This window comes from Lysinibacillus sp. NPDC097868 (assembly GCF_044761135.1).
Classification (GTDB): Bacteria; Bacillota; Bacilli; order Bacillales_A; family Planococcaceae; genus Lysinibacillus.
The window spans coordinates 2257005-2314675 of the sequence record NZ_JBIWBS010000001.1 but is presented as its reverse complement, the minus strand read 5'-3'; the positions used below and the strand labels follow the sequence as shown (position 1 = coordinate 2314675).

Here is a 57671-nt window from a genome sequence, read left to right as displayed (position 1 = left end):
GTTACTGGTCGACCAACGATTTCTTCTGATATGAAGGCAGAAGTAAAAGCGATTCAAGAAATAGGTAACCCGCATGAACCATCATTTGAGCAGATTGCTGCATTGAATGCGGAAGTGCTGATTGTGCCACCTAACTTCCAGCAGTTTGCTACAACGGTAGAAGCAACAGGTACGAAAATAGTCTACTCAACTATGAATTCAATTGATGATATTAAAAATACGATTAAAAAATATGGAGCGTTGTTTAATAACATAGCAACAGCAGAAAAGTTAGTGGCACAAATTGATGAGAAAATTGCACAAGGCGCTACACAATCAACGTTAGATGCGCTAATTGTTTATGGAGCACCAGGTACATATTTAGCCGCATTGGATAATTCTTTATACGGAGATATATTAAAGAAAGCAGGTGGTAAAAATATCGCAGCCGATTTACCAGCGACAGATAAATTTCCAACTTACGCGAATTTAAGTGTTGAGAAAATTGTTGAACGTAACCCAAAAGTAATTATGCTGATTACGCACGCGAACCCAGCGACAGTAAAAGAAGGATTTGAAAAACAATTGAAAGAAAATGCGGCCTGGAAAAATTTAGATGCAGTGAAAAATAATCAGATTATCATTTTACCTGCAGATTTGTTTGACAATCCAGGCACACAAGTAATAAAAGCCATTGACTATATGCGAGACGCTTTAAAGACAGCTGAAGAAGCAGCTTAATCATTTTTTATAGTGGGGAAATTGCGATGATAATAGAAGAGGAAAAATATGCACACCCTCTTGCTAAAAAACGAAGAATGGCATTAATTATGTTACCGATCCTTTTGGTCATAGTAAGTGTCGGTAGCCTTATGATCGGGCAAGTTTCGTTTTCGGTAAGTGAAGTGTTTAATGGGATTTTTAGTTCAGAAGATACGATGGCACGACGAATCGTGTGGGAAATCCGTATGCCCCGTATACTAACGGGTATGATTATAGGCGTTTGTTTGGCTATCGCAGGTTCGATTTTACAAGGTGTCATGCAAAATCCATTAGCTGATCCAGGGGTTATTGGAATTACTTCCGGCGCTGGAATTATGGCGGTGGCAGTAATGGTTGTTTTTCCTGGCTATATTATATATTTACCTATTGCAGCTTTTTTAGGTGCTTTTGTCGCCGCAATGATCGTGTATTCTTTATCGGTGAAAAAGGGTGGTACATCCCCAATGCGAATTATTTTAGTAGGGGTAGCCATTAATGCCCTTTGTGGTGCAGGAACAAATGCACTAATGATTTTGTATAGTGATCGTGTACAATCCGTCCTACCATGGTTGTCTGGTGGTTTGACAGGTGTTGGTTGGGTGCAATTTAACATGATTATTTACTATGTTCTTGTAGCAATTATATTATCAATTTATGCAATTAAACATATTCGTATCATGCGTCTAGGAGATGAAATGGCAAGCCTTTTAGGGCACAATGTTGAACGAAGTCGATTCTTTTTAATTGCATTAAGTACGTTATTAGCAGGGATAGCAGTAAGTGTTGCCGGATTAATTGGGTTTGTAGGTTTGGTTGTACCGCATATTTTACGACTAATTATCGGTGGAGATCATAAGTATTTACTACCTACTTCAGCTTTAGCTGGTGGCTTACTTGTTGTTTTCGCTGATACCATTGCGAGAACAGTATTTGATCCTATTGAGTTTCCTGTTGGCATTTTACTAGCATTCATTGGTGGGCCGTATTTCCTTTATTTAATTCATAGAAAGGGGAATTCCATTGCTACGAACTGAGCACATTCAATATCAACATGAGTTCACCAAGTTCCAGTTAGATGATATAACCTTGAAGATCAATGAAGGAGAAATTGTTAGTTTAATAGGTCCGAATGGCTCGGGGAAATCAACATTATTACGTGTGATTTCACGTCTTTTAAAACCGAATAATGGTACAGTATTTTTAAATGAACGAAACATTCATGAAATGAAGTCGAAAGAAGTGGCTAAAACCCTAACGATGCTCCCGCAAATGAATAGTCATCAATTAGATTTAACAGTGCGCGAGTTAGTGGAGTTTGGGCGTCATCCGCATAGCGGAGGGAAGACGGTCCTGTCAAAAGAGGATAAAGAAATCGTTGATTGGGCGATTGATGTAACTGGATTGAAAGAGTTGCAAAATCGGGTACTACCTTCGATGTCTGGAGGTGAACGGCAACGTGCTTGGATCGCAATGACTGTAGCACAGCATCCTAAAGTGTTGCTGCTAGATGAGCCAACAACATATCTAGATATTGCACACCAATTAGAAGTGATGGAGCTTGTAAAAGAGTTAAATCGTAAATACAATATGACCGTTATCATGGTGTTACATGATATTAACCAAGCTGCACAAAATAGCGAACGTCTGATTGTCCTAAAGAAAGGGAAAATCCATTACGACGATTCACCACATTGTGTATTATGTAAAGAAATGTTTCAAACAATTTTTGAAATTGATGCTGAAATTTATATGCAAGATGGAAATCCAATCTTTACGCCGTTAAAATTGTGCTCAAGTCTTTGTAAATGATAGTTGCCCATGCTTCTGATAGAAATATGCAGCAACTCCAACATCCATAAAAGTTAACTTATTATAATGAAGAAAAGGAGATTTTAAATATGATTGGTATAATTTATTACGCTTATGGCGCACCGAAATCTTTAGACGATGTAACACCTTATTTTACACATATAATGAAAGGTAAAACACCACCACCTCATGTGATTGAAAACGTTACGGCACAATTTAAAAAATTAGGTGGTATTGATCCATTAGCAGCAAATACGGGACGTATTGCTAAAGGGCTGGAACATGCTTTACAGCATCGCTTAACACAGCCTGTAAAAGTATATAATGCATACAAGCATACAGAACCTTATATTCCGGATGTTGTTAACACAATGCTTGCAGATGGGATTACAACTTTTATTACGCTACCTGTGAATCCGATTATGTCTACAGGCGCTGCTGCATTTCATGATGAAGTTAGTTCGTTATTAGCTTCTCATGACGTTAAGGTCATTCATGCGAAAAATTGGCATTTAAACGATGAATTACTTGCTGTATATAAAGATCGTGTTCAACGTGCATTTGAATGGATTCCTGTTGAAAAACGAGCACAGACGCACGTTTTATATACAGTCCATAGTCAGCCAATTGATCCCGAAAAAAACGATAACTACGTACGCCAGTTTTCTGAATTAGCTGAAGCCATTTCAAAAACAGTTCAAATTGATAACTGGCATATTACATATCGAAGTGGTCATGGGAAAGGTGACTGGCTAGGTCCAAATGTAAAAGATACGATTAATTCATTGCAAGGCGAGGGTGCTCAAGGTATCGTCACATGTGAGCTCCTTTCTCTATCAGCGGATATTGAGTCCTATTTTGAAGTCGGATATGAATGTCATAGATTATGTGAGGAACTTCAAGTTGAATTTGCCCAATCCGAGTTTCCGGGTGATAGCTATGATACCATTCAAGCTTTAGCTGCAATTGTGGAATCCTTTATTCCAGCTCATAACTGAGCTAGTTGGTATCTTTACATGTAGACTTTCTTAAATTAAATTGCCATCTGATGTCGAGATTTCATTGATGTCAGATGGCTATTCGTTTTTAATCAGAAAAGCAAACGAGTACAAAAGAACAAAGAAGGGTTAGATCGCTCTACAAAAATAGTATAAATGAAATCTAACAGACGGCAGATTCTTTTTAAAATCTTTTTTCTGGATAAAGTAAAAGAAATGTATGGTAGTAATAGGGCTTACGATAGTGGCTAAAATGGTTTAACAGATATAAACTTATATTAAGAAGTTTATATTATATATCATCTTCAGTTTAATATAGGCTGCAGTAGGTAGCATAATAATTCCTTGAGATTCTATGAATAGTCGTCATGTAAATCAAGCTATAATTCTTTGGAACTACTGACTATACTGTTTATTATGCTTAACTAGCTAGTTGTTTTCATTTATTAACAGTTTGTTAATCCTAAAGAATATAATGAAAAGTTACACTATAAAGAATTCACTTTTCTGGATTTACTTTTTACTTGAAGGATGGTACACTTAATTGTGTTCAATAACAATATATTGTGTTCGTTTTATGTAGGTACTACTATATGTAGTTTAATAGGGAAGTTCGGTATATCCGACGCTGTCCCCGCAACTGTTAAGCTGACGATGATTTAATCCACTGTGCATTGGTATGGGAAGGATATCAGAGAATGAAGCAAAGCCAGGAGACCTGCCTATAATAAAACAAATCAACCTTTCTTCGGGGAATAAGAAATGGGGACGTGACTATTATTTTGCTTTTTTACGTTTCTAACTTAGGCTGTCTCTCCCAAGAGATAGCCTTTTTATATTATGAAAAGAGGGAATTTAAAATGAAACTTTATACTAAAACTATATGCCCAAAATGTCTTTGGGTCAAATCGGAATTACAACGCGCAGGACTTGAGGCAGAAATTGTGAATATTGATCATGACGAACAAGCAAAGCAAAAAATTATGGACGCAGGCTTTTTAAGTGTGCCTGTTCTTGAAGTAAATGACACATTTATAGGAGATGTCAAAGAAATTGTTTCTCAAATTGAGATGATTGCAATATGATCGTTTATGCCAGTCGTACAGGTAATGTGCGAAGTATTGTTACTAAATTAGATGGTGAATCAATTGAAATATATGATGGATTATTGTTGACTGAGCCCTATCTTTTAATAACATACACAGACGGCTTAGGTGATATTCCTGCAAAAGTAGCCCGCTTCTTAGAGCAAAACAGGGAATTTTGCAAGGGAGTAGCTGTTAGTGGTAACAGTAATTTTGGGCACCATGTGTTTGGCGGAGCTGGTGAGAAAATTGCAGAAGCCTATCAGGTCCCCCTAGTATGTAAATTAGATTTACGGGGATATCAGGCTGATTATGAAGTCATACAAATGTTTTATGAAACGAGGGTGAAGGGATGAAAACATACTTAAAGCTTAATAATGAGGTGCTTAATCGCTATAGCACGACAGGTCAATTAGAGCTTGAAAAGGACCGTGAAGCAACACGCCGTTATTTTTTAGAATATGTAAATGTGCGTCTACGTTATTTTATTGATATTGAAGAAAAAATTCGCTATTTAGTTGAAGAGGGTTACTATGAGAAACAATTTATCGACATGTATGATATAGATTTTATTAAACATCTATACAAAAAAGCATACGATTACAATTTCCGCTTCCCTTCTTTTATGAGTGCGAGTAAATTTTATGATAGCTACGCAATGAAAAGTCGTGACGGAGAAGAAATTTTAGAAAAATATGAGGATCGTATTGTTATTATTGCTTTATATTTAGCACAAGGGAACACTGTCTTAGCAGAACGTTCTGTTGAGGCAATGATGGAAGCGTACCAACCAGCCACGCCAACCGCATTAAATAGTGGGAAAAAAGCACGTGGCGAATTAGTAAGCTGCTTTAAACTATCAATGGACGACTCAATGAATAGTATTGCTGAAAATATTGGTTATTGTTTGGAGCTATCACGCCTTGGCGGAGGCGTGGGGGTAAACTTAACAGATTTACGTCCATTAGGTGACCCAATTAAAGAAATTTTAAATCGTGCAAGTGGTGTTATCCCGGTTGCGAAACTTTTAGAAAATTCTTTTAGCTATTCGAACCAGCTTGGACAACGAAACGGCTCTGGCGTTGTCTATCTAAATATTTTCCACGCAGATATAGAAAATTTTATTTCATCGAAAAAGCCAAATGCGGATGATAAAATCCGTCTTGCAACGCTATCAACAGGTATTATTATTCCAAGTATTTTCTTTGAACTTATGAAACGTGATAAAGATATTGTGTTGTTTAGTCCATATGATATTTATAAAGAATATGGTAAACGGATGTCTGAAATCTCAATTACTGAGATGTATTACGAGTTATTAGATAACCCGAATATCCGTAAGATTAAACGCTTGAATGCGCGTAGACTTTATACAGAAGTGAAAAAAGCACAATTTGAATCAGGCTATCCTTTCGAAATTTTCGATGATAATGTCAACGATGTACACCCACTCAAAAATATAGGTCGTGTAAAAATGTCGAACCTATGTACAGAAATTCTACAAGTACAGGAAACAAGTATAATTACTGACCAAAATGAACCAAATGAATACGGGCTGGATGTATCGTGTAACCTAGGTTCAATTGATATTCATGCCGCAAGTAAAGTAAATGATTTTGGAACATTAGTTGATACCGCAATGCATTTATTAACGAATGTGTCGCAAATGACGAACATCACGAATGTACCGCCTGTAGCTAAAGCAAATAAGCTAATGCATTCGGTAGGGCTTGGTTGTATGAATTTGCATGGCCATCTTGTTACAGAAGGAATCATGTATGGTTCAAAGGATTCGATTGATTTTATGGATAGCTTTATGGAAGCGATGAACTATTATTCACTTAAATCATCTATGGAGATTGCTAAGGAAAGAGGCGAAACTTTCTACCGTTTCGAGGATAGTGATTATGCTTCAGGCGTTTATTTTGATCAATATGTAAATAAAATCGAAGTAGAGCTCTCACCTGTTGTATTAAAAGCACTAGGAAATATTCCAATCGTGACATCAAAAATGTGGGAAACATTAAAGCAGGATGTTATGCAATATGGTTTATTCCATTCTTATCGTTTAGCTATTGCACCAACTGGTAGTATTTCATATATTCGTAGCTGTACCGCTTCGATTGCACCAAGTACTGAGCGTGTAGAGGTACGTGATTATGCGGATAGTCGAACAATTTATCCAATGCCACATTTAACAAATGAGAACAGTCATTTATATGTTGAAGCATATGATGTGAATCCATATGATTTAATCGATTTATATGCAGCATCTCAAAAACATGTAGACCAAGGTATTTCGATGACGCTGTATGTAACTGATAACTGGACAACAGAACAGTTGGCTAAAATTTATATTTATGCTTGGGTAAAAGGGATTAAGTCTGTTTATTATGTCCGTCAACGTTTGCAAAGCTTAGAGGAGTGTGTCGCATGTCAAATATAATTTACGAAGCGGTCAATTGGAATAAATCAACGAGTGAACTAGCACAAGTATTTTGGGACCAACAATGGAAACAAATTTGGTTTCCAGAAGAAATTGCAGTAAGTAAGGATATCCAACAGTGGAAAAATTTCGAGCACCAAGATACGTATAAGAAAGTATTTGCAGGCTTAACATTACTGGATACAGTTCAAACTAATATTGGGATGAATCGTGTTGCTGCTTTTACAACAGATCTTCAAGAAAAGGCTGTTCTTACTGTATTTGATGCATTTGAAGCGATACATGCAAAATCCTACTCATATATATTCACAACGCTTTGTACAAATGAAGAAATTGACGCGCTGTTTGAATGGGTAAAGAAAAATGAATATCTACAATATAAGGCTAATAAAATTGCAGATATTTATAATAGCATTGAAGAAGGGGATTCAGAAAGTTTATGGAAAGCGATGTTCTCGTCCGTTATGCTAGAATCTTTCCTTTTCTACTCTGGCTTCTTCTATCCATTGTACTTAGGAGGGCAAGGCTTTCTTCGCAATAGTGCAGAAATTATTTCCCTTATTTTACGCGATGAATCCATCCACGGTGTGGCAGTAGGCTTCTTTGCTCAAAATTTATACAAGCAATTTTCTAAAGAAAAGCAAGAAGAGCTGACATTATGGGGTTATGAATTATTGCTGGATTTATATCAAAATGAAATGAATTATACAGAGGATATTTATGCTGAAACAGGTTTATCGCCTGAAGTAAAAGCTTACGTTCGCTATAATGCTAATAAAGCGTTAATGAATGTTGGATTTGACCCAATGTTCCCGGAAGAAGAAGTTAATCCTATCGTTATGAATGGTATTCGCAATGAAGGCTCAACCTATGACTTCTTTTCACAAAAGGGTTCTACTTACGCAAAAGCAAAAGTAGCGCCAATTACAGATGACACATTTAAATTTAATCGTTAAGGATGAAAATAATGAACTTAGACGTAAAAATCAAAAGAATTCATGCTGATGCATTGCTACCTTTGCAAGCAAATCCAGGTGACGCTGGAATGGATCTTTATTCAATAGAAGCAGTAGAAATTCCTTCGGGAGAAGCAAAATTAATAAAAACAGGCTTACAAATTGAATTACCAAAAGGGACAGAAGCGCAAGTGCGTCCAAGAAGTGGACTAGCATTAAAACATAGTGTAACTGTTCTTAATAGTCCAGGTACAATTGATGAAGGCTACAGAGGGGAAATTGGCGTTATTTTAATTAATCATGGTAAAGAAACATTTATCGTTGAGAAATCAATGCGTATTGCACAAATGGTAATCCAGATTGTCCCTTCTATTCAACTTCTAGAAGTAAATGAATTATCCCAAACTGTTCGTGGCGCTTCTGGATTTGGAGCAAGCGGAACAAAATAAGTTCGTAAGGATTAAGTTCGGTATTGTCCCGAGAGTGCCAGTCACCCAAACAATTTACACACAATTTCGCAGTTACTTATTTAGTTAGAAAAAATAGCATGTTTGACTTGCCATATAAATTTGAAATAAAAAATTAGACAATCAGATGCTTTTATTTCTGACTTGTCTTTAGTAGCGATAGATCAGGATCTGAAATTTGGATTTAAAGCAAGTTTACGGAATATATAAAAGCACCTTTTGAAGTGCCAGATGAAGTATTAATGGCAATTGAATTGACTAAAGATTCTTTGACTAATGTTCAAGGAACAGTACATTATTTAAAAGCCATTATGAGTGAGAGTTTATTTATATAAATAATTTGCAAAAACCCTGTATTTTTATAGGGTTTTTTGTATGTAGATTAAACTCCATTTTGGATTAAACATGATCTTTAAATAACAGTAAAACGATTGTTTTATTTTCTAGAAGCTGGAGGTTTTGCACCGTCTTTAAATAACAAACAGTGTTTGCAATATAAAAAGTCTTTAATATAAATGTTAATAGAACTTATGGTAATATAAGGTATGACGATAGTAGTGAAAGATTTTCATAGTATTACAATAAGAAAGGAGCATTATAGATATGGGGATAAGAAAGAGTGCACTATTATTGATATCACCTTTATTATTTTTAGCTGCTTGTAGTGATGATGAAGACGATAATAATAAAGAAAAAATGTATATATCTTCAATTCAGAAAAAGGAAACATTCGAAATTCAACAACCTGCTAAATTGAATGTTGCTCGAGGATTAATTGTTAGTAATATGAATAATACTTTAAATATTAATGAAATTGAGAAGGGGTTAATGAATTTATCAGTAAATTATTTTTCTCCAAATAGTTTTTATATGCAGGAAGGCCAATTTTTAGATAAAAATACGATTAATCAATGGTTAGCTAGAAAAACTGAAGAAGGCCTAGGTTTAAATCCACCAATAGAAAATAATACTGGTAATGTTTTAGAGGATGAAAAAGCGAATCCGCTCATTTTATCACATGTGTTAGAACAAAATTACATTAACAAAAAAAGTGGAAAAATAGAAGGGATATCATTAGCCATATCATTAAATGAATACTATGACATACGGGTATCTGATGATAAAGGCTTGATTTATACAGACCAAGTGAAAGTTGATAATAATGACGATGATGTAAATGATGTAGGTAATTATGGTAAAAAAATAGCTGAAACAATAGTAAAAGATATAAGAAAAAATGAAGCAATGCCGAATGTGCCAATCTATTTAACGTTGTATCAAGAATCCAATAAAAATGATATACTACCAGGTATTTTCTTAGCTGAAACCTTTATTGCGGAGAGCAAGGATAAAATAGATAAATGGACTGAGATAGATAAGAGAGATTACACGTTCCCTTCCGATGCCTTATATAGTTTGGACCAAGATACATATAATAAATTATTAAGTTTTAAAGAAGAAATACAAAAAAATTTCAAACATTTAAATCCTAAAGCATTTGGAAAGCTGCGATATGAAGACGGAAAATTAGCAGATATTAAAATAGAGGTACATGCACCTTTAATAAATGATACGGAATTGATTGGTCTTTTGCAGTTTATTAGTACAAAATTAAATTCTATTTTATTTGACTATGTTCCTGTTACGATTCGTATTATCGATCAAAAACAAGATGTTGGAATTGTTTTATGGGACCCAGAAGAAAAACAAATTTTCGCAACCCCAATATAGTGCCAGTCACCCAAACAATTCTGATAATTCAATAGTTCACTTTTCGGCTCCTTAAAAAAAGAGTATTATTAAATAGGAAGAAACTCTATATAAAAGGATGACGTTTGGATATGAATGAGCAATTAGTGGATTGGATTATTCGCTTTCAAAGGGATAAAGATATTGAAGCACTAGCGAATTTAAAAGACTATTGTTATGAGATGATTGAGCCCTTGATTGTGGAATTTACAGCGAAGTATGGTGAAGATGCAGGAGCGTTATTACGTTTAAAATGGGATAAACGGTTTTATTTTATTTTTACGAAATATCAGGTGAATGTAGGGCTCCCTTTAGATACATTCGTGCAAAATACGTATCGATTTTATTTCATGCAAGTATTAAAAAAGGCTGGCTATTTGTGACAGAAAAAATCCCTTGATTTGTGTAAAAGCAAATCAAGGGATTTATGATTAAGAATATAGTAAATCTTCTGCTAGCTGAGTAAATATTTCGCCTATGATTGTTTCTTCATCATATACCGAGGAGCCTGTATTTTCTTCAGGCTGGGCGAACGGAATATGAGCTATTACTTGGGTTTGCAGTAAATCTGCCAAGTGTTCGGCTCCACCTTGTCCAAAGAGATAGTTTTTTTGACCATCTGCCCCTGCAAAATAAGCCATATTTTCTACTACACCAAGAATAGTATGCTTCGTATGTTGTGCCATCAAGCCTGCACGGGATGCGACATGAGACGCGGCAAGATGCGGTGTTGTCACGATGATTTCTTGTGCTTGTGGAATCATCGCAGCCATATCAATGGCCACATCTCCAGTTCCTGGAGGTAAATCAATCAAGAGATAGTCCAAATCGCCCCATACCGTATTGACAAGGAAATTGCGAATCCATTTGTTGAGCATAGGACCACGCCACATAACAGGCTGATTCCCATCCGTGAAAAAGCCCATCGACATCAATTTAACCCCATGACGTTCAATTGGAATCGCTGTTTGATCAAGCATAGTAGGCTTTTGGTCAATGTTCATCATAGCAGGAATACTAAAGCCATAAATATCAGCATCTAGTATGCCTACACGTTTACCAAGACGGGCAAGAGCGACCGCTAAATTAATCGTAACAGTCGATTTCCCAACTCCGCCTTTGCCACTTGTGATGGCAATGAATTGCACACCAGAATTAAGCTGCAACATGTGTGGCATTCCTTGTGCATCAACATTTTTTTCTTGTAGAGAGGCGGTTAATGCACGACGTTCCTGATCTGTCATAGCGCCAAAGGTAATGGCAACACTGGAGGCACCAATCGCTTGTAATGCCTTCTCCACATCATGCTGGATTTTCGCTTTTAACGGACATCCCGGTATCGTTAAAATAATATCCAGTGATAGATGAGTGTCGTTTATATGAATATTGCGCACCATATTCAATGTGACGATACTCTGATGAAGCTCAGGATCTTGAACTTGTTGTAATGCGTTAATTACATCTTCTTGTACTAACATATCAGAACCACCTTATTCTTTTAAACCTTTGCCAAGTCCCTTTAAGAAATGGACCCCAAAATTGAGCGCACGATTGACATCTGGATCATTTAACATTTTTACAAGCTTAAAGGCACTTACTTTTTCATCGGATTCAAGTGCTTTGTTGGCTTCCTCCACACCTGAATTTAAGCCATCAATTAGCTTAGTCGTTGTTTCAGGATTTAGTTCCGTCAATGCTCCCGCAACCCCCATTAAATTATTAATGATATTGGTTACAGGTTTACGTGTTAATTGTCCAAGTGCAACATGGGCGACTTCTTCTTTGGCTTCTAGTAGTTTCATGGCTGCTTCTAATGCACCGATATCATTTAATTCAGCCATAATACGCAACACTTGATTGACCGCTTCTTCTTGATCAGATAGCAGTTGTTTAAGATTGTCTAATTTTTGTTCCTTTAGCTGTTCTTCTGTTACTTGTTGTTTTTTAATATTTGTAATGGGTGCAGCCATGCTCTCACTCTCTTTCGTTTATGGTTGTTAAGTGAACGTAGCCAGGACGATTCCATTTTCGTTGTACCTCAACACCATTTTGAGGATGACGCTTTTTATAGCGAGGGTTAGTGCGAGGAAGTGGTGTTTTGCCTTTTGCTTTTAGCACTTCTACTCGTACTTTTGTTTGTTTATAAGCTGGTGTTGATGTATTAATATCTGCTGCAGGACCAGTTAAGAAGTTGATAGCTGAATCTTTGCTAACAGAGTTCATTGGTAAAAATAATTCATTTCCTTGTACGCGATCTGTAACAAGGGCATTTAGCTTTAATGCGCCATATGGAGATACTAAACGGAGTAGGGCTCCATCTTCAATGCCTCGCTCTTTTGCCAATTCTGGTGAGACTTCAACGAAAATCTCAGGTACCTTTGATTGAATACCTTTCGATTTATTTGTTAGGTTTCCTTCGTGGAAGTGTTCAAGCATACGACCATTGTTAATATGACAATCGTATTGTGCCTCAAATTCAACTGGTTGTACCCAATCATTTAAAGCAAAACGGGCCTTTTTATCTGGGAAGTTAAAGCCATCTTCATATAATAACGGTGTATCTTTTCCATCATGGCTACCCCAACAGAAACTACCCCAGCCTTCTAAGACATCATAGTTGGCTTGTGAGAATAGGGGAGACAGGCTCGCCATTTCATCAAAAATATCACTTGGATGATCATAATGCCAATCTGCTCCTAATCGACGTGCCACGGCTTGAAGGATTTCCCAATCCGCTTTTGATTCACCAAGTGTTGGTAAAACTTGATACAGACGCTGAACGCGACGTTCTGTATTTGTGAATGTACCTTCTTTTTCAAGGGAAGGGGCAGCTGGTAATATAACATCTGCATATTGTGCTGTACGTGATAAGAAACAATCTTGTACCACAAAAAATTCTATTTGGGAAAGTACCTCATCTACATGGTTGGCATTACAGTCAACAAGCGCCATATCTTCGCCCACTAAATACATCGCTTTCATTTTACCTTCCATAATGGCATCTAACATTTGCATATTAGTACGACCTGGTTGGGACTGAATAGGAACACCATAAGCTTTTTCGAACTTTGCACGTGCCTCATCGTCTGTCACTTTTTGATAGCCTGGTAATAGATTTGGTAATGTTCCCATATCACAGGCACCTTGAACATTGTTATGACCGCGGAGAGGGTATGCTCCAGCACCGGGGCGGCGATAGTTACCAGTTGCCAATAGTAAATTTGAAATAGCAGCTGATGTGTATGAACCTCCAGTATTTTGCGTTACACCCATGCCCCAAAGAACACATGTACCGTCTGCATCACGGATCATCTCAGCAACTTCAATCAATGTTTCTTTCGTGATACCAGTCATTTCTTGCGCATAATCAAGTGTATAAGTTTCAAGCACTTGTCTGAAATCATCAAAATGAAGGACATTTTCTCGAATAAAGGCTTCATCATGCCATCCTTGATCTATGATATATTTGGTAACTGCCATTAACCAAACTTGGTCAGTCCCTTGTTTCGGACGCATAAAGATATCTGAACGCTCAGCCATTTCATGTTTACGTATATCGGCAACGATTAATTTCTGACCATGTAATTTATGTGCACGTTTCACACGCGTTGCTAAAACGGGGTGACCTTCAGCTGGGTTAGCACCAACAATAATAACAAGACCAGCTTTAGCAATATCTTTAATCGTACCAGCGTCACCACCTAAACCTACTGTACGTAATAAACCATCTGTAGCAGGAGATTGACAATATCGAGAACAATTATCGACGTCATTTGTTTCAAATAACTGACGTGCCATTTTTTGAATTAAGTAATTTTCTTCATTTGTAATTTTAGAAGAAGAGATAAAGCCGACAGAACCAGGACCATATTGTTGTTGAATACCACCAAGTTTTGTTGCAATTAGATCCAGTGCTTCATCCCATGATGATTCAACAAACTCGTCATTTTTACGTATAAGAGGTTTTGTAATACGTTCTTCAGAATTGACGAAATCCCAGCCAAATTTCCCTTTGACACAAGTCGAAATCGCATTTACTGGACCATCGGAAGGCTGTACTTTTAAAATTTTTCGGTCTTTTGTCCAAACTTCGAATGAACAACCTACCCCACAGAACGTACATACTGTTTTCGTTTTTTTAGTGCGTTTACTACGCATGGCTGCTTCTACTTCGGAAACGGCAAAAATACCGCTATATCCTGGTTCAACTTCCTTAATCAAACTGATCATTGGATCTAACATATCCTGTTTCAAACCAGTCATAAATCCAGCCTCTCCAAGCATGGATTTTTCCATTAAGGCGTTACATGGGCAAACGGTTACACATTGACCGCAACTTACACAGGAAGAATCATTGATGGCTGCGCCTTTATCCCAAATTACACGTGGTCTTTCTGCTTCCCAATCGAGTGATAATGTTTCGTTTACCTGTAAATTTTGGCAAACTTCTACACATTGCCCACATGCAATGCATTGGTTAGGATCATATCGGTAAAATGGATGCGACATGTCCACTTCATGTGGTTCAACTTTGGGCGTGTACGGATATTTTTGATGCTCGATTTCCATTAATTCGGCTGTGTTGTGTAATGTACAATTTCCATTGTTATTATCACATACTGTACAGTACAGTAAATGATTTTCGAGTAGACGGTCCATTGCTTCAGTTTGGGCAGCTTTTGCTTTGTCAGAAGTTAATAAAATATTCATGCCGTCTACTGCCTTTGTGGAGCAGGAACGAACTAATTGGCCATTCACCTCCACGATACAAGTATCACATGTTTCAATTGGGTCTACAGCGGGCACATGACAAATCTGAGGATGAGGAATGGCATGTTGATTAATGGTATCAAGGATTGTAGCTCCTTCTTTTACATCATATGGAGCGCCATTAATATTAATTTGAGTCAAGGTAACTTCCTCCTATTCACTTTGAGACTTATAGGACAATTTGTTACGGCTAAAGACAAAAGGGAATAACAAATCGAGTTGATTATTTTTGAAGCGATTGTCTTGTTATTATTGTAATTCCCTATTGTTCTTTTATCTACCTTGAAATAGGTGTAATTTCTAGATAATAACAAGTTATCCATGTCTCGGTTTTTAAAAAAATAAAAAAATCCACCATGAAATTACATGTCCAAAACATGCTAATAATTCATGGTGGATAAAATTCTTAGCAGGTCTTGCTAAAAACTCAATCTACTTTTATTTTTAATAACAATAGAATTCAAATATTAAAAACACTATGCAACATCGTGAGATAGGGATTAAAATAAATCAATTCCATTTGTGATATGTATTATTATAGACTTATCCTTCAAAATGAACAATATTAATCATAAAATTTATTAAATGAGAATGATTATCAAAAAATATTATCTCTTTTAATTTTTTTCAAGTTGCTATATCATTAACAAACTGTAAGGGTGACCTCATATCAATTTGCCTAAAAAAGTTTATTTACGATGGGAGAATCGTTGCTATGTCTAAAAAAATACATGAATTTAATGATATGATTCGAAAGTTAAGAAAAGAAGTATTTGGAAAAGGGCCAGAGCGTATTCATACTGTTTTTGTCGAGAATATGGCTGTATCCACTTTATACGGAAATATTACACCGACGGAAAAATTTATTGCCAGTACACCCGAAGGGCTAAAAATGGTACATGCTGCAAGGACAAGTATGATTCAGGATTTATATACACAATCACCACCCGAGGGGATGGAAGAATTGATAGGCAGCAAATTACTGCACTTATTTTCAGATATTAAAATTGAAGAGGATTTTGCAATTTCCGTCTTTGTTTTTGAAAAAAATATCAGTGTATAAAGGGGATGCCTTATGGACCGAGCAATAACAAGAAAAATTACGCGCGTAGAAGGCCAGCAAGTAAAAGAAATAGATGATTTAATCGTCTCAGAATATGCTGTGACTGTAAAAATTAATCAGCAAGAGTTTGTTACGATGGTTTGTACACCAGAGTACGTGGAAGATATGGTCATCGGCTACTTAGCTTCTGAACGAGTGATACGTAGCTTTGAGGATATTGAGGAAATCTGGCATCAAGAGAAAGAGGGCTTTGTGCATATTAAAACAAAACATCTCAATCCCTATTACCAACAGACGCAAAATAAACGTTATATTACCTCTTGTTGTGGCATGAGTCGGCAAGGATTTGTTTTTACCAATGATGCATTAGTAGCGAAAAAAATGGAAGATGTTCATGTGCAAATGACGACTGAGGATTGCTTCCGTTTAATGCATGAGATGCAGGATGGTGCAAACATTTTTAAGAAAACGGGTGGTGTGCATAATGCCGCACTATGTAATGTCAATGGCATTGTCTTAAGTCGCATGGATATAGGACGTCATAACGCCTTAGATAAAATTTACGGCTATTGCCTGCGTAAAAACATCAGTATGCAAGATAAAATCATCGTCTTTAGCGGACGTATATCGTCGGAAATTTTACTAAAAGTCTCCAAAATAGGCTGTGAAATTGTGCTATCTAAATCAGCACCAACTGAATTAGCATTGCAATTAGCAGAGCAACTTGGCATTACGACGGTAGGATTTATCCGACAACATACTCTGAATATTTATACACATCCAAAACGCATCCTATTACCTGCTCAGAATGCACTGAAAGAAGGAGATTAAATGCCGGATCTACAAGACCAATTAAATAGACCTTTAAGAGATTTAAGAATATCCGTAACAGATCGCTGTAATTTTCGTTGTCGCTATTGTATGCCAGCTGAAGTATTTGGTCCAGATTACGCATTTTTACCGTCTAATAAAATATTAACTTTTGATGAGATTGAACGATTAGTAAAAATCTTTGTTTCTTTAAATGTGAAAAAGGTGCGGATTACAGGCGGAGAGCCATTACTTCGTCGTGATTTGCCTGAATTAATTGCGCGCATTCACCGCATAGAAGGCGTAGAAGATATTGCATTAACTACAAATGGTTCTTTATTAAAAAAATTTGCCCAACCATTGGCACAAGCTGGCTTATCTCGCGTTTCAATTAGTCTCGATTCACTTGATGATGAGCGTTTTTCTGAGATGAATGGTCATCGTGGCAAAGTATTAACCGTGTTAGAAGGAATTGAAAAGGCTGCAGAAGCGGGTTTACAAGTGAAAATTAATATGGTTGTGCAAAAAGGAAAGAATGATCAAGATATCGTAACAATGGCACGATTTTTTAAAGAGAAACAGCATATTTTACGCTTTATTGAATATATGGATGTAGGAAATTCAAATGGTTGGCGCTTAGATGATGTTGTGTCCAAAAAGGACATTATTGAGCAAATTCATCAATTTTCACCGTTACAGCCAGCAGCTCCAAATTACAAAGGGGAAGTGGCAACACGTTATCAATATCAGGACGCACAAGGTGAGATTGGCGTGATTTCGTCTGTTACGGATTCTTTTTGTTCCAGTTGCTCACGTGCTCGTCTCTCGGCAGAAGGAACATTATACACTTGTTTATTTGCAACAGAAGGTACGGATTTAAGAGAGCTATTACGATCAGGGCAAGATGATGCCGCCATCATAAAATGTATTACAAAGGTATGGGAAACAAGAGATGATCGTTATTCAGATGAACGTAATGAACATACGATGGCAAAAAGGAAAAATACAAAAATAGAAATGTCTCATATTGGAGGGTAGAGGATAAAAACAGAAAAAATCGGCAAAATGATGCCGAATTTTTCTGTTTATTTATGCACAAAAGTACCACTTTTCCCACCAGTTTTTTCAACAAGATAGGTTTCTTTAATGACCATTGTTTTATCAACCGCTTTACACATATCATAAAAAGTTAATGCAGCAATAGATACAGCAGTGAGGGCTTCCATTTCAACACCAGTTTTGCCACTACATTTGACCGTAGCTTGGATATGGAGCTCATAGCCATTCTCTGTCTTTTCGTAGTTAAATTGAAAATCTGTGCCTTGTAGCATGATGGGATGGCACATGGGAATGATATCTGCGGTTTTTTTTGCACCCATAATCCCTGCAATTTGAGCAACTTGCGTTGGATCACCTTTTTTAATGTCACCTTGTTGGATGGCTTCATAAACAACATCAGATAAAGTTATAATACTACGAGCAATTGCAGTACGTGTCGTGATTTCCTTTTCTGAAATATCAACCATTTTAGGACGACCTTCGTCGTTCCAGTGTGTAAAATTATTCATTGTTAGACTCCTTTTTATTTGTTTTTGACCAATCTTGCTGTGCATTAATATTGATAAATGTTGGGTTATCATTATCAAAAGGGACATAACAAACTCGTAGTTGCGCTAACAGCACTTTCATACTCCGTTTGTTTTGTTCCGTTAATTGTTGTGCCTTGGATAAAGCTGTGCGGCGATATAATGCAGCTAATGGTTGATCGCGTAGCGCTTGCAATGGAACAATCGCATCATAATCGTCATTAATGTGAGTGACCATTTTTTCGATAAAATCAGCATTCATATAAGGCATATCGCTTGCTACGACAAAAAACCATTCCACATCAGGATAGGCTGTCATAATATGATGCAAGGCAAAAAGGGGTCCTTGATGTAGTTGCTTTTCGATGACCCAGTGGACGTTTTCCTGTTCAAACTGATATTGTAAGTGCGCATTTGTAGCAATGATGAGAGGGGATAGCTGATTTTTTTGCAACGCTATGAGACTATGCTTATATAAAGGTTGCCCAGCAAACATCTCAAACATTTTAGGTTTACCATACCGAGAGGATTGACCGCCAGCTAATACAATACCAGCAATTTTCATTTTCATAAGCGATTCAACTCACCAACAAAATGTTTGACAGTAGGTAATATGAGCTTCGTCATAGCCAGTGTCACGGCATTTGTGGAACCTGGTAAAACGTAAATGGCTGTTTGTTGAAGACTCCCAGCAGTGGCACGACTAAACATCGCTCTTGGGCCAATTTCTTCATAGCTGAGTGTTCGAAATAATTCACCAAACCCCATCATTTCTTTTTCAAAAAGAGGCAAAATGGTGTCGTAAGTTTGGTCTCTTGGTGTAAAACCTGTTCCACCCGTGACGATAATGGTATTAATTGTTGGATCACTGCACCATTTTTTTACATGGCTAGCGATATCCAATGGCTCATCCTTTGTTAGTTGATAGTCCACAATGTCAAATGTAGCTTCTTGAAGTAATGTTTGAATACGCTGTCCAGCATGATCATCTGCCTTTGTGCGTGTGTCACTGACCGTTAAAATAGCAACGTGTATTGGTTGCTGATGATGTGTGGGATGCACAGTAAAGACCTCCTTCGAACGTGTTTTACTTAAAAACATTGCCTTTATTATAATGCTATAAATGAAAAGGTCAAACGAAAAATCATAGAAAGAAAGGCCACATACTTATGCAAAATAGATATTCTAGACAACAATTATTTAATCCAATCGGACAAACAGGGCAAGCGTCCATTCAACAAAAACATGTCTTGATAGTAGGTGCGGGTGCATTGGGGAGTGCTAGTGCTGAAGCGCTTGTGCGTGCGGGTATTGGCAAGCTAACACTTATTGACCGTGATTATGTAGAGTGGAGTAATTTACAAAGACAACAATTGTATACAGAGCTAGATGCACAAGAGAAAATGCCGAAAGTCATTGCAGCTAAAAATCGTCTCCAACAAATTAACGCAGAGGTAGAAATCAATGTCGCCATTATGGATGCTTGTACAGAGTCGTTGCTACCATTGTTAAAAGATGTAGATGTGTTGGTCGATGCGACCGATAATTTTGATGTTCGTTTTTTAATGAATGACCTTGCTCAAAAGTATCGCATTCCTTGGGTGTACGGCTCTTGTGTTGGAAGTTATGGTGCGACCTATACGATTGTACCAGGCAAAACACCTTGTTTGCATTGTTTATTAAAAGTGATGCCCCATACTGGGATGACTTGCGATACGGTAGGAATTATTAGCCCAACGGTCCAAATCGTTGCTGCCTATCAAGTGGCAGAAGTTTTAAAATTGCTTGTTGGTGATGAGAAAGCATTAAGAAAAAGCTACTTAACGTTTGATGTGTGGCAAAATCAACACTATGAAATCAATGTAGATAAAATAAGGCAGGCTGATTGTCCATCTTGTGGCAATCATCCAACATATCCTTATTTATCCTATGAAAATCAAACTAAATTACAGATACTTTGTGGGCGAGATGCGATACAAATTCGACCGCCAAAGCCGATACACTATCAATTCGAGCAGCTGGCAAATCAACTTCGTTCCTATGGTGAAATTCAGATGAATCCTTATTTGCTTTCTTGCCAGTCTGACGATTACCGAATCGTCATTTTCCAAGATGGACGAGTTGTGATTCATGGTGTACAAGATATACAAAAAGCTAAAACCATTTACTATCGTTTATTAGGTTAAAGGAGTGTGTGTGATGCTAGAAAAAAGACAACCAATTCCAGTAGCAGAAGCCGTTCATCGTGTAATGGACTATGCTTTTCAAGCAAAAAAAGAGCTTGTGTCGTTATCACAAGCACATGGCCGCTTTATAGCCGAATCTATTAGGGCCGATCATGATGTACCAGCTTTTGATCGTTCACCATATGATGGCTATGCCATTCGTTCCGTCGATAGTAAAGAAGCCTCTTCGCAGCATCCAGTTCAATTTCAGGTCGTTGGGGAAATTGGCGCAGGCTATGTCTATAACGAAGTAGTAGGCGAATTACAAGCTGTCCGCATTATGACGGGGGCCCCTATACCACAAGGGTGTGATGCAGTGGTCATGCTAGAATTAACCCATACCTTTGAAGAAAATCATCAAAAGTATATGTCGATTAAACGATCCTTTGAAGCAGGGACAAACATTTCCTATAAAGGTGAAGATGTACAGCAAGGCACTATTCTCATTGAAAAAGGTCAATATATTAACCCAGGTGTGATGGCATTACTCGCTACTTTTGGCTATGACCAAGTACCTGTTTATCGTAAAACGGTTATTGGTGTCATTGCAACTGGTAGCGAATTACTAGAACCAGGCGAATCTTTACAGCCAGGCAAAATTCGAAATAGTAATGCCTATATGATGATGGCGCAAATTGAACGGGCTGGAGCACAAGTAAAATATTACGGCAAGTTTAGCGATGATCTTGAGTTATGTATTAAAAACGTTGAAAAAGCCTTACAGGAAGTAGATATTTTAATTACAACGGGAGGCGTTTCTGTAGGTGATTATGATTATTTACCAGCCATTTACGGGGCGATTCATGCCAACGTATTGTTTAATAAAGTAGCGATGCGTCCAGGTAGTGTGACAACGGTAGCTGCTCGTGAGGACAAATTATTGTTTGGGCTTTCTGGTAATCCTTCAGCCTGCTACGTTGGCTTTGAGCTTTTTGTACGCCCGATTATTCGCACTGCATATAGTAATGCTCAACCCCATTTACGTAGAGTGCAAGCGATTTTAGGAGCGGATTTTACAAAGCCAAATCCCTTTACACGTTTTGTGCGCGCACAAGCCTATTATGAAGAAGGTAAGCTAGTTGCAGTGCCATCTGGCTTTGATAAATCGAGCGCAGTTTCTTCGTTGGCGTCAGCCAACGCTTTCATCGTCTTACCTGGTGGTTCACGAGGCTATGAAAAGGACATGTCAGTAGCAGTCTTATTGTTAGAAGATTTGCAAGGAAGTGAGTGGCCTTGGGACAACATCGAAAAATCTTACAGATAGTTGGCTATCAAGATAGTGGAAAGACGACGCTGATGGAGCAATTAATTAAGCAGGCTACAAAGGAAGGGCTACGAGTAGGAACTATTAAGCATCACGGACATGGTGGTGTGCCAATGATCGACACTTCGAAAGATAGCAGTAGGCATGAGCAGGCAGGTGCGATGATTACAGCAGTAGAGGGTGAGGGTACTTTACGGATGAGTATTCACCACAAGAGCTGGCAACTGGCTGAAATACTAGCGATTTATGCTTCCTTTCCAATGGATATCATTCTGATTGAAGGGTATAAAAACGAACATTATCCGAAGGCTGTGCTTCTAAGAACAGCACAGGATCAAGTGCTACTACAGCAAGTAACCAATATTATTTGTGTCATTTATTGGCCAAGCTATCCACTCGATTCGTCCTTAACGATCCCGGCGTATTCGATTCATGATGAAACACAATATATGGAATTTTTGTTGAAAGAAATGAGGGAAAACGATGACAGCAGCGTTGTTTGAAATTATTGATAAACCGATTGATGTGGAGCAAGTAAGACAAAAAGTACTTAATCGAAATGCTGGAGCTATTACACTATTCATTGGTACCGTGCGTGAAATGACAAATGGTAAAAAAACATTGCATTTGGAATATCAAGCCTATCCTGCGATGGCGATAAAAATGTTTGAACAGATTGAGAAGGAAATACAAGAGCAGTGGCCAGAAGCAAAAATAGCAATTACCCATCGTGTAGGTCATTTAGCTATTTCTGATATTGCTGTCGTAATTGCAGTGTCATCACCACATCGTAAAATCGCATATTTGGCAAATGAATATGCGATTGACCGTATTAAACAAATTGTTCCTATATGGAAAAAGGAACATTGGGAAGACGGGACGGAATGGATTGGTGATCAATTAGAAAATATCCCTTATCCGCAAGGGGAACCAGTTATTCAGGAGGAGGAAAAGTGTGATTAACATCTTATTATTTGCACACCTACAGGAAATGGTTGGTGAATCAAAGCTAACTGTAGAGCTATCAGATGTGACGGTTGCTCACTTAAAAGAGTGGATGGAAGAGCACTATCCACAGCTATCATTACAACAAATCATGACGGCAGTAAATGAGGAATTTGCAACGGATACTACAATTGTCAAATCGGGTGACACAATCGCCTTTATCCCACCTATCAGTGGGGGATGAAGACAAGAGAGCGGGATAAAACGTTAAAATTTTAAAGGTGTTAGTAGCTTTCGCTATGTAACATGAAAGAAGCCATGCAGTTCCGCACAGACCATAAGACGCGGGCACTCCGCGAGCAAGCGAGGGTTGCGTCCTACGGTGTGCAGAGTGAGGAAAGCATCCGCCGTAGCGGACAACAACGGCACAGCAAAAAAAGTGTTAGATTGATCGCGGTCAATCTAACACTTTTTCTCTTATACTTTTAGGATATGGATACTAAGAAGCAAAAGAAAAGAAATAGCAATCATACACAAAACCCATGTCCAGGCAAGGGTCATGTTTCCAGAATCAATTGCCATATAAATAGCTAGCGGTGTTGTTTGTGTTTTCCCTGGAATATTCCCTGCAAACATTAATGTCGCTCCAAACTCGCCTAAAGCTCGTGTGAAGCTTAAAATCCCGCCAGATACAAGTGCTTTTAAAGCAAGGGGTGTGGACACATAAAGAAAGACTTGCCATTCATTAGCCCCATCTACACGTGCTGCATTTTCAATATCACGGTCAACAGAGGCAAAGCCCGTTTTAGCTGATTGATACATTAAAGGAAAGGCAACAATCGTAGAAGCGATCACGGCCGCCCACCATGTGAACATGACTGGCTGATCGAAAAGCCACACGATTAGATTTCCAAAAAAACTGTTTTTCCCAAAAATAACGATGAGCAGGAAACCTACTACAGTAGGAGGTAATACTAAAGGTAAGAGCAACACGGTTTCTAGCAATAGCTTCCCTTTAAAATGATGGGTTGCCATCCATTTGCCCATTAAAATCCCTGCTATAATAGCGAGAATCCCTGCAACAAAGGCAATTTCAATTGAAAGTTTAAGTGGAGACCAAAAATCGGTACTCATTTTTAGTGAGCTCCTTTAAACCCATACTTTTTAAAAATATTCATTGCTTCGTCACTTTGTAAAAATTGATAAAAATCTTCCGCTTGTTGAGTATGCTTACTAGCTTTTAAGACGCCTACAGGATAAATAATCGGTGCATGCATAGCATCATCAGCAGTCGCAACGATATCAACTTTATCGGAGACAAGGGCATCTGTTTTATAGACCATTCCAGCATCTACGTTTTCTGTTTCTGTGTAAGTAAGTACTTGACGGACATCCTTTGTATACACCACTTTCGATTCAAGTGAATCCCAAAGTTGCAGATTTTGTAATGTGTCGACGCCATACTGCCCAGCAGGAACCGTTTCGGGTGTACCAAGCGCGATTTTTCCTGCTTGTTGTAAATCTTCAAAGGATTTGATATGTTTTTCATTATTTTTAGGAACGATTAATACTAATTCATTGGCTAAAAGATCCGTTCCCAGCTTTTGATCAATCATTTCTTTTTCTACAAGGGCATCGAATTTATCTTCCGCGGCCGAAAAGAAAAGATCTGCAGGAGCACCCTGTAAAATTTGTTGCTGTAATGTACCAGAACCACCAAAGTTATAGAGGATTTTGATTGTATCGTGTTGTTTTTCATAAGTTGCTTTAAGTTCTTCTAAGGCATCCTGTAAACTAGCTGCCGCAGAAATCGTTAATTCAACGGGTTCGTTTGCTGTCACCTCTTTTTCTTGGTTACCACAGGCTGCAAGTAGCCCAACTAGTAATGCTAGTGTCGCAAATAAACTATAAAATTTTTTCACTATGATAATACTCCTTTTATAACTCGTTATAACAAGACATAACAAATTATAAACAGTTATAAGTGAAAAAGAAAGATAGTATTGGTAGAAAATTTCAAGATGTTCATCAAGCTATAAATACGTTACCATGTAAATAGAGGCATATAGGAGGAGAAATTTCATGTCACAAGAACAATCCTATACGATTGAAGAGGTTGCACAATTATTAAAAGTTTCGAAATTGACGATTTATGATTTAGTGAAAAAAGGAGAATTGCCGGTCTTCCGTGTAGGACGGCAAATGCGAGTAGATCGTGCTGACTTGCAAGCCTATATACAAAAACGAAAAACAGGAAGTGCGCCACTGACATCTGTAGCCACTCCGACTAAAAATTATTCGAAAATTATTATTAGTGGACAAGATTTAGTATTAGATATTTTAGCAAAATATATTGAGAAAAGGCAGTCTACGAAAGTATTGCGTTCACATGAAGGTAGTTTTAATGGTGTGATGGCGTTGTATCATGGAGACTATAATATTGCGAGCTTACATATGTTTGATGGGGATACTGGAGATTATAATACGCCTTATGTAAAGAAAATCTTTGTGAGCCATCCGTTTGTCCTCATTAATGTTGTATCTCGTAGAGCAGGTTTCTATGTTCAAAAAGGGAATCCATTGCAAATCCGCACATTTGAAGATTTTCAAACAAAGTCATTTACATTCATCAACCGTGAGAAAGGCTCAGGTGCTCGCACTTTGTTAGATGAGCAATTGCGTATTCATAATATTGTACCGTCCACTATTGAAGGCTATTCCCGTGAAGAAATGAGCCATCTTGATGTTGCTTCTGCTGTCGCCAATGGACATGCAGATGTAGGGATAGGAATTGAAAAAATTGCCAAGCTCATTGATGTCGATTTTATTCCAGTTGTTAAAGAGCGTTATGATATTGTGTTATTAAAAACGCCTGAAAATCGACCACTAATGGATGCGGTGAAGGAGATTTTAAATGCACCTGATTTCCAATGTGAAGTGGCTGCATTAGGAGATTATGACGTTTCTCAAATGGGGCAAGTCATGTATGAAACGCTATCATAAAATTTAATATTGAGTTTATGATAAAAATCAATTACAATTTTAACTAGGAAATTTAATGGTCGTTGTGTCAATTGGATATTGCACAGCCTCTATAAAATTTTTCACGATATATGGTGAGATGGATAAATTAGTAGGTATTACTGCTATGATATTAGCCCGCCATAAAATAGCTTGCGTTGTTAATGCGCAACTATTTTATGGGCGGGCTTTTTTGTATATAAAAAAGGAGGTTGGATCATGTGACATGGACAGTATTACACATCATTGGCATGATCGCATACGCCATAAGTGGAGCATTTGTTGCGATACAGGCCAAATATTCTTTTATTGGTATATTTGTGCTCGGTCTTACTACGTCTTATGGTGGTTCCATTATCCGTAACGTTGTACTGGATATACCTGTATCAGATATATGGGATCGGCATTCTTTACTCGTTGTTTTAGCTACGCTGACGACTATTTTATTTGTTAAAAAGAATTGGATTCATCACTGGAACCGCTGGGGCTATTTCTTTGATTCAATTGGCCTAGCTTCTTTTGCAATACAGGGCGGATTGTTAGCGAAAAGCTTACAGCACGACCTGGGCATCATTATTATTGCGTCGATGTTTACGGGTGTTGGCGGTGGCATGATTCGAGATTTGTTAGCCGGGAGAACCCCACTTGCGTTAAGAGAAGAAATTCATGCAGTACTAACAATTGTATGTGCACTCTGTATATGGGTAGGGTGGGACAGCCCGCTCGAATTGTCAGTAATCGTATTTTTCATAGTGATGATTCGAATGTTTTCTGTTTTGAAGTGTCAGGCACGCAAATAATTCTGACAATTTAATATTTAAAGAAGCCTCGTTCTTATATTTAGAACGAGGCTTCTTGTATAGAGAGGTACTATTACACTGCACCAAATAATTTTAAAATATTGATAATGACAATGCCTACAATGCCAAAGTCAGAATCACCAAATGTTGTTCCTTCATAGCCGATGTCACCCATGAAAATAAGTAGGATAGCAGGGATGAAGCTGATGATTAAACCATTGGCAAAGGCACCTGCCATCGAGCCGATTCGACCACCTGTTGCATTTCCGAAAACGCCTGCGGCTGCACCAGTGAAGAAGTGAGGCACAAGGCCTGGTATAATGACTTTTAGCCCAATTAGAGGTAGTGCAAACATAGATAATAAACCTGCTAAGAAACTGAAGAGAAAGCCGATGATAACTGCATTAGGTGCAAATGGGAAAATCGTCGGGCAATCTAATGCAGGCTTAGCATTTGGCACGAGTTTATCGGCAATTCCTTTAAATGCCGGAATAATTTCAGCAATTAGCATGCGCACGCCTGCAAGGATAATATAAACTCCAGCAGCAAAGGTAATCGCTTGAATAATTGCAAAAACGATGAAATTTGATCCACCGGATAATTGTGCTTCAATATAAGAGCGACCTGCGAATAATGCCACTACAATAAAAAATATGCTCATTGTTAAGGAAATGGCTACTGATGTATCTCTTAAAAATCCTAGTGATTTGGGTACTTGTATCGCTTCTGTTGTTTTAGCTTTGTTGCCAAATAGCTGCCCAATTTTAGCAGATACATAGTAGCCGATACTTCCAAAATGTCCAACTGCAAAATCATCACTACCTGTGATTTGGCGTACTGTAGGTTGTAAAATGGCAGGGAAAATAACCATACAAATACCTAATAATATTGATCCGGTAATAATAAGAGGTATGCCACTCATACCACCAACCGAGAGCGAAGCCGCGATTAAACACGCCATAAATAATGTATGATGACCAGTTAAAAAAATATATTTTAAAGGCGTAAATCGCGCTAGCAATAAGTTCATGATCATACCGAACACCATAATCATGGCAGTGGATGTTCCAAAAGTCGTTTGCGCCGCAGCTACAATAGCTTCATTGTTTGGGATAACCCCTTGAACCTGAAAGGCATGATCAAACATTTTACTAAAGTGAGTTAAAGAACCAATTAAAACGGCTGCACCTGCACCTAAGATGACAAAGCCCATAATTGTTTTTAAAGTACCTGAAAGAACAGTTGAAGCGGACTTTTTTTGGATTAGTAAGCCGACAAGAGCAAATAGGCCGACTAGTATTGCTGGTGTACCTAAAATGTCATTCATCATAACATCTAACATACCAACACCTCATCCTATCCAATTTTAAAAACGTAATTAAAGCAACAGTTCAAGCTTTGATTTTATTTCTGGAATACTCATCATATTGACGATACGAACGATTTTTCTCACACCATTATCTAATTGATCTACAATATCTCCTGCTCCGATATAAATATCTGCCTTCTCTGACGTTGAAGATGTTAAATCTGTATGAGTTACCTCTGCTTCTTTTCCGAGTTCAAGTAGTGCTTTTTTTACATTCAGTTCCATAATGAAGCTACTGCCTAAGCCGTTTCCGCAAACGACTAAAATTTTCATCATAATTGCTCCTTTGTAGCATATTTTTTTATTTTCTCAATAATGCATTCTGGACGCTGGCATCCAATAATATTGTCGATTTGACTAGGTTCTTGTAACACTTGTGTTAAATCAACAAGAGCTTGTAAATGCGTTGTATGATCAGTAGCTGCTAGAACGATAATTAGTGATACAGGCTTATCTGCTCCAAATAGTACAGGGCTTTGTAAATTTAATAAGCTCATCGATAATTCATTTACTCCATCAGATGGACGAGCATGTGGTATTGCAACTTTAGGTGTAAGCACGACATATGGGCCGTGTTGTTCGATGGATTGTATCATTGCTTGGATATAGCGCTTTTCTATTTTGTTTTGCCGTAATAATGGCGATGAAGCGACGTGTATAGCATCTTGCCAGTTAGCTACTTTGTTAACAATTTGAATCGTATCTATATTGAGTAACTCGGTAAGCAAGTTGTTATCCCTCCTTTCATTAGGAATCAACATGTCTTCTATCCATGTTATTAATACATGCTATGAAATTATGTCAGATTGCCGAATATTTTTAACGAATTTGTTGAAAAGGGAGGGAGTTTGTAATAAGCGTTTCTGAAGCTATTTTGTGCATACAGGGGAGGAAGAGCTCACAGATGTTTAGTATCTGTGAGTCAAGTTGATTGATTAAAATGAAGGGTATTATGACTGGATTTTACGTGCTAAATCGTAAATGGCTTTTTTGACAAATGCATCAATCTTATTGTCTAGTCTGGACTGAGGGTATATAAGCTGAATTTTCCGTTTGAGTGCTATATCATGTAAATCTTTCTTCACTAATATGCCTGATTGTAATTCTTCTTCAATAAGGGAAACAGACAGAAATGCAATTGTTTTACCAAAGGTTAGCATTTTTTTAATCGTACTTACAGAATCGAGTTCAATTGTATTAAAAGACGGTTGAAATGGGTTTAGCCATTTTTCAATAAAATGGTTGGTTGAACTAGATGAAGTGTGTAATAATACTTTGTTTTTAAGGACATCTGATTGTGAGATGTCCTTTTTTGCTGCAAGTTCGTGACTAGGGCTTAAAGCCAAAACGAGCGAATCTTCGCCAATCGTTTCATAGGAAAGTGTTGGGTTTTGTTGCTTCGTTTCCATTATTAAACCACAGTCAAGCTCCTGCAAGGCTACCATTTTTTCAATTTCAGGTGCTGTTTTTACTTCTAAGGAAATTCGGATGTCTGGATAAGCTGTGGAAATTTGGTTAATAATTTCAGGCATAAAAATATGGGCAGGTAGTGCACTTGCACCTAAACGAATGGAACCAACGTTACCTGCTAATAGATTTTCAATGAAGCGATCCATGTCGTTTTGTAATTGTACTATTTGGCGTGCGTAGTGAAAAAGCCCTTCTCCCGCCTCAGTTAAACGATAGCCACCTGCATTTGTCCGAAACAAGCGTACACCGTATTCTTCTTCAATAGAGCGAATATGAAAGGAGACAGTGGGAGGTGTTATACCTAGCTCTTTAGCGACGGGAGCTAATTTTTTAAAATCGACGAGTAAGCAAAACGCCTGTAATTTAAGATAATTCATTTTAGCCTCCTAAAGTAAATTCGATAAACTATTACATTTACTTTAGTTTATTAGATTTTTTTTAACGACATATTAATAGTAGGTTAATATTTTCTAAATATCTGGAAACTATAGTAGAGATAGACGAGGAGGCTACAATGAAAATCTCAATTACAAATTTAGAGAAAAAATATGGACATGCGCAAGCGCTATGGCCCATTAATGTGGAATTAAACAGTAAGTTCATTACAATATTAGGACAATCGGGCTGTGGGAAAACGACATTACTGAAAATACTGGCTGGTCTTGAGAAACCAACAAATGGTGAAATTGCATTCGATGACAAAATCATGTATTCTTCTAAACTTCGCAAAAATGTTAAACCAAATAAACGCAATATCGCCATGGTTTTTCAAGATTTCGCACTGTGGCCACATATGACCATTTTCCAGAACATCGCATTTGGTTTAAAAGGAATTGTACCAAAGGCGGAAATACCAGAACGGGTAGCGTATGTTATGCGTTTGGTGAATATGGAGGGATATGAAAATCGCAAGCCCGGACAATTGTCGGGTGGTCAACAACAGCGGGTAGCACTTGCGCGGGCACTGGCGACGAATCCAAAGTTAATTTTATTTGATGAACCATTATCAGCATTAGACGCAGTGCTTAGAGAAAAAATGCAGGATGAAATTATGCATATTATCCATGAACTAGATTGCCAAGCTATTTTTGTAACACATGATCAAACGGAAGCAATGACTATGTCAGATCAAATTATTGTGATGGAGTCAGGTAGAATTGCACAGGTTGGGTCACCAGAGGAGATTTATCATGCACCAGCAACACCTTATGTAGCGGATTTTATAGGCAAGGTCAATTGGTTTGATAAAGGTAATTGTATTGTACGTCCAGAGGGTGTATCGAGAAAACAATATCCTGGAACTATTGCGAAACAAGCGATGATTGTGAAAAGTACATTTATTGGAGATCGATATTTAGTACAGGCACAAGTAGAAGGAAAGCCATGGAGCTTTTATGAAACCGTGCCACTGGAACAAGGCAAGCAACTTGAAGTTTTTATAGATACAAAACAAATATATCAATTGGAGGGTTTAACGTGAAAAAACGTTTCAAATTACTAGCAACTGCCGGGGTTCTTGTAGCATTAACATTAGCGGGGTGCGGCAATAATAAATCAGCTGACAGTGTCAATAATGATGCAGCAAGCGCAAAGCCGAAAGAAGTGCAAACATTAACGGTTTATTCAGCTGGTCCAGATGGGTTGGCTGCCAATATACAACAAGCTTTTGAAGAGAAAACGGGCATAAAAGTAGAAATGTTTCAAGGGACAACAGGCAAAATATTATCTCGTTTAGAAGCGGAGAAAAATAATCCTGTAGCAGATATCGTTGTATTAGCTTCCGTGGCATCAATGGACGGACTAAAGGAGTCAAATCAGCTACTTAGCTATAAAGAAGCCGAAAATGCTACGAAAATGAATAGCGATTGGTCAGATGCAGATGGCTATTACTATGGCTATAGCGCCTCAGCATTAGGCATTGCCTATAATACGAAAAATACAAAAGACATTCCAACTGAATGGACAGATTTAGCTAAACCAGAGTGGCAAGGAAAAATGAATATTCCTGATCCTAGTTTGTCAGGATCTGCTGTCGATTTTATTTATGGCTATACTGAAGCTGAAAAAACTGCTTGGGATACAATCCAATTATGGAAAAACAATGGACTACAAGTGAATGGTGCAAATAAGGAAGCATTAGATGCAGTTATTACAGGTGATAAAAATGCAACAATCTCAGGCGTAGACTATATGGCTTATAAAGCTAAAGCGGGTGGGGAGCCAGTAGAAATTGTTTATCCGAAGAGTGGAACTGTTGTAAGCCCTCGAGCAGTAGGTATTATGAAAGATGCTAAAAATGTTGAAAGTGCAAAAGAATACGTCAATTTCTTACTTTCAGATGAAGGACAAAAGCTAGTTACAGATGCATATTTACTGCCAGGTAATAACGAAATAGCTGTAAAAGATCGAGCTGCATTAGATGAAATTCCACAGTTACATGTGAACTGGAAAGGTTCAGAGTCAAAGCAGCTTGATATATTAACGAAGTTTAATGATATTTTCCGTTAAGAGGTTAGCAACGGTATCAAAAAGCATCTTTCCTTTTAGATGATGCGATAAACGTATGGAAAAAAATTCGCTTTTAGTCAGTAATCAGTCTTTAAGAAACAGCACTGACTATTGCGGATTTTTTTCAAAATAATAATTATGTTCTATTTGGACTATCTATACTATGTTTTCTAAGAAAGGAATGATGCAACGATGATCATGGAAGGTAAACGCACTTTTGGCCTCTTATTGACGATTGTCGCAACGTTTGCTATCGCGCCATTAATAGCCATTGTTTATTATACATTTGTCCATGATGGTCATTTTGACGTTTCACAAATTAGTAGAATGTTTGACAATGATCGTTTGTGGCGTACATTAGGTAATTCTTTATTACTAGGGGCTTTCGTTATTTTAGGGACTACGATACTGGCATTGCCTATGGCATTAATTCGGACAAAAACAAGCTTACATAAATATGATTGGTTGGATATTATCTTAACGATTCCTTTTATGACACCTCCTTATATCGGTTCTATGGGATGGATATTGTTTATGCAAAATAATGGTTTTTTACAGCAGTTAGTACCGGGGACCGCTTGGTTATCGAATGCCTTTTTTTCTTTATTTGGCATGGTCATGGTGATGAGCCTACACCTGTTTCCTTTTTTATATTTAATGCTGAAAAATACGTTGCTTAGAATAAATGGTTCATTTTTAGATGCTGCACTAATTTTTGGTCGCAGTTCTTTTAGAAATTGGCTGCAGGTTATATTGCCTTTACTCGTTTCAAGCTATGTTCTAGGAGTATTGCTGATTTTCATTAAAACGCTGGCGGAATTTGGGACGCCTGCAACGTTTGGAAGTCGCATCGGATTTCAAGTTTTTACGACAGAAATTCACTCTTATCTTTCAAGATGGCCAGTAGATATTCGTATGGCAACATCGCTCTCATTATTTTTACTTTCAGTGTGTCTCGTTGTTTGGTATTTTCAAAATCTTATCGGACGAAAGTTTACATATAGCGTGCTTTCAGGAAAAACACCCGCTATTCGTGAAATAAAAGATAAATGGTTTATCAAGCTTGGGGCATGGTTTTATATAGGGATTGTGTTATTGTTTGCAATCGGCATTCCATACTTTTCGATTATCGTGACTTCGTTACAAAAGGTTCGAGGAGATGGTTTAAGTGCCGGCAATTTCAGTTTTGCGTCTTATCAGGCTGTGTTTACTAGCGGAAGCGCGGGATTATCAGCATTTTTAAATAGTGTTGTTTTTTCAATTTTAACTGCCGTTATTACAGCGATAATTGGTTTTTTTATTGCACTCTACATTAAAAAGGGTGAAACGAAAAAGCAACAAATGTTAGACTTCTTTAGCCTAATGCCAAATATTATTCCTGGAATTGTTTTTGTCGTCGGTTTAATTATGTTTTGGAATGCACCTTGGCTCCCAGCGACAATTTACAATACAAAGACAATGGTAGTTGTGACGTATTGTGTGCTTTTCCTACCATACTCTGTGCAATATACAAAATCTACATTTTCACAGTTAGATCAATCTATTTTCCAATCAGCAGCTATTTTTGGACGGAAGAGTTGGGACATGTATCGATATATTTTCATCCCACTGTTAATGCAGGGAATACTCGCTGGCATGATGATGACATTTATTATTTCAATGCGTGAGTTAGTCGCAGGCCTCCTTATTTTGCCACCATCAGTTGAGACAGGCGCAACGTTTATCTACAGCCAATTTGAACAAGGCAATGTTGGGCTAGGAATGGCTGTTGCTGTTATTACAGTCGCTATGACCGTAGTTTTTATGTTCCTATTAGATTGGCTTCAAAAACGGGGAGGGCGCGTAGGTGCTTAATATAGAAATTTTAGGAGGAGTTGGGGAGTATGGCCGTAACTGCTTTTATCTCGAAAAGGATGGGCGTGCCATTTTACTAGATTGTGGTGTTATGAACAATAGTGAAAAGACTAAGCCAAATTTAACACCCGCCCATGTGGCAAAACTAGATGCAGTGTTTATTTCTCATTCCCATATTGATCATGTGGGTGCACTTCCTTTACTTGGACAGTGGGGCTACGATGGTCAACTCATTATGAGTGAAATAACAGCGAAACAATTAAAGCAATCTTTTAAAAACATTCAAACGTTTGAGCCAAAGTCGATTGGCAGTTGGATAAATATTAACGATAATCTTTCATTTCAATGGGGCTATAGTGGGCATTTAATAGGGAGCGTTTGGTACAGCATTCGATTTTTAGAGGAGGTGATATTTTTTTCAGGAGATTATGTAATGGAGTCCTATCAATTAAAGACTAATCTTCCGAGGATGGGAAAATATGATTATAACGTTGCGTTCATAGATAGCGGCCATTTTGAGAAGCACATTAACAACAAAGAAATATTACAGCAATTAGCGGATTATATCGATGCGAACGATAGTAGACCAATTATTTTTCCTTCCTCCTTTTCGGGCAAAACTGCTGATATTGCGTTTTACCTTTTTGAGCATACTACAAGAAAGGTGTCTATCGATAATGATTTTTTTCCTTTCTTTGAAGAGTATTACGATGCGCCCGAAAATGTTGTATCTACTAAGCTATTGCCGTCATTCAAAAGTGAATGCTTACAAGAGATGACAATAGGAGGTAACGCTATTTATTTTGTTCCAGAGCGAGATGAAGTAACAATTACGCGGCTACTAATGGATTTACCATCAGCAATTGTAATCTTTACAGGGTACTTTAATAAAGGCACTTACACGCAACAATTAGCACCAAATCAAATAAAACATTTTTTTTACAAAACACATCCCGATTATCAGGATACCATCGTGCTGTCAAAGCACATAAATGCTCATAAAACCATTTATTTTCACAGTCAGTTAACGAATATAGAAACGACACTTTAAAAAATAATCGGAAATGAGGACGAAATTATATGAGAAATTATTTTAAAGGGATTGCAATGAAATTAGGCGTAATGGGATTGGTATTATGTACAATTGGCATGTTGAATACTATACCGGCAAAAGCGGCAATTGAGCCTGGGCATGAGATTAAATATAATTTGAAATCAGAGCTGTTCAATGAGTCGGACATTTTGAAAATTTTCACAGCTACTAAAAAAGATGAAGTGAAAATTTATTACTTCGATACACAAAGTAAAGATTTTTTAAGTGCAGACTATAACAATCGTTTGCGTGTTTATAAAGATAGCAATAAAATCGACATTACGTATAAAAAGAGATTTCTCAATACACCACTTGAAGAAGCGCTTGCAATAACTGAAAGCCACGGCTTTACAGGTGACGAATCCAACTATAAATTTGAAATGGATATTAAGGGCGGTAATCGTACATTTACAATTAGTCGAAAAGAGTCATTGAAGGGAACTGCTAAAGTTAACTACGATGCTGTGGATACAAGTGCTGCAAAAAAATTAATTTTAGATAATGTGCCAAAGAAAATTTTAAATTGGGACTCTGCAACTTGGTTTAATAACACATTATCACAGGCAGTCGTCTATGGACCTGCCAATGCAACAACATATAAAGGAAGCTATGCAGGATATGAGGCAGATATTGAAGTTTGGCATTATCAAGGTGAAATCATGACAGAGCTATCGACAAAAGAAAGCAATGCTGCAAAAGCTGCAACGATTGAAGTAGTATGGCGTGAACATCTAGAAGGAGCTGGCTATCTAAGTGCGGATCAGCGTGGGAAAACGGCGTTTGTTATGGAGAAGTAATATTGGACTAACTATAAGGTGAATGGCTTGCAAGAAAGTAAAGCCCTTCAATTGTTAGAAGCTATCTAATAATTGAAGGGCTTTTGTGAAAATGAGGTATATATTTATACCGCACCCACTAATTTTAAAATATTTATAATAATAATCCCGACGATGCCAAAGTCAGAATCACCAAAAGTGGTGCCTTCAAAGCCGATGTCTCCCATAAAGATGAGTAGTATCGCAGGAATGAAGCTAATGATTAAGCCATTGGCAAAGGCTCCTGCCATTGAGCCGATTCGACCACCTGTTGCATTTCCGAAAACACCTGCGGCTGCTCCAGTGAAGAAGTGGGGCACAAGGCCAGGTATAATGACTTTTAGCCCGATTAGTGGGAGTACGAACATAGACAAAATACCAGCTAGGAAACTAAAGAGGAAGCCGATGATAACGGCATTCGGTGCAAATGGAAATATTGTCGGGCAATCTAATGCAGGCTTAGCATTTGGTACGAGCTTATCGGCAATCCCTTTAAATGCAGGGACAATTTCGGCTATCAGCATGCGTACCCCTGCTAGGATGATATAAACCCCAGCAGCAAAGGTAATCGCTTGAATAATTGCGAAAACGATGAAATTTGAGCCATCGGATAATTGTCCTTCTATATAAGAACGACCTGCAAATAAGGCAACAATAATGAAAAATAGGCACATTGTTAAGGAAATGGCAACGGATGTATCTCGTAAAAATCCTAATGATTTTGGTACTAGAATTGCTTCAGTTGATTTAGTTTTGTTGCCAAATAGTTGACCTATTTTAGCAGATACATAGTAGCCAATGCTTCCAAAATGACCGACTGCGAAATCATTATTACCAGTAATTTGTCGCACTGTAGGCTGTAAAATGGCAGGGAAGCCAACCATACAAATACCTAATAATATGGATCCGACAATAATTAGAGGTACACCACTCATACCGCCTATCGAGAGGGAAGTTGCGATTAAACACGCCATAAATAATGTATGATGGCCAGTTAAAAAAATATATTTAAAAGGGGTAAATCGCGCTAGCAATATATTCATTACCATACCAAATACCATAATCATGGCGGTGGACGTTCCAAAAGTCGTTTGCGCTGCCGCTACAATCGCTTCATTATTGGGGATAACTCCTTGAACTTGAAAGGCATGATCAAACATTTTGCTAAAATGATTTAAAGATCCAATTAAAACGGTTGCACCAGCGCCCAAGATGACAAAGCCCATTATGGTTTTTAATGTACCTGAAAGGACAGTAGAAGCCGATTTTTTTTGTATTAGTAAGCCGATAAGCGCAAATAGGCCAACTAATATTGCTGGTGTACCTAAAATGTCATTCATAATAATATCTAACATACAAACACCTCAATCCAATCCAATTTTAAAAAGCATTACAGATGCCATTGAGTAAAGCTTTAGAGTAGTGGATCAAGCTTAGATTTAATTTCTGAAACATTCATCATATTAACGATACGTACAATATTACGAGTACCGTTATCCAATTGATCGATAATATCTCCTGCACCGATATAAATATCGGCTTTCTCTGCCATTGCAGATGCTAAATCTGTATGCGCCACCTCAACATCTTTTCCGAGTTCAAGCAGTGCCTTTTTAACATTTAGCTCCATAATAAAGCTACTGCCTAAGCCATTTCCGCAAACAACTAAAATCTTCATCATCATCGCTCCTTTGCAGCATATTGTTTTATTTTTTCAATAATACATTCTGGACACTTGCATTCGATAATATTGTCGATTTGACTTGGTTCTTGTAACACTTGTGTTAAATCAACTAATGCCTGTAAATGAGTTGTATTGTCTGTAGCTGCTAACACAATAATTAAGTACACGGGTTTATCGGGTCCAAATTGTACAGGTTTTTGCAATTTTAATAAGCTCATTGATAATTCATTTACTCCATCAGATGGTCGCGCATGTGGAATGGCTACTTTAGGTGTAAGCACTACATATGGACCATGTTGTTCGATGGATTCTATCATTGCTTGGATATAGCGTTTTTCTATTTTATTTTGCTGTAATAGGGGCAATGAAGCGACGTGAATAGCGTCCTGCCAGTTAGCTACTTCGTTAGCAATTTGGATCGCATTCAAATTAAGTAACTCGGTAAGCAAGTTGGTCATCCCTCCCTTCGCTATTAATCAACATGTTTTCAATACATATTATTAATGCATGATTTTGAATGCTGTAAGATTGCTGAATATTTTGGTTCTCTTTGTAATGTGGTGGTATAGCAGCATAACTTATGAAAAATTATAAAACTAGTAAGCGTTATAGTTTTTCAGATTGCTGTAACTGCCCTTTTTTAATCAAGCAATTTTTCGTAAAAACCATCCCTCGCAAAATATCGAGAACCTTTTCTTGGTACTCCAATGGAAGTTCATTGGCTGTATCAATAATTTCGTTCAAAGTTTTTTCAGATGAAACGGCTTTGTTTTGTTTTGACAAGACAATCATCTCCTTGTAGCATGCTTTATGAATGAATTTTATCACGCGTATTTTGCGTTGTCAATGAATTAAGTGTTGTATTATATGCGTTGTCAATGATTAAATGCTTTGATAATGAATTTTATTTCGGTTATAATACAATACAGAGGTGATATTTTAATGGACTCTTTAGGTGAAAGATTAATATACGCTCGTAAAAACAAAGGGTATACGCAAGATGCACTTGCTGAAACAATAGGCGTTTCAAGGGGTGTAATTTTTAATCTCGAAAAAAATAAAACTGAACCACAGATGATTGTGATTAATGCTATCAGTCAATGTTTAAAAATTAATAAGAATTGGCTTTTGACAGGTGAAGGTGAAATGAGCGATACAGATGAGGCTGTTCAAAGTGCTAAAGTACTTTCGGACATTTATAGTATTGCAAAAGAATTATCTGAGGAAGAACAATTATATATCCTTGAAGTGGTTAAAACATACAAAAAACACACAGAGCAGAGGAACAAGTAAGCAAACAAATCATTATATGAAATGGATCATGGGCTTTCCTTAGGAGCCCTTTTTTTGGGTTTATCCGCTGGACAGAGGGAAATATCTGTGGAATAAGAAGGTTTACCCGCGAAGCAAAGAGAGAATTCCGCGAAGCAGGGAGAGAATTCCGCGAAGCAGGGAGAGAATTCCGCGAAGCAGGGAGAGGATTCCGCGGAGCAGGGAGAGGATTCCGCGAAGCAAAGAGAGAATTCCGCGGAGCAAGGAGAGAATTCCGCGGAGCAAAGAGAGGATTCCGCGAAGCAGGGAGAGAATTCCGCGGAGCAAGGAGAGAATTCCGCGAAGCAGGGAGAGAATTCCGCGGAGCAGGGAGAGGATTCCGCGGAGCAAGGAGAGAATTCCGCGAAGCAGGGAGAGGATTCCGCGGAGCAAAGAGAGGATTCCGCGAAGCAAAGAGAGAATTCCGCGAAGCAGGGAGAGAATTCCGCGAAGCAGGGAGAGGATTCCGCGAAGCGGGGAGAGAATTCCGCGGAGCAGGGAGAATTACCCGTGAAACCAATAGATACCCGCTTTATTAAATATTTTTAGATTAGTCACTATATAGAAAGTATCAACTATTATGGTGCAGTAACAAATTGGAACATGCATCATTTGGAATGACTATGGAGAATAATGGACAATTTCTTATTAGGTAAAATAAAAACATATAAAGTTTGTTCTAACTTTTTCAAATTAGCTTACACTTACTATAGGACGAACTTTGTGTGGAGTAAGGGGGAAATAACATAGCGAAAAAGATGGGAATTGTTGCGCTACTATTATTTGGTGCTTATGTTCTTTGCATGTACTGGTATATATTTCATAGTGGCGGTGGCACAATACCGCGGGCGTTTCAAGGAACCGCTGCGGACCCAGTCATGTTTATGTCTGAAAAAGAATTAAACTTAAGTGGTGAATATTCAAAAATACGAAATTTCCTATTCTTTGTAGTAACACCGTTTGAATGGCTGGCTTATATGGTCATTTTGTTAATGGGTGTATCTCGTTATTTTGAAAAAGTTGCGACTTCCCAAACAAAATGGAAACTGCTACAAAATGCTGCCTATTTATTTTTATTATCATTTTTGCTTTATGTAGTGCTTTTCCCAATTGAATACTATCGCTACCATTTAAGTAAAAGCTATGGAATAAGTACACAGGCATTTACCTCATGGATGCGAGATGGGGTTATTGATTTTTGGATCAACTTTGGAATGACCTTTATTGTCGTATCAGTTATATATTGGTTGATTAAAAAGAGCGCGAAGAGATGGTGGCTATATGCATGGCTATTAACGATTCCCTTTACGATTTTTGTCATGTTTCTTCAGCCCGTTGTCATTGATCCGTTATACAATGATTTTTATCCGTTAAAAAACAAAGAGCTAGAAACGAAAATTTTAGCAATAGCTGATCAAGCTAATATTCCGGCAGAGCATGTCTATGAAGTTAATATGGCACAAAAGACAAATGCCCTAAATGCCTATGTAACTGGTATCGGTAGTAATTCAAGAATTGTACTATGGGATACGACATTAAATCGCTTAACTGATAATGAAATTTTATTTATCATGGCACATGAGATGGGACATTATGTTGAGAAGCATATTTATTTTGGCATTGCGGGTTATTTATTATTGACCTTAATAGGGCTTTGGATAACAGCGAAAAGTATGATGTGGGCGATTGCTCGGTACGGACATGCATTGAAAATTACGAAAATGAGTGACATCAATTCTTTGCCACTATTTTTACTCATTACATCTTTATTATTATTTGCTTCGAGTCCTTTGTCTAACTATGTATCACGATATCAGGAAACGAGAGCGGATAATTATGCCATATCATTGATGGGCGATCGTACGGCAGCGGTAACGGCATTCCAAAAGCTTACGATATCAGGGTTAAGTGAAGTCAATCCACCGCTTCTTGTTAAATGGTTCCGCTATACACATCCGACAATGCTTGATCGAATTATGAAAGTGGCAGAAATGGAAGAACCGAAAAATGAAAAGCCGCTAAAGGAAGAGCAGAAAAAAAGTAAATAGACATGCTTGAAAGCCACAATAATACACGAAGGTCTAGGTTTTTCGGGCGAATAAGTTGGGTATTCTAAAGAGAAGATTATCAAAATTGTTCGTTGTAGAATGGTAGGGGAATTCATGCGCAATATTATTATTATCACGCTTGCTTCAATATTAATGGCCTTTGCATATAATTTTTTATTAATACCGCATGAGATTTTGAGCGGTGGATTAAGCGGGATTGCCATAATGCTTGGTATTGTTACACCTCTGAATACAGGTGTATTGAATCTTTTATTAAATTTACCGTTGCTAATTTTAGGTGTAATGAAGCTAGGGAAACGCTTTATTGCGTATACAATACTGTCAGTTACGGTAATGTCCCTATCATTATTAATCATTCCGATTTATAAGGCAACAGAGGAACCGATATTGGCATCATTATTTGGTGGGGTAATTGTTGGCTTGAGTGTAGGTCTAATTTTCCGTGCATCTGGTTCCTCAGGTGGCTTTGATATTATTGCTATGCTTTTAAGTCGCAAAAGAGATTTTCCCCTTGGTGCACTTATTTCAGCAATGAATGGGATAGTAGTGGCGATTTCAGGTTTTGTTTTTAGTTGGGATGCAGCATTGCTGACGCTCGTTTCAATTTACGCCACAGGGAAGGTTGTCGATACAATCCATACGAGTAATATTAAGCTAACGCTTATGATTATTACGAGCAATGGTGAGGATGTGAAACAACAACTTTTAACTAGACTGCATCGGGGCATTACAATGATGGATGCTAAAGGCGGATATTCAGGTGAGGGACGAAAAGTGCTAATTACCGTTATTACACGCTACCAGCTGGCGGAAGTGAAAAGTTTAATAAAAGAAGTAGATGCGAAAGCATTTGTAAATATTTTGCAAACGACCGAAGTAATCGGGGTGTTTGATCGTGGTTCTAAATAATATAAACATGTATTGTTGATTACCTTAAATGTAGTTACTATTGAAAAAAATGTATGTTAAAAGCACGCGTTATTGATTATAATGATAATCGAACGTGTGTTTTTATTTTCTAGGATAGGAGGATGGGGTAACGATGCAAAAAGATACGATACATGCATTTTGTTTAAAACTACGCGGCACGACTCATGATTACAAAGAAGAATGGCAGGCAGACCGCTATCATGTCGGGGGAAAAATGTTTGCAATGATGGGCGGAGATGCTACAAGAAAGCCTATTATCACTTTAAAATGTGAACCTAGTCGATCAGAAGAATTAAGAGAAACCTACGAAGGAATCATTCCAGGGTACTATATGAACAAAACTCATTGGAATTCGATTTATATGGATGCGAATATTCCAGAAGATTTACTTGAAAATTTAATCCGGCACTCCTATGACCTCGTGTTCGCAAAGTTAACAAAAAAAGAAAAATTAAGTGCCAGTCACTCAAACAATTCTGAACTTTTCTAGTAGGTTGCGGGAACGCACGTAATGTAAGACGCAACAGACCACGAGATAGCGAGAGTTGCGGCTTACGTCGTGCCCTAAGTGCCAGTCACCGAAACAATTCTGAATTCCGAAGTGCCCGTCACTTAAACAATTTAAGAATTATAGCCTAGCTCGCCATAGGGCTGAAGCTTTTCAAGCCACTTTTCTTCAAGCTTTTCGAGTTCCTTTTTTGCATCAAAATAGCCTTCTTCTTTTTCCTTCAAATACTCCACTACCTCAAGCTGAAAAGCATCTTTGCCAAATGTATTGTAGTCCGACTGTAAAGCTTTATTCGTATAAGTATTTGTTTTTAACATAAACTGAAATCCGTTTAACCGTTTCAAGTTATTAAAGCTTCCAACAAACACTTTACCATTTTGTTTGTTTGTCATTGTAAAAACTCCTGCTTCAATTTTCATTTCTTTATAAAGTTCTTTTAATTCTTTTTTGTGGTCCATTGTTAACCCTACTTTCTTATTTTTTTACCCAATAAGCGCTGCCATCATCTTTACGATCCATAAAACCGTATTGAATTAAATAGCGACGAATTTGTACATAGTCCTCATAGATTGGTTGGATTATTGCATTAAGCTCTTTTTCTGTATACTCTTTTGACTCATCAAAAAGCTTTGTAATAGCACGTAGCACAACGATTTTATGCTTTTCTCGTTTTGGGAAGCGGACAAGCTCTTGACCGATGCCATTAGGGAAATATTTTTCAAGCAACTGTTGTTCTTCAGTAAGGGTGATATTATAGCGATCGTCGACCATCGTAGCCGTTTTGTGGATTGGTACAAAAGAATCTTCCTTCTGATCTTGTTGTTTTAATAGCTCCATCATGGCAAGGAATGTTTTAGCTTGACGCTCTTTTTCCTTTAAAGCAAAACGATGATGACGTATAGTTGTTGCGCTCCCAATTTCTAGTTCTTCTTTAATTTCCTGATCGGTTTTACCCTCATAAAAAAGGCGCAAAATATGACTTTGATGTTCTGTTAAACCTGTCATTTTTTTATTTAAACCATTTAAGTAATGAAAAACTGATTGGTGTATAGCAGTAATATGGTGTTGCATAAATTTTTCAGCCTCATATAGTACATTTTCATGTGGATAAATAATACCTTTTTCAATTTTCTCCCCACAAAGAAGGCAAGTGTAGTGTGTGGCTTCATTTGTATAGCCATGCGTAATGTCCTCGATAGAAGCCTGCCAAAATAATTGATTTACATCCATTGTAAAACCTCCTAAAAAACAAACGTTTATTTATTTTGTTTGTTTATTTATATATAAAATAACAAAATGTTTGTTAAAAAGCAATAAAAATACACATCGCGTTTGAAAGCGATGTGTACATATTGACTATTAGTGATTTTTCTTTTTAAAAATAAAGACTGATAAAATAGCAAGCACGATGATTGTTACTAGAATAACAATATAGCTTGTTAAGGTGCTAAGAGAGTGACCATTCAGCTCATAAACAATACCATAGTTTAGCTTATAGCTTTCCACCTGTTCGACAGGAACACCGTCAAAAACCTTCGTTATTGAGCTTTCCATAAAAGCATTGCGCAATAATAATGTAGTGTGACTGATTGGAAAATACATAATAAGCTGTTGGGCAAAGTTTGGTAGAACGCCAACAGGGACGTAGACACCACATAAAAATCCTAATACTGTGCCAACGATTGTACTCAGTGTTGAATAAGCATTTTGTGTGCTAACAAATAGTACGAGAAACACATTAAATACGCTTGCGAGTAACACAGATAATAACAGTATACCAATCACCTTAATTAGGGCACCAAAGCTAAGGAGATGACCGCCAGTGGCCACTAAGAAAATTTCACAGCCTACTAGGGCAATGAGAGAGAAGATGCATCCGATAATAAAGGCATTCATGACATAGCTCATCTGAATTGTTGCACGGGAAATAGGGGCAGTTAGGAAATCTGCTGTCGCCTTCGATTCAATATCCCGAACGGTAATAGCAAATGCTGCTAGAGTTGTTGTAACAGCCATCATTGATAATAAGCCTGCCACTAGCCATTCATTGACCATTGCAATCAATTCTGGTGTAGCCTCTGTCATTTGCTCGATTGCATCGACTTGCATTTTTTGAAGAAACACCGCGTAAAGAACGATGACAATTATAACGGAAAGAAGGGAGAAAAATACTTGGGTTTTATCTCTCCTGAAAACCTTGTTATTACGTTGAATTAAGCTAAACATTGCTTCCATTACGTAGCATCTCCTTGTGCCATAATATGAAGAAAGACATCGTCCATCGTTCCTTTAATAACTTCAAACGAGGCTAAAAAGGGTTCTGCACTTTTTAAAAGTGTAAGTGCATGCATAGTAGAATCCACTCGAACTGAGAAAACGCCTTGCTTTTCGGTGAAATGTAATGTGGTGTCTTGTAGCCATTCTAACCCTGAAGATCGATCATGAAATACAAGTGCCATTTGGTCATAAGCATATTTTGTTTTTAAGGAATCAGGTGTTCCTTCAGCGACAATGCGACCTTGTTTTAACACAATGACCTGATCTGCAACTGCAGCTTCTTCCATATAGTGCGTTGTTAAAAATACCGTCATATTTGTTTCTTTCTGGAGTTGTTTGATCGTTTGCCAAACGAATTGACGTGTTTGTGGATCAAGTCCAGTTGTTGGTTCATCTAAAAATAATATTTGTGGTCGATGAATGAGTGCACGTGCTATATCTGCGCGTCTTTTTTGACCACCAGACAATGTGCCATATTTTTGCTGTTCAATATCATCTAAATGTAAATAGGTAGAGACAAATTGATAGTTTTCAGCAAGCTGTGTTTTCGATAAACCATATGTTTTACCGCGGTGTACAATATTTTCACGCACCGTTAATCGTTCATCGAGTAGGCTTTGCTGGAACACAACGCCGATTGATTTTCGAATTTCTGCATTATGCGACCTCTCATCGAGCGTATAACCGTTAATCGTTACAGTACCACTTGACTTTTGTAATAATGTGCATAATATTTCAATGGTCGTCGATTTCCCAGCACCATTCGCACCTAAAAAGGCGAAAAGAGAGCCTTGTTCCACCTTAAAGGAAATTCCTTTTACCGCTAATTGTTCCCCATATTGCTTTTGTAAATGCTCGACTTGAATTGCAAACGCCATATTTGTCTATTCCTTTCTTTTTTTGATTTCATTATTGATTTCCTCAATATCGTTCTTTTGTAGTACATATAAAATGCACCATACAATGAAATAAATAATGATTTCCACAATGAGCACATACAAAACTCCTGAATGTTCGAACCAACGGCCAATATAGCCCGCTACCATGACGAACAATGTCACTGCAATAAAATGGAGAATAAGCTGAGTGGAAAATAGTAAACGTTCTATGTCAAAAATGCTGGACAGAGGACCTATCGCAGCTCCGAGTATGGCTGCAATGATTATTTGCTCGAGTAATTCAGGTCCTGATGCCATTCTATGATTAGAAATGAGACTTAAGGTCACTAAAGTGTAGGATGAGCTAAGTGAGATGAGTAGACCAATAATCATCATGCGTAATACTCTCATATTATGAATCCCTCCCAATACCTAATTGGCGTTTTAATTCTTTTAAATACTTCCGGCTGACATGAATTGACACATCATTATCTAGCAATAATTCCGTTGCGCCAATTTTGCCCATCTGAATAGAAGCAATTTTATTAATGTTAACGAGAGTGGATTTACTGACTCGTGCAAAATCTTTCGCTAATTGCGCTTCAAGCTCATATAATTTGCGTTTGGATTCAAATTCTTGCTCCTCTGTCTGTAAAAAGACTTTAGCGCCTTCAGCATAAATTGAATAAATATCAGTAATTTTTATTAGATGAATTTCTTGTTGCAAATAGCCATCGAGCATGGTCGTTTGGGCTGCTTGCAACTGCTTCATCAATTTTTCGATGTGCTCGTTGTACTCCTTTGCATGTATATGGATCTCAGTTTCTTCTAGCGCGCTATTAATCATTAAATGAATTTTCATTGGAGGCCTCCTTTGGTAATTGCGTATTACCTCATCTCCTATAAAAGGAAAGGCATTTATTTACTGAATCAGGTTAATATTAATGTAGCATAGAAATTTTTAGATTAGATAAATTGTTTGATAAGTGGTAAAAATTAATGATTAACAGGTAGGTTTTATTCAATAACTGCTGTTGAAATTCATTGCGTGTAGACCCAGGGAAATGAATATCTGAAAATTCATAATTGTTTCGGTGGCAGGCACTTTCTCTAAGAAGTGTGGAGGAGTAGCAAATTGGCTAGGTTGCGGTCATAATAGAATTATCATTCTTGAGGGGTTGCTAGCAATGTTTACATTTTATAAGCAGATGTTCTTAACATTATGTATCGGGTTGTTAGGAGCGCTGTTATTTCAATTTCTACATATTCCGATGCCGTGGTTACTTGGGGCAATAGCAGCTGTACTTTGTGTACAGTTATTTACAAAAGTACAATTGCAATGGCATATATATTTTCGAAATATTGGTTTAGTCGTAGCGGGATATTCCATTGGCTTTGCCTTTACTAAAGAAGCGCTACAGGATATTCAACAGTTTCTAGGCAGTATCATTGTACTTAACTTGATTTTTATCCTGTTATTTTTTGCTATTAGTTTGATAGTAGCAAAACGTACTGAATTAGATTTTCCGACTGCTTTAACATGTTGTGTCCCTGGAGGAATGACACAAATTGTTGCCTTTGCTGAGGAGCAAGGGAATATGAATATGGCTGTGATTACGTTTTATCAGGTGTTGCGAGTACTGCTAATTGTTGGCTTTGTACCATTAATGGTGACAAGCATTGGTGAAAATATCGTCACGGTTGATGGAAGTCTTTCATTGCGATTATTCATTTTACTACTTATTTGTGGAATGGCAGGGTGGCTTGCCCAAAAGGTGAGAATTCCAACAGGCTATATGTTAGGTCCAGTATTTTTATTAATGGGCTTGAATATAGCTGGACTTGAAGTGCCTAAAATGCCGTTATCATTTCTTCATATTGCCCAGCTCGTTATCGGGATTTATATTGGCCTGCTACTGAAAAAAGAGGATTTACATTTATCAAAGAAGCATGTTTTTTACGCATTTATTTCAGCGGGTCTTTTTATAGGATCTGCATATGCTTTATCATTTGTTATGAAATATTTGTACGAACTTGATTTTCGTACAGGTTTTTTGAGTATCGTACCGGGAGGGCTAGACCAAATGGGGATTATTGCTGCATCTGTTCATGCAAATGTGACCATTGTGACTGCATTTCAGCTATTCCGTGTATTGATTGTGTCCATATTCCTTGTACCGTTAGTGAAAGTATTTGTGAAAAAAGCGAAAACGTAAAAAAGATTGCTCATTGGGTTTACCGATGAACAATCTTGAGTTATTTAATATTTAAACTGATGAATTAAATTTTGCAGCGTTTCTGCGTTTTTTGTAAGGGTAGTTGCTGCATCGTTAATATCCTCCATCGAGTAGAGGTTCGTCTCAGCAATTTGTGAAACGACTTTTGACTGCTCTCGTGCATCGACGGCTATTTCTGCCATAATTTGAGTAGATGCATTGGCTTGTTCAATACGCGCATATAACTCTTCAGCAATCCCTGAAACTTCTTGAATTTTATTTGTGACAATAGCCACTTTTGTTGTAATGTTTTCAAATGCAAGATTTGTTGTACGAACAATTTCTACACTAGAAGCGGCTTCCTTTTCGCTTTGTTCCATATGCGCACTCGCTTCTTGTGCTAGATGCTGCATCGTATGAATAGTCTCGGTAATTTGAGCAGCAGATGTTTTAGATTGTTCAGCTAATTTACGAACTTCCTCTGCAACGACTGCAAAGCCTTTACCATGTTCTCCTGCACGTGCTGCTTCAATGGATGCATTTAAAGCAAGTAAGTTTGTTTGGTCAGCTATTGCATGAATGACCTCGACAATATTTCCAATTGTATTAGCATGTGCATCAAGTGCAACGATTGACTTGGCACTTTCTAAAACTGTCTCTGTCATAGCCTGCATCTGTGCTTGCATGGCCTGTGCTGTTTTCTCCCCATGTTTCGCCGTATCAAAAGCTTCTGTAGCATGTGAGGATACTTCCATATTTGTTTCCGTTACATGTTGAATACCACCAGCAATATCATGCATGGCTTCAGCGTTTTCATTGGCACTTTGTTTTTGCGTACTTGCGCCACTTGCTAATTCTTGCATATTAGCTGTTAATTGTTCAGTTGTTTTTGTTGTGGAGCCTGCAGTTGCTGATAGTTCAGCGGATGAAGCAGATACTTGATTAGCTGTTTCATCTACTTGATGCATCATTTTACGTAGCGTTTCGAGCATGGCATTGAAAGATTTTGCAAGATCTCCAATTTCATCTTTTGTGTTGACAACGAGTTGTTGTGTTAAATCTCCTTCACCAGCGGAAATTGTTTCGAGCTGGGTATTTAAACGTTTTAAAGGTTTTACAATATTACGCACAAGTAATGTACCTGCAATTACAGCAATTATTGCTGATATGAAGGCCACTACCCCCATTTTGAGCATCATTTTTTGTGCTACCGCATTAATTTCAGAGGAGGGAACACCAGCGAAAATCATACCAATTGTTTCTCCATTGGCATTTTTTATCGGTCCATATTGTGTAAAGTAAGGTTTGCCAACTACATCAGCTGTTCCACTGTATATGTTTCCTTGAGTTATAACGGCTTCTGTTACTTTCGGATCGGAAGTTGTGCCAATCGCACGCTGTCCATCTACCATAACATTTGTATTGACACGTGTATCATTAGCGAAAATGGTAATAGCTGCTTCGGATAACTCTCCTAATTTATCGATTAATGCAGTTTCATCCGCTATTTTTGCGTCTCCTTTGTAAAGTTCACCATTTTCCAAATGCCATTCACCTGGTAATATTTGCTCCAAATTATAGACACTTAGTTCATAGATTTGGCTAAGACGTGTATTATTTTCTGATTCAAGGGTCGTTTTCATTTCACTAATATTTACAAGTCCAACAGCAATTAAAACAAATAAAATAATCGTCACAATTAACAAGCTCATTTTCATTTGCATACTTAAGTTTTTCATAAATCCCTCCACATTTTAATCCACATAAATAAACAGCAAGTTATTGCAAAATTTACTGCTGTTTTGCATACAATTAAGGAAAACATTTCTATTTTTACTAGTATATAATTACTTATGCTTTTTGTATATTTCTAAATTAAATATAATTAGTGAATATTGGGATGCATTTTTTGAGAATATTGTACTAAAAGAGTTGATGTTAAAGCCCTTTTTTGCATTCAAATGTCCTATTTGAATAAATCGCCAGCAATCCTTTCGAAGTGTCGACTTATCGCTTCGATTAATTCATGTTAAATACTCATTCCCAATTTCTTTGTAATATGGTATGATATCACTAATTATAAGAACGGAGGTGAAAAGGAATGAATCAAAACGCTACGAGAACAAGTGTAAAAGTGGATACCGCTATGTATTTTGCACGTGTTCTAACTTTCGATTTTGCTAATAACGGGATAGGTCTGTCTATTTTTAAGCAAAATCAAATACTACACGTAGCGGATTAGCCATTCTTTTTCACAAATAAAAAAGGAAAAGACTGCTTGTTAATCGAGCGGTCTTTTTTGTTGTCTAAAGATGTTTTTTCGCACGTTTTATGGAGGAAAAACAATGCAAATTAAGGCTGAACAAATTCAAAAGGTAATAGGTGGAAATATATTATTTGAAGGGCTTCAACTGGAAGTCAATAAAGGGGAACATGTAGCTATTGTAGGTGTAAATGGCAGTGGTAAAACGACTTTACTACAATTACTAGCAGGTATAGATGTACCTGATAGTGGTCGTATTATCAAAAGTAAAGGAACAACAATTGGCTATCTACATCAAATTCCTAGCTACCCTTTGCTTACAGTAAAAGAAGTACTGGAGCAAGCATTTGCTGAAATCTATGCGCTAAAAGCAAAAATGACTACGATGGAACAGGAAATGCAAGTGAATGTTTCAGACAAAATATTACAACAATATGGTCATACCCAGGAGCAATTTATGTTGCAAGGGGGTTATGAAATTGATGCTCAACTAGCGACCATTGCAAATGGTCTTGGTATTACGCCATTACTCCCATTGCCATTTGCAAGTATAAGTGGCGGTGAAAAAACAAAGGTCATGCTTGGTCAAATTCTGCTAAGTAACCCGTCTATTTTACTATTAGATGAACCAACAAATCATTTAGATATGCAAGCAATCGAATGGCTCGAAAACTATACTCGTAATTTTTCTGGCATTGTTATTGCCGTATCGCACGATCGTCAATTTATGAATCAAATGGCACAAAAAATCATCGAAATTGAGGATGGAGAGGCGTTTACGTACAAGGGAAATTATGACGATTTTATTGCGCAAAAAGAAGCAAAAGTTGAACAGCAGTTTGCTGAATATGAAGAACAACAAAAGAAAATTAAAAAAATGCAAGAAGCAATTAAACGCTTAAGACAGTGGGCAAATGAAGCGAATCCACCGAATGCTGCTTTGTATCGCCGTGCTAAAAGTATGGAAAAGGCATTAAACCGGATAGCACGTGTCAAAAAGCCAATCACCAAAAAGAAAATGAATTTAGCTTTAACGATGGCCGAACGAAGTGGCAAGGAAGTCGTACAAATGAAAGCAGTAAGTCATGCTTTTGATAAGCCATTATTGCAGGATAGTCATTTATCGATCTATTTTGGAGAACGTTTGGCGATTGTGGGCAACAACGGTAGTGGGAAATCTACGTTATTAAAAATGATGTTAGGAGAAATTGTACCGAATCAAGGGACGTGTAAAGTAGGTAATAGTGTATCGATTGGCTATTTGTCTCAACAATATGAACATGAAAATCCGACCATTCGTTTAATTGATGCCTTTAGAGAGTGTGTATCCGTATCAGAGGCAGAGGCGCGTCATATGCTTGCACAGTTTTTATTTTATGGATATGACGTATTCAAGAAAGTGAAGGACTTAAGTGGTGGTGAAAAGATGCGTCTTCGTCTAGCACAGCTGATGCATGAAGAAGTTAATGTACTCATTTTAGATGAGCCGACTAACCATTTAGATATTGAGGCGAGAGAAGTATTGGAAGACACGCTTGAATCCTTTGAAGGTACAATAATCGGTGTATCGCATGACCGTTACTTCTTACAAAAGATCTTTACAAAAATTGCGTGGATTGACCATTCAACAATTCATGTATATGAAGGCGATTATGAATGGGCAAGGACAAAGCACTTACCTATAGAACAAGTACCGGCAATAGAAAAAATCACAAAGACTATTGTACAAAGTAATAAAGAACTTCCAATTGATGAACAAATTGAAAAGCTAGAGTTTAAATTATCTGAACCAACACTTGTTAAGGAACAACGTCAAAAACTAGAGCAACAACTAGAAATGCTATATGAAAGATGGCTAGAAGGGGGATCGGACTATGCATAAGCTAGAGCACATCATGCAACTAGACATTGACTATATCAATAGTTTTAGTGTGATGGAATGTTGTGCGCAAGGCGTATTCTTTTACAATAAGGAAATGCCAACGTACTTTGACGCTAATCACGCGCATATTTGGAAAAAGATTGAGCAAGTGGAGAGGTTTTTAACGGACTTAAAACATTTTTATACATCAAAAGGGCTTATACCAAGAATGTACCTATACAATTTAGAGGAAAATCATTATTGTATCGAGGCATTACAAGCACATGGCTTTCAATATGAGTCTTTTATAGATGAGGTACAATGCTGGAATGGAGTAACTGTTCAATTACCGGTTAATCCAGCAATTCAAATTGAACGTGTAACGAATGCTAATGTACAGGAAGCACTAGCAGTTGAAATGAGCATTTCCACGTTTGGTGAACCTGCTATAATAAAAAAAGCGTTCGATAAAACTTATCAATCACAGCATTTTACGTATTATTTATTAAGAATGAACGGGGTAGCTTGCTGCACGGCAAATATATTTGTTTCTGGTAAACATGGTAGAATAGAAAGTGTAGCAACTTTAGAAAACTATCGCGGAAAAGGTTTAATTGGTTATTTGTTACAACATATTCAAAAAGAATCTGTTATAAACAGGTTAAAGTATTTGTGGATTTTGCCTATTAATGAGCAAGTCGCTAAGGTCTATACAAAAGCGAATTTCCAGTCATTAGGTAAAATCACATCTATCCATGCTTTTACAGAAGGAAAAAGTATTCAAGAATTAAGGTCAGCAAAATAAACATTTGTTAAAAAACTTTTGAATCTTAAAAGTATATTACTTGAAAAAAAGTGGTATTCGATTTATTGTCTTTAGAGATACTTGTTTAATGGACTTGGAGGATATGAAATGCACGGAATTTATATACGCTACAATGTCTCAGAAAAAAACCAAGAAGCAACATGGCCACGCAAAGTGGATGCATTTGCATATGTTCAACGAGGTAAGCCACAACAAGGGAATGACAACATGCTTTCGCTGGAAGAGCTACGAAGTCATGCGATTCGTTATATTAAAAGTTTAAAAGAAAATGCGAGTTTACATTTAGTAGAACAACATAATGGTGAAATTGAGCATTTCGGTCGACGATATATGGAATCATTAAAGGTTAAAGAAAATATCGATTCACAGCTTATTAATCTTGAAGAAATTCGCTTACTATTGCAATTAATGAATGTATTGAATTTATCGCATAGTTTTGGAGAAAATGCCGGGAAGATATTACGTCAAATTACGCCATATGCTAAAGATGTAGAGAATTCAACGTTCCAAACTACACGTGTAGAGCGTCATTTTTACTCAGAGATAATTGAACAAATCGAAGTGGTATACGCACGCATTTTGCGCCAACATAATCCGTCTACGACAGAAATGCAGCAATCGGAAAAATTATGGACTGCTGTTTGTGAGCAAGCAATTGACAAGGTCGAGGCACGTATTGAACGCCTATCTTCTATTAAATTAAAGCATGAAAAAAATTTATTAGAGTATAGTCAGTTGAAGCAACAAAATATCGAGGCGAAGGAACGCTTAGATCACGCTGTTCAGGAGCTAGATGCAATATTAAATGTATTAGAATCCTAATTGAATACCTTGTTTACTGTGATATTATTAAGTATACACAAGCATAATGAGAAAAGCATGTCACCAATTGGTTTTTAGATCCAATCGGCGGACATGCTTTTATTTTACGTTATTTTTTTCTGCTTCTTCACGTTTCCATTGACGATAAACACGTAGTAAATCAAAGCCAAGTACTATCACAATAAGGTAGAAAATAGGGCTGTTATAAGATAAGCCGATTTCTGATTCGCCGCCTAATAGTGTGAGCACAATCCAAAGGCCAATTGTATAGAGCGTTAATCCAGCATACGCCTTTTTGGATATCTTTTTATATGTACCTTTTGAAGTCACCATTTGTATACATACAAGAACGATTAATATGACAAGGATAATTTTCTTCGACAATAGCTCTGCTAGCGTCGTTGCAGGGAAAAAATCATTGACAAATAGTAAAGTGAAAAATAAGAAAATACAAACATTTAAAACGGTGGATAGCTTCATGCATTATCTCCTTCGATGCCTTTATTCTTTTCTATTGTAACATGGTTTGAAGTGAACAATAAATATACGCAAACAAATGACTATTAATCTAAAAATTTAGATATTCTTAAAAATTTTGAAACTTTTTCTTGGTACATCCGTATAGTAGGTAATACGTTGAAAAGGGGTGATCTATTTGACGCTATTTGGCTATACATTGGAGCAAATTTATTTAGTAGTATTAATTTTCGCGGGACTGGCAACGGTTTTGTTTATGTTTTTCGGTGATGCTGTCGAGGGCATAGGAGAGAGTCTACCGATTTTTAATCCAAGTGTCATTCTATCTTTCCTTACGTTAATGTCAGCAGCTGGATTTATTTTAGAAAAGTTAGCCTTTTTCCCTAGCGTTTGGAATATAGGTGTAGCTGCTGTAATTGGAGTTATTTTAAGTGCCCTATTTTATTTATTTATTCTCGTTCCACTAAAATCTGCCGATGTCTCATTAGCTTATACAGAAGAATCACTTGAAGGTCAGTTAGGTAAGGTTATTGTACCGATACCATCTGATGGTTTTGGTGAAGTTGTCATTGAGACTACGAGCGGTATGATTGCAAAGCGCGCAACAGGCTTTGACAATGAGGTAATTGATTATGAAACGACGGTCCTTGTTGTTGAAGTGAGGGCAGGCACTCTTTTTGTGAAAGCCTATGAAAGAAAATTTATTTAAAGGAGAGATACTATTATGTCGATGGAGATTTTGATTGTTCTAGGAATTGTAGCATTTATTTTAATTGCTCTTGTGGCACTATATGTAACAAAGTATCGTACAGCGGGTCCTGATGAAGCACTGATTGTAACAGGTAGCTATCTTGGCTCAAAAAATGTACATAAAGATGAGTCAGGAAATCGAATTAAAATTATTCGTGGTGGCGGTACATTCGTCTTCCCGATTTTCCAGCAAGCTCAACCATTAAGCTTACTATCAAGTAAATTAGAAGTTACAACACCTGAAGTTTATACGGAACAGGGCGTTCCAGTAATGGCCGATGGTACAGCAATTATTAAAATTGGTGGTTCGATTTCAGAAATCGCTACAGCTGCTGAGCAGTTTTTAGGAAAGCAAAAGGCAGAACGTGAGGGTGAAGCACGTGAAGTATTGGAAGGACACTTACGTTCGATTTTAGGATCTATGACGGTTGAAGAGATTTATAAAAACCGAGATAAATTCTCGCAAGAGGTACAACGCGTTGCTTCACAAGATTTAGCAAAGATGGGTCTTGTCATTGTTTCCTTTACAATTAAAGATGTGCGCGATAAAAATGGTTATCTTGATTCACTTGGTAAGCCAAGAATTGCACAAGTTAAACGAGATGCAGATATTGCGACTGCAGTTGCAGAAAAAGAAACACGTATTAAGCGTGCAGAAGCATCAAAAGAAGCACAAAAGGCTGAAATAGAACGTGCAACAGAAATTGCGGAAGCAGAAAAAGAAAATCAATTAAAAGTGGCGGAATTCCGTCGTGAGCAAGATATTGCGAAAGCTCGTGCAGACCAAGCTTACGAATTAGAAACTGCACGTGCCAAACAGGAAGTAACTGAACAAGAAATGCAAATTCGCATTATTGAACGTCAAAAGCAAATTGAATTAGAAGAAAAAGAAATTTTACGTCGTGAAAAGCAATACGATTCAGAAGTGAAGAAAAAAGCAGACGCTGATCGTTATGCAGTTGAGCAAAATGCAGAAGCTGAAAAAATGCGTGAGCTTGCGCAAGCAGATGCTGAGAAATATCGTATTGAGTCTTTAGCGAAAGCGGAAGCGGAGAAGATTCGTTTAGATGGTATCGCGAAAGCGGATGCTGAGCGTGCGCAAGGTGAAACAGAAGCTGATATTATTCGCCTACGAGGTCTTGCAGAAGCAGAAGCGAAACGTAAAATTGCAGAAGCCTTCGAGTACTACGGTCAAGCAGCTGTCCTGGATATGGTTGTTCGCATGATGCCAGAGTATGCGAAAGAGCTTGCAAGTCCACTAGGCAATATCGATAAAATTACAGTTGTTGATACTGGTGGCGGAGAAGGCGGAAGTGGTGCCAATAAGGTGACTTCTTATGCAACGAACTTAATGTCAACACTACAGGAAACATTAAAAGAAACGTCAGGCATTGATGTGAAGGAATTAATCGAAAGCTATGCTGGTAAGCATACATTGCGACCAGAGCTTGAGCGTATTGCGACAGAGCTAGTGAAACAGCCAGAGCCTGTTGCGACTGCAGAAAAACAAAAAGAAACTGTTGAACAATAAATACTAGAAAAAGCTACCTAATACTTGAGTATTAGGTAGCTTTTTATTGCTAAGGGAAGCTTTTGTGGCGATTGATCGAGTTTTAGTGGCGCAAAGTGAGTTACTATCAGCGTTAAAACTCATGACATTGCAAAAGTATTCACTTATTTCCACTCGTTGGCAAGCATACCGTAAACGACGTGGTCAACATAATGGTCGTATAGCCACTCTGCAGCGCGACTTGTTCCTTCAATAGTGAAACCAAGTCGCTCAGGGATAGCACGACTTTTTACATTGCCCACGGCTGCACGGATTTCTACTTTGTTTAATTGTAGCTCGCTAAAAGCATAATGTATTAAAGCTTGTACCGTTTTGGTCATTATGCCATGGCCTTGAGCGTCTTTACCGAGCCAGTAGCCGATTGCTGCAATTTTATTGGTATAATTAATAGTATTAAAGCCCGCGATTCCTACAATTTTATCGCGGAAAATAATCGCTAGCGACATGCTACTTTTTGCTTCGTAGCCAGCAATACAGCCTTCTATATAGCTTTTTGTATCCGAAAGCTCTTTTGTGAAATCTAACCACGGTAACCATTCTCGTAAATATTCTCTCGAATTATCTGTTAGCGCAAAAACAGCCTCTGCATCATCTAACGTCACTGTTCGTAACGATAATTCATGATCGATAATAATTTCCATCCTATTGCCACCTCAATTCTATATTTTATTTCAAAGCATTATGCATAAAGCCCTTCATTTCTTGACTGAGCGTCGTTAGTTCTTCAATAATTTCACTAAAATCTTGTACAAGCTGTGCTTGTTCACTAGTAGCATCATTGATTTGTCCCATATTTTGCTTTAGATTATCAAGATTTCGATTAATATTGCGAAGAGAAGCTTCAATATTCTCCGTTGCACTAGAAGTTTCAAAAGAAAGTTTTCTGACTTCCTGTGCTACGATATTAAAACCTGCTCCATGTTGACCGGCACGAGCCGCTTCAATCGATGCATTTAAACCAAGTAAATTCGTTTGACGAGAAATACTTTTTATTAAATCTGTAACATCATTTGTTTTTTCGGAATCCTCAAGCGCGTGTTGCGCCTGTTTGTTAATTTCCTCACTAGTTGCTGCTAACTCCTCTGAATGAGAGGCAATCGTATGTACTTTATCTTGAAGATTATTTACGATATTATCCATTGTATTCATATAATGTTCGAGTTTGAGCTCATTATCAATCGGTAATCCAAAGGCTAGTGCTCCAATAACTTTACCATTTTCTCGAATCGGAAATGCAAAAGCATTGATGGCAATGCCGTATACATCCTCGGGAATGATGACATCTGCATTTTTTCCAGCAAAGGCGATGTACACATTTTGATCATTCGCATTTACTTTTTGGCCATCCACATAACCTGTGTGAACACGTTTGCCTGCTAAATATT

General features: G+C 37.4%; 63 protein-coding genes and 1 riboswitch (2 of these 64 cut by a window edge). Of the genes, 37 read left to right on the top strand and 26 right to left on the bottom strand.

The features are described from left to right. The 11 genes from ACIQXJ_RS11475 to ACIQXJ_RS11425 all read left to right on the top strand — a co-directional run. Nucleotides 1–720, top strand: partial view of an ABC transporter substrate-binding protein gene (locus ACIQXJ_RS11475; RefSeq protein WP_403053499.1) — the 3' portion only. Its footprint begins 249 nt before the window's first position; 720 of the gene's 969 nt are visible here — the last part of the coding sequence; its start codon lies off the left edge, out of view; it ends in the stop codon at nt 718–720. Between the two features lie 26 nt (nt 721–746). Further along, nucleotides 747–1775, top strand: a complete 1029-nt coding sequence (locus ACIQXJ_RS11470; RefSeq protein ID WP_403053496.1) for a FecCD family ABC transporter permease — start codon at nt 747–749, stop codon at nt 1773–1775. Continuing rightward, a complete protein-coding gene (locus ACIQXJ_RS11465; protein WP_403053493.1) occupies nt 1762–2550 on the top strand; it encodes an ABC transporter ATP-binding protein in 789 nt (262 codons plus the stop codon). Before ACIQXJ_RS11470 ends, ACIQXJ_RS11465 begins: the two co-directional genes overlap by 14 nt. An 89-nt stretch (nt 2551–2639) precedes the next feature. After that, nucleotides 2640–3548, top strand: a complete 909-nt coding sequence (locus tag ACIQXJ_RS11460; protein WP_403053490.1) for a ferrochelatase — start codon at nt 2640–2642, stop codon at nt 3546–3548. 564 nt (nt 3549–4112) lie between these two features. Next, nucleotides 4113–4288: riboswitch (cobalamin riboswitch) on the top strand. Nucleotides 4289–4408: 120 nt separating this feature from the next. Then, nucleotides 4409–4633, top strand: coding sequence for a glutaredoxin family protein (locus tag ACIQXJ_RS11455; RefSeq protein WP_173478376.1), 225 nt, complete (start codon nt 4409–4411; stop codon nt 4631–4633). After that, a complete protein-coding gene (gene nrdI / locus ACIQXJ_RS11450; protein WP_403053487.1) occupies nt 4630–4989 on the top strand; it encodes a class Ib ribonucleoside-diphosphate reductase assembly flavoprotein NrdI in 360 nt (119 codons plus the stop codon). The genes ACIQXJ_RS11455 and nrdI overlap by 4 nt, the downstream gene beginning before the upstream one ends. Beyond that, nucleotides 4986–7079, top strand: coding sequence for a class 1b ribonucleoside-diphosphate reductase subunit alpha (gene nrdE / locus ACIQXJ_RS11445; RefSeq protein WP_403053484.1), 2094 nt, complete (start codon nt 4986–4988; stop codon nt 7077–7079). Before nrdI ends, nrdE begins: the two co-directional genes overlap by 4 nt. Beyond that, nucleotides 7067–8035, top strand: a complete 969-nt coding sequence (gene nrdF / locus ACIQXJ_RS11440; RefSeq protein ID WP_340825359.1) for a class 1b ribonucleoside-diphosphate reductase subunit beta — start codon at nt 7067–7069, stop codon at nt 8033–8035. Before nrdE ends, nrdF begins: the two co-directional genes overlap by 13 nt. Nucleotides 8036–8046: 11 nt before the next feature. Then, the gene (gene dut / locus ACIQXJ_RS11435) at nt 8047–8484 is read left to right on the top strand and encodes a dUTP diphosphatase (protein ID WP_403053481.1); all 438 of its coding nucleotides are present in this window, start codon (nt 8047–8049) and stop codon (nt 8482–8484) included. Nucleotides 8485–9105: 621 nt separating this feature from the next. Further along, nucleotides 9106–10233, top strand: coding sequence for a CamS family sex pheromone protein (locus ACIQXJ_RS11430; RefSeq protein WP_403053478.1), 1128 nt, complete (start codon nt 9106–9108; stop codon nt 10231–10233). Nucleotides 10234–10343: 110 nt separating this feature from the next. After that, nucleotides 10344–10634: a hypothetical protein gene (locus ACIQXJ_RS11425; protein ID WP_401008478.1), complete on the top strand. Its 291-nt coding sequence runs from the start codon at nt 10344–10346 to the stop codon at nt 10632–10634. A gap of 48 nt (nt 10635–10682) precedes the next feature. Here the strand turns inward: ACIQXJ_RS11425 and ACIQXJ_RS11420 are convergent, their stop codons facing one another. From ACIQXJ_RS11420 to fdhF, 3 genes are read right to left on the bottom strand one after another with little or no spacing between them, the layout of a single operon-like run. After that, nucleotides 10683–11729: an Mrp/NBP35 family ATP-binding protein gene (locus ACIQXJ_RS11420; protein ID WP_403053475.1), complete on the bottom strand. Its 1047-nt coding sequence runs from the start codon at nt 11727–11729 to the stop codon at nt 10683–10685. Between the two features lie 12 nt (nt 11730–11741). After that, entirely contained in the window at nt 11742–12221 is a 480-nt protein-coding gene (locus ACIQXJ_RS11415; protein ID WP_403053472.1) for a helical membrane plugin domain-containing protein, read from the bottom strand. A gap of 4 nt (nt 12222–12225) precedes the next feature. Next, complete coding sequence (gene fdhF / locus ACIQXJ_RS11410) at nt 12226–15162, bottom strand: formate dehydrogenase subunit alpha (RefSeq protein ID WP_403053469.1); 2937 nt, start codon at nt 15160–15162, stop codon at nt 12226–12228. Between the two features lie 574 nt (nt 15163–15736). Between fdhF and ACIQXJ_RS11405 the strand changes: the two genes are divergently transcribed. The 3 genes from ACIQXJ_RS11405 to moaA are packed head-to-tail and all read left to right on the top strand — an operon-like array spanning nt 15737 to nt 17932. After that, nucleotides 15737–16084 carry a Na-translocating system protein MpsC family protein gene (locus tag ACIQXJ_RS11405; RefSeq protein WP_173478387.1) on the top strand — a complete coding sequence of 116 codons (348 nt, stop codon included), beginning with the start codon at nt 15737–15739 and terminating at the stop codon, nt 16082–16084. Between the two features lie 12 nt (nt 16085–16096). Further along, entirely contained in the window at nt 16097–16915 is an 819-nt protein-coding gene (gene fdhD, locus ACIQXJ_RS11400; RefSeq protein WP_403053466.1) for a formate dehydrogenase accessory sulfurtransferase FdhD, read from the top strand. Then, complete coding sequence (moaA, locus tag ACIQXJ_RS11395; RefSeq protein WP_403053463.1) at nt 16916–17932, top strand: GTP 3',8-cyclase MoaA; 1017 nt, start codon at nt 16916–16918, stop codon at nt 17930–17932. 47 nt (nt 17933–17979) lie between these two features. On the opposite strand, the gene moaC is transcribed toward moaA, so the two are convergent. From moaC to ACIQXJ_RS11380, 3 genes are read right to left on the bottom strand one after another with little or no spacing between them, the layout of a single operon-like run. Continuing rightward, nucleotides 17980–18462, bottom strand: a complete 483-nt coding sequence (moaC, locus tag ACIQXJ_RS11390; protein WP_401008467.1) for a cyclic pyranopterin monophosphate synthase MoaC — start codon at nt 18460–18462, stop codon at nt 17980–17982. Next, nucleotides 18455–19051 carry a molybdenum cofactor guanylyltransferase gene (gene mobA, locus ACIQXJ_RS11385; protein WP_403053460.1) on the bottom strand — a complete coding sequence of 199 codons (597 nt, stop codon included), beginning with the start codon at nt 19049–19051 and terminating at the stop codon, nt 18455–18457. Before mobA ends, moaC begins: the two co-directional genes overlap by 8 nt. Beyond that, the gene (locus ACIQXJ_RS11380; protein ID WP_403053457.1) at nt 19048–19542 is read right to left on the bottom strand and encodes a MogA/MoaB family molybdenum cofactor biosynthesis protein; all 495 of its coding nucleotides are present in this window, start codon (nt 19540–19542) and stop codon (nt 19048–19050) included. Before ACIQXJ_RS11380 ends, mobA begins: the two co-directional genes overlap by 4 nt. 107 nt (nt 19543–19649) lie before the next feature. On the opposite strand from ACIQXJ_RS11380, the gene ACIQXJ_RS11375 reads away from it, so the two are divergent. Genes ACIQXJ_RS11375 through moaD form a run of 5 tightly spaced genes read left to right on the top strand, consistent with a single transcriptional unit; the run spans nt 19650 to nt 23158 of the window. After that, on the top strand, nt 19650–20666 hold the full coding sequence (locus ACIQXJ_RS11375) for a thiazole biosynthesis adenylyltransferase ThiF (protein WP_403053454.1): 1017 nt from the start codon (nt 19650–19652) through the stop codon (nt 20664–20666). Nucleotides 20667–20679: 13 nt separating this feature from the next. Further along, nucleotides 20680–21969, top strand: coding sequence for a molybdopterin molybdotransferase MoeA (locus tag ACIQXJ_RS11370; RefSeq protein WP_403053451.1), 1290 nt, complete (start codon nt 20680–20682; stop codon nt 21967–21969). After that, on the top strand, nt 21939–22472 hold the full coding sequence (mobB, locus tag ACIQXJ_RS11365; protein WP_403053448.1) for a molybdopterin-guanine dinucleotide biosynthesis protein B: 534 nt from the start codon (nt 21939–21941) through the stop codon (nt 22470–22472). Before ACIQXJ_RS11370 ends, mobB begins: the two co-directional genes overlap by 31 nt. Further along, complete coding sequence (locus ACIQXJ_RS11360; RefSeq protein ID WP_403053445.1) at nt 22453–22932, top strand: molybdenum cofactor biosynthesis protein MoaE; 480 nt, start codon at nt 22453–22455, stop codon at nt 22930–22932. The genes mobB and ACIQXJ_RS11360 overlap by 20 nt, the downstream gene beginning before the upstream one ends. Further along, the gene (moaD, locus tag ACIQXJ_RS11355; protein ID WP_401018811.1) at nt 22925–23158 is read left to right on the top strand and encodes a molybdopterin converting factor subunit 1; all 234 of its coding nucleotides are present in this window, start codon (nt 22925–22927) and stop codon (nt 23156–23158) included. Before ACIQXJ_RS11360 ends, moaD begins: the two co-directional genes overlap by 8 nt. A gap of 233 nt (nt 23159–23391) precedes the next feature. On the opposite strand, the gene modB is transcribed toward moaD, so the two are convergent. Then, complete coding sequence (modB, locus tag ACIQXJ_RS11350) at nt 23392–24048, bottom strand: molybdate ABC transporter permease subunit (protein WP_403053442.1); 657 nt, start codon at nt 24046–24048, stop codon at nt 23392–23394. A 2-nt stretch (nt 24049–24050) separates the two neighbouring features. Further along, a complete protein-coding gene (gene modA, locus ACIQXJ_RS11345; RefSeq protein ID WP_403053439.1) occupies nt 24051–24836 on the bottom strand; it encodes a molybdate ABC transporter substrate-binding protein in 786 nt (261 codons plus the stop codon). Nucleotides 24837–24996: 160 nt separating this feature from the next. Here modA and ACIQXJ_RS11340 point away from each other — a divergent pair, with 160 nt between their 5' ends. Both ACIQXJ_RS11340 and ACIQXJ_RS11335 read left to right on the top strand, forming a co-directional pair. Further along, nucleotides 24997–25917: a substrate-binding domain-containing protein gene (locus ACIQXJ_RS11340; RefSeq protein ID WP_403053436.1), complete on the top strand. Its 921-nt coding sequence runs from the start codon at nt 24997–24999 to the stop codon at nt 25915–25917. A 239-nt stretch (nt 25918–26156) separates the two neighbouring features. Next, nucleotides 26157–26735 (top strand): trimeric intracellular cation channel family protein, encoded by a 579-nt coding sequence (locus ACIQXJ_RS11335; RefSeq protein WP_403053433.1) that lies wholly within the window; start codon nt 26157–26159, stop codon nt 26733–26735. A 73-nt stretch (nt 26736–26808) separates the two neighbouring features. Here ACIQXJ_RS11335 and ACIQXJ_RS11330 read toward each other — a convergent pair whose 3' ends face one another. From ACIQXJ_RS11330 to ACIQXJ_RS11315, 4 genes are all read right to left on the bottom strand, one after another. After that, nucleotides 26809–28077, bottom strand: a complete 1269-nt coding sequence (locus tag ACIQXJ_RS11330) for a PTS ascorbate transporter subunit IIC (protein ID WP_340825323.1) — start codon at nt 28075–28077, stop codon at nt 26809–26811. A gap of 36 nt (nt 28078–28113) precedes the next feature. Next, complete coding sequence (locus tag ACIQXJ_RS11325; RefSeq protein ID WP_403054896.1) at nt 28114–28377, bottom strand: PTS sugar transporter subunit IIB; 264 nt, start codon at nt 28375–28377, stop codon at nt 28114–28116. Continuing rightward, nucleotides 28377–28832 (bottom strand): PTS sugar transporter subunit IIA, encoded by a 456-nt coding sequence (locus tag ACIQXJ_RS11320; RefSeq protein WP_403053430.1) that lies wholly within the window; start codon nt 28830–28832, stop codon nt 28377–28379. The genes ACIQXJ_RS11325 and ACIQXJ_RS11320 overlap by 1 nt, the downstream gene beginning before the upstream one ends. Before the next feature lie 222 nt (nt 28833–29054). After that, nucleotides 29055–29951, bottom strand: coding sequence for a LysR family transcriptional regulator (locus tag ACIQXJ_RS11315; RefSeq protein WP_403053427.1), 897 nt, complete (start codon nt 29949–29951; stop codon nt 29055–29057). A gap of 137 nt (nt 29952–30088) precedes the next feature. On the opposite strand from ACIQXJ_RS11315, the gene ACIQXJ_RS11310 reads away from it, so the two are divergent. The 5 genes from ACIQXJ_RS11310 to ACIQXJ_RS11290 all read left to right on the top strand — a co-directional run bounded on the left by ACIQXJ_RS11310 (nt 30089) and on the right by ACIQXJ_RS11290 (nt 35826). Then, nucleotides 30089–31054, top strand: a complete 966-nt coding sequence (locus ACIQXJ_RS11310; RefSeq protein ID WP_403053424.1) for an ABC transporter ATP-binding protein — start codon at nt 30089–30091, stop codon at nt 31052–31054. Next, nucleotides 31051–32082: an extracellular solute-binding protein gene (locus ACIQXJ_RS11305; protein ID WP_403053421.1), complete on the top strand. Its 1032-nt coding sequence runs from the start codon at nt 31051–31053 to the stop codon at nt 32080–32082. The genes ACIQXJ_RS11310 and ACIQXJ_RS11305 overlap by 4 nt, the downstream gene beginning before the upstream one ends. A gap of 192 nt (nt 32083–32274) precedes the next feature. Then, a complete protein-coding gene (locus ACIQXJ_RS11300) occupies nt 32275–33936 on the top strand; it encodes an ABC transporter permease (RefSeq protein WP_403053418.1) in 1662 nt (553 codons plus the stop codon). Continuing rightward, nucleotides 33929–34987, top strand: a complete 1059-nt coding sequence (locus tag ACIQXJ_RS11295) for an MBL fold metallo-hydrolase (protein ID WP_403053415.1) — start codon at nt 33929–33931, stop codon at nt 34985–34987. Before ACIQXJ_RS11300 ends, ACIQXJ_RS11295 begins: the two co-directional genes overlap by 8 nt. Nucleotides 34988–35016: 29 nt before the next feature. After that, a complete protein-coding gene (locus tag ACIQXJ_RS11290) occupies nt 35017–35826 on the top strand; it encodes a hypothetical protein (protein WP_403053412.1) in 810 nt (269 codons plus the stop codon). Nucleotides 35827–35930: 104 nt separating this feature from the next. On the opposite strand, the gene ACIQXJ_RS11285 is transcribed toward ACIQXJ_RS11290, so the two are convergent. The 4 genes from ACIQXJ_RS11285 to ACIQXJ_RS11270 all read right to left on the bottom strand — a co-directional run bounded on the left by ACIQXJ_RS11285 (nt 35931) and on the right by ACIQXJ_RS11270 (nt 38311). After that, nucleotides 35931–37199 carry a PTS ascorbate transporter subunit IIC gene (locus tag ACIQXJ_RS11285; protein WP_403053409.1) on the bottom strand — a complete coding sequence of 423 codons (1269 nt, stop codon included), beginning with the start codon at nt 37197–37199 and terminating at the stop codon, nt 35931–35933. A gap of 59 nt (nt 37200–37258) precedes the next feature. Then, nucleotides 37259–37522: a PTS sugar transporter subunit IIB gene (locus ACIQXJ_RS11280; protein WP_403053406.1), complete on the bottom strand. Its 264-nt coding sequence runs from the start codon at nt 37520–37522 to the stop codon at nt 37259–37261. Nucleotides 37523–37524: 2 nt separating this feature from the next. Then, the gene (locus ACIQXJ_RS11275; RefSeq protein WP_173478407.1) at nt 37525–37977 is read right to left on the bottom strand and encodes a PTS sugar transporter subunit IIA; all 453 of its coding nucleotides are present in this window, start codon (nt 37975–37977) and stop codon (nt 37525–37527) included. A gap of 157 nt (nt 37978–38134) precedes the next feature. After that, nucleotides 38135–38311, bottom strand: a complete 177-nt coding sequence (locus tag ACIQXJ_RS11270; protein ID WP_403053403.1) for a hypothetical protein — start codon at nt 38309–38311, stop codon at nt 38135–38137. 159 nt (nt 38312–38470) lie between these two features. Between ACIQXJ_RS11270 and ACIQXJ_RS11265 the strand changes: the two genes are divergently transcribed. From ACIQXJ_RS11265 to ACIQXJ_RS11250, 4 genes are all read left to right on the top strand, one after another. Next, the gene (locus ACIQXJ_RS11265) at nt 38471–38821 is read left to right on the top strand and encodes a helix-turn-helix domain-containing protein (RefSeq protein ID WP_401008421.1); all 351 of its coding nucleotides are present in this window, start codon (nt 38471–38473) and stop codon (nt 38819–38821) included. A 764-nt stretch (nt 38822–39585) separates the two neighbouring features. Then, entirely contained in the window at nt 39586–40887 is a 1302-nt protein-coding gene (locus tag ACIQXJ_RS11260; RefSeq protein WP_403054894.1) for a M48 family metallopeptidase, read from the top strand. Nucleotides 40888–41001: 114 nt separating this feature from the next. After that, nucleotides 41002–41817 (top strand): YitT family protein, encoded by an 816-nt coding sequence (locus ACIQXJ_RS11255; protein WP_401008417.1) that lies wholly within the window; start codon nt 41002–41004, stop codon nt 41815–41817. A 133-nt stretch (nt 41818–41950) separates the two neighbouring features. Continuing rightward, nucleotides 41951–42328: an MmcQ/YjbR family DNA-binding protein gene (locus ACIQXJ_RS11250; protein ID WP_403053399.1), complete on the top strand. Its 378-nt coding sequence runs from the start codon at nt 41951–41953 to the stop codon at nt 42326–42328. 131 nt (nt 42329–42459) lie between these two features. Here the strand turns inward: ACIQXJ_RS11250 and ACIQXJ_RS11245 are convergent, their stop codons facing one another. From ACIQXJ_RS11245 to ACIQXJ_RS11220, 6 genes are all read right to left on the bottom strand, one after another. Next, nucleotides 42460–42804: a GIY-YIG nuclease family protein gene (locus ACIQXJ_RS11245; RefSeq protein ID WP_403053396.1), complete on the bottom strand. Its 345-nt coding sequence runs from the start codon at nt 42802–42804 to the stop codon at nt 42460–42462. A 16-nt stretch (nt 42805–42820) separates the two neighbouring features. Further along, entirely contained in the window at nt 42821–43576 is a 756-nt protein-coding gene (locus ACIQXJ_RS11240; protein ID WP_403053393.1) for a DUF2087 domain-containing protein, read from the bottom strand. A 129-nt stretch (nt 43577–43705) separates the two neighbouring features. Continuing rightward, nucleotides 43706–44581, bottom strand: a complete 876-nt coding sequence (locus ACIQXJ_RS11235; RefSeq protein ID WP_403053390.1) for an ABC transporter permease — start codon at nt 44579–44581, stop codon at nt 43706–43708. Further along, nucleotides 44581–45501 carry an ABC transporter ATP-binding protein gene (locus ACIQXJ_RS11230; protein WP_403053387.1) on the bottom strand — a complete coding sequence of 307 codons (921 nt, stop codon included), beginning with the start codon at nt 45499–45501 and terminating at the stop codon, nt 44581–44583. Before ACIQXJ_RS11230 ends, ACIQXJ_RS11235 begins: the two co-directional genes overlap by 1 nt. Nucleotides 45502–45507: 6 nt before the next feature. Beyond that, on the bottom strand, nt 45508–45912 hold the full coding sequence (locus tag ACIQXJ_RS11225; protein WP_403053384.1) for a DUF3021 domain-containing protein: 405 nt from the start codon (nt 45910–45912) through the stop codon (nt 45508–45510). Between the two features lies 1 nt (nt 45913). Next, complete coding sequence (locus tag ACIQXJ_RS11220; protein WP_340825302.1) at nt 45914–46363, bottom strand: LytTR family DNA-binding domain-containing protein; 450 nt, start codon at nt 46361–46363, stop codon at nt 45914–45916. Nucleotides 46364–46688: 325 nt separating this feature from the next. On the opposite strand from ACIQXJ_RS11220, the gene ACIQXJ_RS11215 reads away from it, so the two are divergent. Continuing rightward, nucleotides 46689–47717 (top strand): AbrB family transcriptional regulator, encoded by a 1029-nt coding sequence (locus tag ACIQXJ_RS11215; RefSeq protein WP_403053381.1) that lies wholly within the window; start codon nt 46689–46691, stop codon nt 47715–47717. Nucleotides 47718–47761: 44 nt separating this feature from the next. Here ACIQXJ_RS11215 and ACIQXJ_RS11210 read toward each other — a convergent pair whose 3' ends face one another. After that, nucleotides 47762–49456 carry a methyl-accepting chemotaxis protein gene (locus tag ACIQXJ_RS11210; RefSeq protein ID WP_403053378.1) on the bottom strand — a complete coding sequence of 565 codons (1695 nt, stop codon included), beginning with the start codon at nt 49454–49456 and terminating at the stop codon, nt 47762–47764. A gap of 362 nt (nt 49457–49818) precedes the next feature. Here ACIQXJ_RS11210 and ACIQXJ_RS11205 point away from each other — a divergent pair, with 362 nt between their 5' ends. The 4 genes from ACIQXJ_RS11205 to ACIQXJ_RS11190 all read left to right on the top strand — a co-directional run bounded on the left by ACIQXJ_RS11205 (nt 49819) and on the right by ACIQXJ_RS11190 (nt 53489). Then, complete coding sequence (locus ACIQXJ_RS11205) at nt 49819–49959, top strand: RAxF-45 family protein (protein WP_340825298.1); 141 nt, start codon at nt 49819–49821, stop codon at nt 49957–49959. Nucleotides 49960–50062: 103 nt separating this feature from the next. Beyond that, on the top strand, nt 50063–51862 hold the full coding sequence (gene abc-f, locus ACIQXJ_RS11200; RefSeq protein WP_403053375.1) for a ribosomal protection-like ABC-F family protein: 1800 nt from the start codon (nt 50063–50065) through the stop codon (nt 51860–51862). Then, entirely contained in the window at nt 51855–52646 is a 792-nt protein-coding gene (locus tag ACIQXJ_RS11195; RefSeq protein ID WP_403053372.1) for a GNAT family N-acetyltransferase, read from the top strand. The genes abc-f and ACIQXJ_RS11195 overlap by 8 nt, the downstream gene beginning before the upstream one ends. 108 nt (nt 52647–52754) lie before the next feature. Continuing rightward, nucleotides 52755–53489: a hypothetical protein gene (locus ACIQXJ_RS11190; RefSeq protein ID WP_403053369.1), complete on the top strand. Its 735-nt coding sequence runs from the start codon at nt 52755–52757 to the stop codon at nt 53487–53489. Nucleotides 53490–53588: 99 nt separating this feature from the next. On the opposite strand, the gene ACIQXJ_RS11185 is transcribed toward ACIQXJ_RS11190, so the two are convergent. Further along, nucleotides 53589–53969: a hypothetical protein gene (locus ACIQXJ_RS11185; RefSeq protein WP_340825292.1), complete on the bottom strand. Its 381-nt coding sequence runs from the start codon at nt 53967–53969 to the stop codon at nt 53589–53591. Nucleotides 53970–54144: 175 nt separating this feature from the next. On the opposite strand from ACIQXJ_RS11185, the gene ACIQXJ_RS11180 reads away from it, so the two are divergent. Together ACIQXJ_RS11180 and ACIQXJ_RS11175 are read left to right on the top strand one after the other, a co-directional pair. Continuing rightward, nucleotides 54145–54675 carry an NfeD family protein gene (locus tag ACIQXJ_RS11180; RefSeq protein ID WP_403053366.1) on the top strand — a complete coding sequence of 177 codons (531 nt, stop codon included), beginning with the start codon at nt 54145–54147 and terminating at the stop codon, nt 54673–54675. 15 nt (nt 54676–54690) lie between these two features. Continuing rightward, complete coding sequence (locus ACIQXJ_RS11175; protein WP_403053363.1) at nt 54691–56247, top strand: flotillin lipid rafts scaffold protein FloT; 1557 nt, start codon at nt 54691–54693, stop codon at nt 56245–56247. A gap of 143 nt (nt 56248–56390) precedes the next feature. Here the strand turns inward: ACIQXJ_RS11175 and ACIQXJ_RS11170 are convergent, their stop codons facing one another. Both ACIQXJ_RS11170 and ACIQXJ_RS11165 read right to left on the bottom strand, forming a co-directional pair. Further along, nucleotides 56391–56927 (bottom strand): GNAT family N-acetyltransferase, encoded by a 537-nt coding sequence (locus tag ACIQXJ_RS11170; protein WP_403053360.1) that lies wholly within the window; start codon nt 56925–56927, stop codon nt 56391–56393. A gap of 25 nt (nt 56928–56952) precedes the next feature. Beyond that, nucleotides 56953–57671 carry the 3' portion of a methyl-accepting chemotaxis protein gene (locus ACIQXJ_RS11165; RefSeq protein WP_401008335.1) on the bottom strand. 106 nt of this gene lie beyond the right edge of the window, so only the last 719 of its 825 coding nucleotides appear in the window; its start codon lies beyond the right edge, outside the window; its stop codon occupies nt 56953–56955.

What these genes read in the sequence shown, in the direction of transcription:
- ACIQXJ_RS11420 (WP_403053475.1), bottom strand. Translation starts at nt 11,729, where the DNA reads ATGTTAGTACAAGAAGATGTAATTAACGCATTACAACAAGTTCAAGAT.
- ACIQXJ_RS11265 (WP_401008421.1), top strand. Translation starts at nt 38,471, where the DNA reads ATGGACTCTTTAGGTGAAAGATTAATATACGCTCGTAAAAACAAAGGG.
- ACIQXJ_RS11195 (WP_403053372.1), top strand. Translation starts at nt 51,855, where the DNA reads ATGCATAAGCTAGAGCACATCATGCAACTAGACATTGACTATATCAAT.
- ACIQXJ_RS11310 (WP_403053424.1), top strand. Translation starts at nt 30,089, where the DNA reads ATGAAAATCTCAATTACAAATTTAGAGAAAAAATATGGACATGCGCAA.
- moaA (WP_403053463.1), top strand. Translation starts at nt 16,916, where the DNA reads ATGCCGGATCTACAAGACCAATTAAATAGACCTTTAAGAGATTTAAGA.
- ACIQXJ_RS11255 (WP_401008417.1), top strand. Translation starts at nt 41,002, where the DNA reads ATGCGCAATATTATTATTATCACGCTTGCTTCAATATTAATGGCCTTT.
- fdhD (WP_403053466.1), top strand. Translation starts at nt 16,097, where the DNA reads ATGGACCGAGCAATAACAAGAAAAATTACGCGCGTAGAAGGCCAGCAA.
- ACIQXJ_RS11250 (WP_403053399.1), top strand. Translation starts at nt 41,951, where the DNA reads ATGCAAAAAGATACGATACATGCATTTTGTTTAAAACTACGCGGCACG.
- ACIQXJ_RS11325 (WP_403054896.1), bottom strand. Translation starts at nt 28,377, where the DNA reads ATGAAAATTTTAGTCGTTTGCGGAAACGGCTTAGGCAGTAGCTTCATT.
- ACIQXJ_RS11190 (WP_403053369.1), top strand. Translation starts at nt 52,755, where the DNA reads ATGCACGGAATTTATATACGCTACAATGTCTCAGAAAAAAACCAAGAA.
- abc-f (WP_403053375.1), top strand. Translation starts at nt 50,063, where the DNA reads ATGCAAATTAAGGCTGAACAAATTCAAAAGGTAATAGGTGGAAATATA.
- ACIQXJ_RS11315 (WP_403053427.1), bottom strand. Translation starts at nt 29,951, where the DNA reads ATGAATTATCTTAAATTACAGGCGTTTTGCTTACTCGTCGATTTTAAA.
- ACIQXJ_RS11210 (WP_403053378.1), bottom strand. Translation starts at nt 49,456, where the DNA reads ATGAAAAACTTAAGTATGCAAATGAAAATGAGCTTGTTAATTGTGACG.
- ACIQXJ_RS11460 (WP_403053490.1), top strand. Translation starts at nt 2,640, where the DNA reads ATGATTGGTATAATTTATTACGCTTATGGCGCACCGAAATCTTTAGAC.
- ACIQXJ_RS11240 (WP_403053393.1), bottom strand. Translation starts at nt 43,576, where the DNA reads ATGGATGTAAATCAATTATTTTGGCAGGCTTCTATCGAGGACATTACG.
- ACIQXJ_RS11215 (WP_403053381.1), top strand. Translation starts at nt 46,689, where the DNA reads ATGTTTACATTTTATAAGCAGATGTTCTTAACATTATGTATCGGGTTG.
- ACIQXJ_RS11375 (WP_403053454.1), top strand. Translation starts at nt 19,650, where the DNA reads ATGCAAAATAGATATTCTAGACAACAATTATTTAATCCAATCGGACAA.
- ACIQXJ_RS11285 (WP_403053409.1), bottom strand. Translation starts at nt 37,199, where the DNA reads ATGTTAGATATTATTATGAATGACATTTTAGGTACACCAGCAATATTA.
- ACIQXJ_RS11220 (WP_340825302.1), bottom strand. Translation starts at nt 46,363, where the DNA reads ATGAAAATTCATTTAATGATTAATAGCGCGCTAGAAGAAACTGAGATC.
- nrdI (WP_403053487.1), top strand. Translation starts at nt 4,630, where the DNA reads ATGATCGTTTATGCCAGTCGTACAGGTAATGTGCGAAGTATTGTTACT.
- ACIQXJ_RS11230 (WP_403053387.1), bottom strand. Translation starts at nt 45,501, where the DNA reads ATGGCGTTTGCAATTCAAGTCGAGCATTTACAAAAGCAATATGGGGAA.
- ACIQXJ_RS11290 (WP_403053412.1), top strand. Translation starts at nt 35,017, where the DNA reads ATGAGAAATTATTTTAAAGGGATTGCAATGAAATTAGGCGTAATGGGA.
- ACIQXJ_RS11360 (WP_403053445.1), top strand. Translation starts at nt 22,453, where the DNA reads ATGACAGCAGCGTTGTTTGAAATTATTGATAAACCGATTGATGTGGAG.
- ACIQXJ_RS11430 (WP_403053478.1), top strand. Translation starts at nt 9,106, where the DNA reads ATGGGGATAAGAAAGAGTGCACTATTATTGATATCACCTTTATTATTT.
- ACIQXJ_RS11185 (WP_340825292.1), bottom strand. Translation starts at nt 53,969, where the DNA reads ATGAAGCTATCCACCGTTTTAAATGTTTGTATTTTCTTATTTTTCACT.
- ACIQXJ_RS11470 (WP_403053496.1), top strand. Translation starts at nt 747, where the DNA reads ATGATAATAGAAGAGGAAAAATATGCACACCCTCTTGCTAAAAAACGA.
- ACIQXJ_RS11300 (WP_403053418.1), top strand. Translation starts at nt 32,275, where the DNA reads ATGATCATGGAAGGTAAACGCACTTTTGGCCTCTTATTGACGATTGTC.
- dut (WP_403053481.1), top strand. Translation starts at nt 8,047, where the DNA reads ATGAACTTAGACGTAAAAATCAAAAGAATTCATGCTGATGCATTGCTA.
- ACIQXJ_RS11405 (WP_173478387.1), top strand. Translation starts at nt 15,737, where the DNA reads ATGTCTAAAAAAATACATGAATTTAATGATATGATTCGAAAGTTAAGA.
- ACIQXJ_RS11370 (WP_403053451.1), top strand. Translation starts at nt 20,680, where the DNA reads ATGCTAGAAAAAAGACAACCAATTCCAGTAGCAGAAGCCGTTCATCGT.
- nrdE (WP_403053484.1), top strand. Translation starts at nt 4,986, where the DNA reads ATGAAAACATACTTAAAGCTTAATAATGAGGTGCTTAATCGCTATAGC.
- ACIQXJ_RS11235 (WP_403053390.1), bottom strand. Translation starts at nt 44,581, where the DNA reads ATGGAAGCAATGTTTAGCTTAATTCAACGTAATAACAAGGTTTTCAGG.
- moaC (WP_401008467.1), bottom strand. Translation starts at nt 18,462, where the DNA reads ATGAATAATTTTACACACTGGAACGACGAAGGTCGTCCTAAAATGGTT.
- ACIQXJ_RS11340 (WP_403053436.1), top strand. Translation starts at nt 24,997, where the DNA reads ATGTCACAAGAACAATCCTATACGATTGAAGAGGTTGCACAATTATTA.
- ACIQXJ_RS11280 (WP_403053406.1), bottom strand. Translation starts at nt 37,522, where the DNA reads ATGAAGATTTTAGTTGTTTGCGGAAATGGCTTAGGCAGTAGCTTTATT.
- ACIQXJ_RS11425 (WP_401008478.1), top strand. Translation starts at nt 10,344, where the DNA reads ATGAATGAGCAATTAGTGGATTGGATTATTCGCTTTCAAAGGGATAAA.
- ACIQXJ_RS11330 (WP_340825323.1), bottom strand. Translation starts at nt 28,077, where the DNA reads ATGTTAGATGTTATGATGAATGACATTTTAGGTACACCAGCAATACTA.
- ACIQXJ_RS11415 (WP_403053472.1), bottom strand. Translation starts at nt 12,221, where the DNA reads ATGGCTGCACCCATTACAAATATTAAAAAACAACAAGTAACAGAAGAA.
- ACIQXJ_RS11225 (WP_403053384.1), bottom strand. Translation starts at nt 45,912, where the DNA reads ATGAGAGTATTACGCATGATGATTATTGGTCTACTCATCTCACTTAGC.
- ACIQXJ_RS11170 (WP_403053360.1), bottom strand. Translation starts at nt 56,927, where the DNA reads ATGGAAATTATTATCGATCATGAATTATCGTTACGAACAGTGACGTTA.
- ACIQXJ_RS11175 (WP_403053363.1), top strand. Translation starts at nt 54,691, where the DNA reads ATGTCGATGGAGATTTTGATTGTTCTAGGAATTGTAGCATTTATTTTA.
- nrdF (WP_340825359.1), top strand. Translation starts at nt 7,067, where the DNA reads ATGTCAAATATAATTTACGAAGCGGTCAATTGGAATAAATCAACGAGT.
- modB (WP_403053442.1), bottom strand. Translation starts at nt 24,048, where the DNA reads ATGAGTACCGATTTTTGGTCTCCACTTAAACTTTCAATTGAAATTGCC.
- mobA (WP_403053460.1), bottom strand. Translation starts at nt 19,051, where the DNA reads ATGAAAATGAAAATTGCTGGTATTGTATTAGCTGGCGGTCAATCCTCT.
- ACIQXJ_RS11245 (WP_403053396.1), bottom strand. Translation starts at nt 42,804, where the DNA reads ATGGACCACAAAAAAGAATTAAAAGAACTTTATAAAGAAATGAAAATT.
- ACIQXJ_RS11205 (WP_340825298.1), top strand. Translation starts at nt 49,819, where the DNA reads ATGAATCAAAACGCTACGAGAACAAGTGTAAAAGTGGATACCGCTATG.
- ACIQXJ_RS11455 (WP_173478376.1), top strand. Translation starts at nt 4,409, where the DNA reads ATGAAACTTTATACTAAAACTATATGCCCAAAATGTCTTTGGGTCAAA.